This is a genomic window from Pedobacter ginsengisoli, from assembly GCF_030244015.1.
In the GTDB taxonomy this organism is placed as follows: domain Bacteria; phylum Bacteroidota; class Bacteroidia; order Sphingobacteriales; family Sphingobacteriaceae; genus Pedobacter; species Pedobacter ginsengisoli.
Window position 1 is genome coordinate 173,015 of record NZ_JASSYX010000003.1, and the last position, 57,671, is coordinate 230,685.

Annotated in this window: 50 protein-coding genes (2 of these 50 running past the window's edge); 17 read left to right on the forward strand and 33 right to left on the reverse strand. The window is 42.0% G+C overall.

Going from position 1 to position 57,671, the window contains the following annotated elements; translation table 11 throughout:
- Positions 1-145 carry the final stretch of a serine/threonine protein kinase gene (locus QEP08_RS12835; protein ID WP_285058561.1) on the forward strand. 1,424 nt of this gene lie to the left of the window's left edge, so 145 of the gene's 1,569 nt are visible here — the last part of the coding sequence; the start codon falls outside the window, past its left edge; it ends in the stop codon at positions 143-145.
- On the opposite strand, the gene QEP08_RS12840 is transcribed toward QEP08_RS12835, so the two are convergent.
- Positions 142-858, reverse strand: coding sequence for a gamma-glutamyl-gamma-aminobutyrate hydrolase family protein (locus tag QEP08_RS12840; protein ID WP_285058562.1), 717 nt, complete (start codon positions 856-858; stop codon positions 142-144). The genes QEP08_RS12835 and QEP08_RS12840 overlap by 4 nt on opposite strands.
- A 264-nt stretch (positions 859-1,122) precedes the next feature.
- On the opposite strand from QEP08_RS12840, the gene QEP08_RS12845 reads away from it, so the two are divergent.
- Positions 1,123-1,965: a hypothetical protein gene (locus QEP08_RS12845; protein WP_285058564.1), complete on the forward strand. Its 843-nt coding sequence runs from the start codon at positions 1,123-1,125 to the stop codon at positions 1,963-1,965.
- Between the two features lie 84 nt (positions 1,966-2,049).
- Here the strand turns inward: QEP08_RS12845 and QEP08_RS12850 are convergent, their stop codons facing one another.
- Positions 2,050-3,462: an APC family permease gene (locus tag QEP08_RS12850; RefSeq protein ID WP_285058565.1), complete on the reverse strand. Its 1,413-nt coding sequence runs from the start codon at positions 3,460-3,462 to the stop codon at positions 2,050-2,052.
- Between the two features lie 319 nt (positions 3,463-3,781).
- On the opposite strand from QEP08_RS12850, the gene QEP08_RS12855 reads away from it, so the two are divergent.
- From QEP08_RS12855 to QEP08_RS12865, 3 genes are all read left to right on the forward strand, one after another.
- On the forward strand, positions 3,782-6,085 hold the full coding sequence (locus tag QEP08_RS12855; RefSeq protein WP_285058567.1) for a sodium-translocating pyrophosphatase: 2,304 nt from the start codon (positions 3,782-3,784) through the stop codon (positions 6,083-6,085).
- 134 nt (positions 6,086-6,219) lie between these two features.
- Entirely contained in the window at positions 6,220-7,917 is a 1,698-nt protein-coding gene (locus QEP08_RS12860) for an amino acid permease (protein WP_285058569.1), read from the forward strand.
- Positions 7,918-8,012: 95 nt separating this feature from the next.
- Positions 8,013-8,582, forward strand: coding sequence for a MarC family protein (locus QEP08_RS12865; RefSeq protein ID WP_285058570.1), 570 nt, complete (start codon positions 8,013-8,015; stop codon positions 8,580-8,582).
- Between the two features lie 18 nt (positions 8,583-8,600).
- Here the strand turns inward: QEP08_RS12865 and QEP08_RS12870 are convergent, their stop codons facing one another.
- Genes QEP08_RS12870 through QEP08_RS12885 form a run of 4 tightly spaced genes read right to left on the reverse strand, consistent with a single transcriptional unit; the run spans position 8,601 to position 12,943 of the window.
- Entirely contained in the window at positions 8,601-9,764 is a 1,164-nt protein-coding gene (locus QEP08_RS12870) for an RsmB/NOP family class I SAM-dependent RNA methyltransferase (RefSeq protein WP_285058572.1), read from the reverse strand.
- Positions 9,761-10,996, reverse strand: coding sequence for an ABC transporter substrate-binding protein (locus QEP08_RS12875; RefSeq protein ID WP_285058574.1), 1,236 nt, complete (start codon positions 10,994-10,996; stop codon positions 9,761-9,763). Before QEP08_RS12875 ends, QEP08_RS12870 begins: the two co-directional genes overlap by 4 nt.
- Positions 10,953-12,482 carry a glutamine-hydrolyzing GMP synthase gene (guaA, locus tag QEP08_RS12880; protein WP_285058575.1) on the reverse strand — a complete coding sequence of 510 codons (1,530 nt, stop codon included), beginning with the start codon at positions 12,480-12,482 and terminating at the stop codon, positions 10,953-10,955. The genes QEP08_RS12875 and guaA overlap by 44 nt, the downstream gene beginning before the upstream one ends.
- An 8-nt stretch (positions 12,483-12,490) precedes the next feature.
- On the reverse strand, positions 12,491-12,943 hold the full coding sequence (locus tag QEP08_RS12885; protein WP_285058576.1) for a deoxycytidylate deaminase: 453 nt from the start codon (positions 12,941-12,943) through the stop codon (positions 12,491-12,493).
- Between the two features lie 194 nt (positions 12,944-13,137).
- On the opposite strand from QEP08_RS12885, the gene QEP08_RS12890 reads away from it, so the two are divergent.
- Positions 13,138-13,764 carry a LysE family translocator gene (locus QEP08_RS12890; protein ID WP_285058578.1) on the forward strand — a complete coding sequence of 209 codons (627 nt, stop codon included), beginning with the start codon at positions 13,138-13,140 and terminating at the stop codon, positions 13,762-13,764.
- A gap of 78 nt (positions 13,765-13,842) precedes the next feature.
- Here QEP08_RS12890 and QEP08_RS12895 read toward each other — a convergent pair whose 3' ends face one another.
- The 14 genes from QEP08_RS12895 to ubiE all read right to left on the reverse strand — a co-directional run bounded on the left by QEP08_RS12895 (position 13,843) and on the right by ubiE (position 27,262).
- Complete coding sequence (locus QEP08_RS12895) at positions 13,843-15,744, reverse strand: amidophosphoribosyltransferase (protein WP_285058579.1); 1,902 nt, start codon at positions 15,742-15,744, stop codon at positions 13,843-13,845.
- Between the two features lie 77 nt (positions 15,745-15,821).
- On the reverse strand, positions 15,822-16,664 hold the full coding sequence (murI, locus tag QEP08_RS12900) for a glutamate racemase (RefSeq protein ID WP_285058581.1): 843 nt from the start codon (positions 16,662-16,664) through the stop codon (positions 15,822-15,824).
- Between the two features lie 57 nt (positions 16,665-16,721).
- Positions 16,722-17,291, reverse strand: coding sequence for an OmpH/Skp family outer membrane protein (locus QEP08_RS12905; protein ID WP_285058583.1), 570 nt, complete (start codon positions 17,289-17,291; stop codon positions 16,722-16,724).
- A gap of 46 nt (positions 17,292-17,337) precedes the next feature.
- Positions 17,338-17,868 (reverse strand): OmpH/Skp family outer membrane protein, encoded by a 531-nt coding sequence (locus QEP08_RS12910; RefSeq protein WP_285058585.1) that lies wholly within the window; start codon positions 17,866-17,868, stop codon positions 17,338-17,340.
- Between the two features lie 17 nt (positions 17,869-17,885).
- Positions 17,886-20,453 (reverse strand): BamA/OMP85 family outer membrane protein, encoded by a 2,568-nt coding sequence (locus tag QEP08_RS12915; protein ID WP_431844613.1) that lies wholly within the window; start codon positions 20,451-20,453, stop codon positions 17,886-17,888.
- A 62-nt stretch (positions 20,454-20,515) separates the two neighbouring features.
- Positions 20,516-21,256, reverse strand: coding sequence for an undecaprenyl pyrophosphate synthase (gene uppS / locus QEP08_RS12920; protein ID WP_285058587.1), 741 nt, complete (start codon positions 21,254-21,256; stop codon positions 20,516-20,518).
- 19 nt (positions 21,257-21,275) lie between these two features.
- The gene (gene porG / locus QEP08_RS12925) at positions 21,276-22,085 is read right to left on the reverse strand and encodes a type IX secretion system protein PorG (RefSeq protein WP_285058589.1); all 810 of its coding nucleotides are present in this window, start codon (positions 22,083-22,085) and stop codon (positions 21,276-21,278) included.
- A gap of 1 nt (position 22,086) precedes the next feature.
- Entirely contained in the window at positions 22,087-22,968 is an 882-nt protein-coding gene (locus QEP08_RS12930; protein ID WP_285058590.1) for an NAD kinase, read from the reverse strand.
- A 27-nt stretch (positions 22,969-22,995) separates the two neighbouring features.
- Entirely contained in the window at positions 22,996-23,658 is a 663-nt protein-coding gene (locus QEP08_RS12935; RefSeq protein ID WP_285058591.1) for a CBS domain-containing protein, read from the reverse strand.
- Positions 23,659-24,423 carry an alpha/beta fold hydrolase gene (locus tag QEP08_RS12940; RefSeq protein ID WP_285058593.1) on the reverse strand — a complete coding sequence of 255 codons (765 nt, stop codon included), beginning with the start codon at positions 24,421-24,423 and terminating at the stop codon, positions 23,659-23,661.
- 111 nt (positions 24,424-24,534) lie between these two features.
- Positions 24,535-24,981 (reverse strand): GatB/YqeY domain-containing protein, encoded by a 447-nt coding sequence (locus QEP08_RS12945; RefSeq protein WP_285058594.1) that lies wholly within the window; start codon positions 24,979-24,981, stop codon positions 24,535-24,537.
- 6 nt (positions 24,982-24,987) lie between these two features.
- Complete coding sequence (locus QEP08_RS12950; RefSeq protein WP_285058596.1) at positions 24,988-25,746, reverse strand: SDR family NAD(P)-dependent oxidoreductase; 759 nt, start codon at positions 25,744-25,746, stop codon at positions 24,988-24,990.
- Positions 25,747-25,799: 53 nt separating this feature from the next.
- The gene (gene porT / locus QEP08_RS12955) at positions 25,800-26,534 is read right to left on the reverse strand and encodes a type IX secretion/gliding motility protein PorT/SprT (RefSeq protein WP_285058597.1); all 735 of its coding nucleotides are present in this window, start codon (positions 26,532-26,534) and stop codon (positions 25,800-25,802) included.
- On the reverse strand, positions 26,531-27,262 hold the full coding sequence (gene ubiE / locus QEP08_RS12960) for a bifunctional demethylmenaquinone methyltransferase/2-methoxy-6-polyprenyl-1,4-benzoquinol methylase UbiE (RefSeq protein WP_285058599.1): 732 nt from the start codon (positions 27,260-27,262) through the stop codon (positions 26,531-26,533). Before ubiE ends, porT begins: the two co-directional genes overlap by 4 nt.
- Positions 27,263-27,313: 51 nt before the next feature.
- Between ubiE and yihA the strand changes: the two genes are divergently transcribed.
- Genes yihA through QEP08_RS12980 form a run of 4 tightly spaced genes read left to right on the forward strand, consistent with a single transcriptional unit; the run spans position 27,314 to position 32,489 of the window.
- Positions 27,314-27,937: a ribosome biogenesis GTP-binding protein YihA/YsxC gene (yihA, locus tag QEP08_RS12965; protein ID WP_285058601.1), complete on the forward strand. Its 624-nt coding sequence runs from the start codon at positions 27,314-27,316 to the stop codon at positions 27,935-27,937.
- Positions 27,938-27,946: 9 nt separating this feature from the next.
- Positions 27,947-28,819, forward strand: coding sequence for a UbiA-like polyprenyltransferase (locus QEP08_RS12970; RefSeq protein ID WP_285058602.1), 873 nt, complete (start codon positions 27,947-27,949; stop codon positions 28,817-28,819).
- 2 nt (positions 28,820-28,821) lie between these two features.
- Positions 28,822-30,537 carry a M3 family oligoendopeptidase gene (locus QEP08_RS12975; RefSeq protein WP_285058604.1) on the forward strand — a complete coding sequence of 572 codons (1,716 nt, stop codon included), beginning with the start codon at positions 28,822-28,824 and terminating at the stop codon, positions 30,535-30,537.
- Positions 30,538-30,539: 2 nt separating this feature from the next.
- On the forward strand, positions 30,540-32,489 hold the full coding sequence (locus tag QEP08_RS12980; RefSeq protein ID WP_285058605.1) for an amino acid permease: 1,950 nt from the start codon (positions 30,540-30,542) through the stop codon (positions 32,487-32,489).
- Positions 32,490-32,717: 228 nt separating this feature from the next.
- Here the strand turns inward: QEP08_RS12980 and QEP08_RS12985 are convergent, their stop codons facing one another.
- A complete protein-coding gene (locus QEP08_RS12985) occupies positions 32,718-34,670 on the reverse strand; it encodes a KUP/HAK/KT family potassium transporter (protein ID WP_285058606.1) in 1,953 nt (650 codons plus the stop codon).
- A 266-nt stretch (positions 34,671-34,936) separates the two neighbouring features.
- On the opposite strand from QEP08_RS12985, the gene QEP08_RS12990 reads away from it, so the two are divergent.
- From QEP08_RS12990 to bcp, 4 genes are all read left to right on the forward strand, one after another.
- Positions 34,937-35,404 carry a T9SS type A sorting domain-containing protein gene (locus tag QEP08_RS12990; RefSeq protein ID WP_285058607.1) on the forward strand — a complete coding sequence of 156 codons (468 nt, stop codon included), beginning with the start codon at positions 34,937-34,939 and terminating at the stop codon, positions 35,402-35,404.
- A gap of 68 nt (positions 35,405-35,472) precedes the next feature.
- A complete protein-coding gene (locus QEP08_RS12995; RefSeq protein WP_285058608.1) occupies positions 35,473-36,084 on the forward strand; it encodes a fumarylacetoacetate hydrolase family protein in 612 nt (203 codons plus the stop codon).
- Positions 36,085-36,089: 5 nt separating this feature from the next.
- The gene (locus tag QEP08_RS13000; protein WP_285058610.1) at positions 36,090-37,811 is read left to right on the forward strand and encodes a M23 family metallopeptidase; all 1,722 of its coding nucleotides are present in this window, start codon (positions 36,090-36,092) and stop codon (positions 37,809-37,811) included.
- 8 nt (positions 37,812-37,819) lie between these two features.
- Entirely contained in the window at positions 37,820-38,281 is a 462-nt protein-coding gene (gene bcp / locus QEP08_RS13005; RefSeq protein ID WP_285058612.1) for a thioredoxin-dependent thiol peroxidase, read from the forward strand.
- Here bcp and QEP08_RS13010 read toward each other — a convergent pair.
- Together QEP08_RS13010 and QEP08_RS13015 are read right to left on the reverse strand one after the other, a co-directional pair.
- Positions 38,270-40,333: an ATP-binding protein gene (locus tag QEP08_RS13010; RefSeq protein WP_285058613.1), complete on the reverse strand. Its 2,064-nt coding sequence runs from the start codon at positions 40,331-40,333 to the stop codon at positions 38,270-38,272. The genes bcp and QEP08_RS13010 overlap by 12 nt on opposite strands.
- A gap of 100 nt (positions 40,334-40,433) precedes the next feature.
- Positions 40,434-41,696 (reverse strand): sugar MFS transporter, encoded by a 1,263-nt coding sequence (locus tag QEP08_RS13015; protein WP_285058614.1) that lies wholly within the window; start codon positions 41,694-41,696, stop codon positions 40,434-40,436.
- 188 nt (positions 41,697-41,884) lie between these two features.
- Here QEP08_RS13015 and QEP08_RS13020 point away from each other — a divergent pair, with 188 nt between their 5' ends.
- Positions 41,885-43,987, forward strand: a complete 2,103-nt coding sequence (locus QEP08_RS13020; RefSeq protein ID WP_285058615.1) for a GDSL-type esterase/lipase family protein — start codon at positions 41,885-41,887, stop codon at positions 43,985-43,987.
- 6 nt (positions 43,988-43,993) lie between these two features.
- Here the strand turns inward: QEP08_RS13020 and QEP08_RS13025 are convergent, their stop codons facing one another.
- The 3 genes from QEP08_RS13025 to QEP08_RS13035 form a co-directional block, all read right to left on the reverse strand.
- Complete coding sequence (locus tag QEP08_RS13025) at positions 43,994-45,871, reverse strand: heparinase II/III domain-containing protein (RefSeq protein ID WP_285058616.1); 1,878 nt, start codon at positions 45,869-45,871, stop codon at positions 43,994-43,996.
- A gap of 28 nt (positions 45,872-45,899) precedes the next feature.
- A complete protein-coding gene (locus QEP08_RS13030) occupies positions 45,900-47,072 on the reverse strand; it encodes an AGE family epimerase/isomerase (RefSeq protein ID WP_285058617.1) in 1,173 nt (390 codons plus the stop codon).
- 97 nt (positions 47,073-47,169) lie between these two features.
- Positions 47,170-48,309 carry an NAD(P)/FAD-dependent oxidoreductase gene (locus QEP08_RS13035; protein ID WP_285058618.1) on the reverse strand — a complete coding sequence of 380 codons (1,140 nt, stop codon included), beginning with the start codon at positions 48,307-48,309 and terminating at the stop codon, positions 47,170-47,172.
- A 213-nt stretch (positions 48,310-48,522) separates the two neighbouring features.
- On the opposite strand from QEP08_RS13035, the gene QEP08_RS13040 reads away from it, so the two are divergent.
- On the forward strand, positions 48,523-49,647 hold the full coding sequence (locus QEP08_RS13040; protein ID WP_285058620.1) for a glycoside hydrolase family 43 protein: 1,125 nt from the start codon (positions 48,523-48,525) through the stop codon (positions 49,645-49,647).
- Positions 49,648-49,652: 5 nt separating this feature from the next.
- Here the strand turns inward: QEP08_RS13040 and QEP08_RS13045 are convergent, their stop codons facing one another.
- A complete protein-coding gene (locus QEP08_RS13045) occupies positions 49,653-50,072 on the reverse strand; it encodes a VOC family protein (protein ID WP_285058622.1) in 420 nt (139 codons plus the stop codon).
- Positions 50,065-50,472 carry a DoxX family protein gene (locus tag QEP08_RS13050; protein ID WP_285058623.1) on the reverse strand — a complete coding sequence of 136 codons (408 nt, stop codon included), beginning with the start codon at positions 50,470-50,472 and terminating at the stop codon, positions 50,065-50,067. Before QEP08_RS13050 ends, QEP08_RS13045 begins: the two co-directional genes overlap by 8 nt.
- A gap of 131 nt (positions 50,473-50,603) precedes the next feature.
- Between QEP08_RS13050 and QEP08_RS13055 the strand changes: the two genes are divergently transcribed.
- A complete protein-coding gene (locus tag QEP08_RS13055) occupies positions 50,604-51,581 on the forward strand; it encodes a GlxA family transcriptional regulator (protein ID WP_285058624.1) in 978 nt (325 codons plus the stop codon).
- 41 nt (positions 51,582-51,622) lie between these two features.
- Here the strand turns inward: QEP08_RS13055 and QEP08_RS13060 are convergent, their stop codons facing one another.
- The 5 genes in view from QEP08_RS13060 to QEP08_RS13080 are tightly spaced (at most 52 nt apart) and all read right to left on the reverse strand, a layout consistent with a single transcriptional unit that may run on beyond the window.
- Entirely contained in the window at positions 51,623-52,711 is a 1,089-nt protein-coding gene (locus QEP08_RS13060; protein WP_285058626.1) for a hypothetical protein, read from the reverse strand.
- Positions 52,712-52,763: 52 nt separating this feature from the next.
- A complete protein-coding gene (locus QEP08_RS13065) occupies positions 52,764-53,798 on the reverse strand; it encodes a glycoside hydrolase family 26 protein (RefSeq protein WP_285058627.1) in 1,035 nt (344 codons plus the stop codon).
- Between the two features lie 11 nt (positions 53,799-53,809).
- Positions 53,810-54,778 carry an SGBP N-terminal domain-containing protein gene (locus tag QEP08_RS13070; protein WP_285058628.1) on the reverse strand — a complete coding sequence of 323 codons (969 nt, stop codon included), beginning with the start codon at positions 54,776-54,778 and terminating at the stop codon, positions 53,810-53,812.
- A gap of 11 nt (positions 54,779-54,789) precedes the next feature.
- The gene (locus QEP08_RS13075; RefSeq protein WP_285058629.1) at positions 54,790-56,304 is read right to left on the reverse strand and encodes a RagB/SusD family nutrient uptake outer membrane protein; all 1,515 of its coding nucleotides are present in this window, start codon (positions 56,302-56,304) and stop codon (positions 54,790-54,792) included.
- Between the two features lie 11 nt (positions 56,305-56,315).
- Positions 56,316-57,671, reverse strand: the 3' portion of a protein-coding gene (locus tag QEP08_RS13080) for a SusC/RagA family TonB-linked outer membrane protein (RefSeq protein WP_285058630.1). Its footprint extends 1,725 nt past the window's final position; only the last 1,356 of its 3,081 coding nucleotides appear in the window; its start codon lies off the right edge, out of view; its stop codon occupies positions 56,316-56,318.

Here is a 57,671-nt window from a genome sequence, read left to right on the forward strand (position 1 = left end):
GGATGGCGTTCTGCCATTGTGGACCAATGCGAAGATTGAAAGTATTGATGAACAGAATGGCTTTATTTATATAACGGTTACCACGACAGATGGGGCAGTCACCAAAGGATGGATAAAAAAGACCGATCTGAAGGAAATTTCTTAGGTGGCTCTTACTGCTTTCAGAAATTCTTCTTTTACTTTTTGGGAAAGCGGATTGGATGACTTTGATTTCATTCGCTCGGGATGCCATTGTACAGCAAGCATAAAGGCTTTATCTGACTTGTCCGTAAATTCAAGTGCTTCGATGATGCCGTCTTTTGTTCCGGAGTAAGCGCTGGCCATGAGATTATTGCCTAAATGTCCGGGGTCAACTGACTGGTGATGTGCGCTGTTTACTTCAGCTTGTTCCATGCCTGTTATACTGCTAAGCAGGGTTTCCGGCTTGATATTGACAGTATGTATTTTGTCTTCTGCTCCTTTCTTATGTATCAGGTGTATCTCCTCCCCATTGTCTTCAAATACTTTCCCTCCTTCAAGGATGTTGATATACTGCATACCTCTGCATATGCCCAGTACGGGCAGCTTCTGCTTTTGGGAATATTCATAAATCAGCCGCTCAAACTCATCACGCTCAGGCAAAAAGGAATCTGGCATGTATGGATATTTAGCTGCTCCTCCAAATATTGAAGGCAAAACGTCTATGCCTCCGGTCAGCACAAAGCCGTCACATTTGTAAATATCGGCAGTATTGCCGCGTTCAAAAGATAATTCCAGGAGCTCAACATCATTTTTTAGTTCTTCGGGTGTGAACCAGCTCCAGTAGTTTTGAAAATTGGCTTCACTGTAGCTTATTCCGATACGCTTTAAAGGTTTCATATATCTTCGTAAAGTTGTAAATATAAAACGATAATTTTTTTTAACTATTTAAAACTTTTTTACAATATCGTACGTTATAGTTGTGGTTTGTTTGGTTTAGGTTGATCTGTGGTGGATCAACCATCTAATAACAGGGGTAGCTCACAAGGCTTACCCCTGTTCCTTTTAGGGCTATGGAATTTTAAGACATACGTGCTTCTTCACGTAATAATATTGTTATTTTTCATTTTATTACTTTTAATTCATGACAAATTTTAATTTTACATGAAACTTAAGGTCGCCTTCAATATCAAACAAAAACCATATAAACAAATGAGAAAAGTATTGTACCTGTTTGCAGTTTCAGCTATTGTATATAGTTGTGGCAATAAAGACATTTCGGCTACTTATGTGCCCAGACCATTAACTGTTACTGAAAAATTTAACGAAAGCGCTGAGCCGGGAGATACGGCGCTCAGAATTGTGAAATATAAAGGGGATGAAAAGGAAGCATCGGATGCGAAAGAAGCATTTTCAATAAAGTTCAGGGATACTCTCGTTAATATTAAAATTAGTGAATCGGATAGTGCGGGCGGCATTGGAAAATTTGCATTTGCTCAATTCGTCAATACACAAAAGACAGCAATTTTAGCTCAAATTGCAGACAACTCCGGATTGACCGCTCCCTTTTTCATTATCGCTCTGAAAGAAGGAAAATTAGATGTGGCCAGCCTGTACAGGGCTTCCAATGGAAAATTGGATACGAAATATACCAAAGGTGTTAATCAGGTCGGCAGAAACGGTTATGTGATCAACAATGATTTCTTCGTTGCTAATGTGAACGCTAAGGTATATGTTCTTAAAAGGCAAAATCCGGATGAAAGGATCCAGGGTGAATTTATTACGAATTCACCGGACAAGACCACCCTTGCTTTTTTAACTCCTACGTCATTGTACCAGGTAAACTATGTTGCGAATGAAGCGTTGAATGTGCCTTTAAATAAAGATGCTATTAATGATGCTTATCGTTATATCCAGCAAAACTTTACCTGGCAGGAAGCAAAAGGCGGTATTTATTTTATGAAACCAGGCGGTGACAAAATAGTTGATATCAGTTCTTTTAGATAGGCAAGTTTTATAAAAAGGGCCTGTATCATAAATATGATACAGGCCCTTTTTTGTACAGCGTACTAATTGTTACTTGAGTTTCTTTTAATCCTTTTGTTTGGTGAAGTAATATACCGGAATGCCTATGAGCATGATGAGGACACCCCATCCGCAGGTGCTGGTTTTATAGATTAACAAAAGAATACACAGGGCAGTGGCGGTTAAAATATAAAAAAGCGGCAATACCGGATAACCGAAAGCTCTGTATGGTCGTTCTGCATGTGGCATTTTCTTTCTTAAAATGAAGATCCCGTAAATGGTCAGGATATAAAATATCAATACAATGATGACCACAAAATCCAGTAAATCGCCGTAACGGCCTGTTAAACATAAAGCGGAGGCCCAAAGTCCCTGTATCCACAATGCCCATTCAGGCACATCGAAACGGTTCAGATTAGCGGCTCTTTTAAAGAACAAGCCATCTTTTGCCATGGTGTAATATACTCTGGCGCCAGCCATGATCAAACCGTTATTGCAGGCAAAGGTGGAGATCATAATCATCACCGCAATAATGATCGTGCCCGCGTTTCCAAATATATACTGTGCTGCAACAACTGCTACACGGTCTGATTTCGCCGTGGTTATTGAATCGAGCGGCAATACGGCGAGGTACATCAGGTTGGCAAGAATATAGATTACACTGACTATGAATGTACCAAGGAACAAACTTAGACCAACGTTACGCTGTGGATTTTTAATCTCGCCGGCAATAAAAGTGACGCCGGTCCATGCATCTGCGGAAAACACCGAGCCTACCATAGCGGCAGCAATTCCTGAGAGCAATGCTGATCCGCCAATGGTGCTCCATTGTAATGTTTCCAGGCTGAAGGACCTTGGTGTCCATACGTCTGTCCAGTTGGCATTCCATATCTCTGTTTTGGCGCCCAGCAGGAAACCAAATACAACCAAGCCAAGCAGGGACATGATTTTGATAATGGTTAAGAAAGTCTGTAGTAATTTACCGTTTTTAACGCCTCGGCTGTTAATGTAGCTGAGTAAAACGATGGTCACAATAGAAACAAGCTGCGCTGCATGCAGTTTAAAATTTCCGGTTTGCCAAAGGATATTGTTTTCACTGAAGGGTTCGTATAAATAGGCTGCGAATTTTGAAAAGGCCACCCCTACGGCTGCTATTGTGCCAGTCTGGATCACTGCAAACAGACTCCATCCATACAGAAAAGCAATCAATTTGTTGTAGGCTTCTTTTAAATAAACATATTGTCCACCGGCTTTTGGAAACATTGCGCTCAGTTCACCATAGCTAACAGCAGCAATGACGGTAATAAGCCCTGTTAAGACCCAGATCAGGATGAGCCAACCTGCCGAGCCTACATTTCTGGCGATGTCGGCACTGACGATAAATATCCCTGAGCCTATCATGGAACCTACGACCAGCATAGTCCCGTCTAACAGTCCAAGTTCTCTTTTAAAAGAGCCATCTTGAGTTTCTTCTTTCATGTTTGGTATGGTTGGTTTTTAAGAATCAAATACTTTTATTCTTTGATCGCGCAGTGCTAATATATTTAAACTTAAATAAAACTTCGTATGCATTTACCTAGATCTCTGAAAAATACTTTTATAACTGTATATTGCTTCCAATGGCTGTGTTGAATAAATATTGCGACGAAATGACGAAAAATTTGGTAATTACATAAACACGCTTATTTTTGCAAACCCCTCATTGCTGTTTTTTATGGCCCGCTCTATGGATGATGAAGGGAATACTAACCAGACTATAAACCAACCTTAAAAAGAAACTAAACGAGAATATCAACATATGGAGTTTTTACAAAACAATTTAATCTATTTTATCCCTGTACTGGGTTTGATAGGGATCCTGGTGATGGCTATTAAAAGTGCATGGGTAAACAAACAGGATGCAGGCGACAAAAACATGCAGGAACTGGCCGGCTATATAGCTGATGGTGCAATGGCCTTTCTAAAGGCTGAATGGAAGGTGCTTAGTATTTTTGTGGCATTTACTGCCGCATTGTTGGCGTATTCGGGAACTGTTCATGAGGTAAACGGTGTACAATTACACTCAAGCTGGATCATTTCTATCGCTTTCATTATCGGTGCGGTATTTTCAGCAACGGCAGGATATATTGGCATGAAAGCAGCTACTAAAGCAAATGTAAGGACCACTCAAGCTGCAAGAACAAGTCTGAAGCAGGCTTTAAAAGTTTCTTTTACAGGCGGTACAGTTATGGGTCTTGGGGTAGCTGGTCTGGCTATTTTGGGGCTTGGAGGACTCTTTATTGTTTTTCTGCAAACATTTGATGTGGTAGCCGCAAATAGTGTGGAAATGAAAACGGCAATTGAAGTGCTGACCGGTTTTTCTCTGGGCGCCGAATCTATTGCACTTTTTGCACGTGTGGGTGGTGGTATCTATACTAAGGCTGCCGATGTCGGCGCTGATCTGGTAGGCAAGGTTGAAGCCGGCATCCCTGAGGATGATGTGCGTAACCCGGCAACTATTGCTGATAATGTGGGTGATAACGTAGGTGATGTGGCCGGAATGGGTGCCGATCTGTTTGGTTCTTATGTAGCGACGATATTGGCGACCATGGTGTTGGGACAAGAAATTAAAGCGGAGGATAGTTTTGGCGGCATGTCTCCTATTTTGCTGCCAATGGTGATCTGCGGATTAGGCATTTTGTTTTCAATAGTAGGAACCTGGTTTGTCCGCATCAAGGGTGAGGATTCTAACGTACAAACGGCGCTGAACCTGGGCAACTGGGGGTCGATCGTCATTACTGCTATTGCATCTTATTTCATCGTGATATGGATGTTGCCTTCAAACCTGCATTTGCGCGGTGTTGATTTCACAAGTATTGATGTGTTTTTTGCGATCATAGTTGGTCTGGTGGTTGGTACTTTAATGAGTATCATTACTGAGTATTATACTGCAATGGGTAAGGGTCCGGTAAATTCTATCATTCAGCAATCGGGAACAGGGCACGCCACTAACATTATCGGCGGTCTCTCTGTCGGTATGAAATCTACTGTTGCCCCTATCCTGGTTTTGGCTGGAGGTATTATTTTCTCTTATGCTTTTGCAGGTTTATACGGAGTGGCAATAGCGGCCGCTGGTATGATGGCCACTACTGCAATGCAGCTGGCAATTGACGCATTTGGTCCTATTGCAGATAACGCGGGTGGTATCGCCGAAATGAGTCAGCTTCCTCCTGAAGTACGCGAGCGCACCGACAACCTGGACGCTGTAGGCAATACCACTGCCGCTACGGGTAAGGGATTTGCAATTGCTTCTGCAGCATTGACTTCTCTGGCCTTGTTCGCTGCTTTTGTTGGTGTTGCCGGCATTTCTGCAATTGATATTTATAAGGCCCCTGTTTTAGCCGGACTATTTGTTGGGGCGATGATCCCCTTTATTTTCTCAGCTTTGTGTATCGCCGCAGTCGGTAAGGCAGCAATGGACATGGTACAGGAAGTTCGCCGTCAGTTTCGTGAGATCCCTGGAATTATGGAATATAAAGCTAAACCTGAATATGAAAAATGTGTGGCCATTTCTACCAAGGCTTCCATCAGGGAAATGATGCTCCCTGGGGCTATCGCACTTTTAGTTCCTATTATAGTAGGTTTTGGGTTTAAAGGTGTTTTTCCATCGGTAAGCTCGGCGGAAATACTGGGAGGCCTGCTTGCAGGTGTTACGGTGTCAGGTGTGCTAATGGGAATTTTCCAGAGCAATGCGGGTGGCGCATGGGATAATGCTAAAAAATCATTTGAAAAAGGTGTAGAAATCAATGGGGAAATGCATTATAAAAAATCTGAACCGCATAAGGCTTCAGTAACGGGTGATACTGTAGGTGATCCGTTTAAAGATACTTCAGGGCCATCAATGAACATTTTGATCAAACTGATGTCTATCGTTTCACTGGTTATCGCACCTTATATCGCAGTTTCTGTGGATAATGTATCGTCTGTAAAGCCAGAAACCGGCAAACACATACAAATCGCTGCAACTGCTACCTCTGCAAAAGTGCATAAGCTTAAAAAAGCTGCAGAACTGTTGGAGAAAAAATCGGAAAAGCCGGTCCATAAAAGCCTGACCGCTCAATAAGACTGGAATTGTTACCATATAAAAGGGATTTTGAAAAGAAATCCCTTTTATATTTAGATATATTTTATTTAGGTTTGGTACCTGGAATATAAATTAAGCGACATTATAGAAAACTTTAACTAAACTTAGAATTTATGAATTTTAGAAAGTCAATTGACTTGCTTACTAAAGAGGCTGCGGAAAGCGGAGAGGGCACGCTGAAGCGGACGCTCGGCCCCGTAAATCTTGTCGCTTTGGGTATTGGTGCAATTATCGGCGCAGGTCTGTTTTCAATAACAGGATCAGCAGCAGCTAATAATGCCGGACCTGCTATTACCATTTCATTTATCATTGCGGCGGTAGGCTGTGCTTTTGCTGGTCTGTGTTATGCAGAATTTGCCTCAATGATCCCGGTTGCAGGTAGTGCTTATACCTACTCCTACGCAACCATGGGTGAATTTGTTGCCTGGGTTATTGGATGGGATCTGGTGCTGGAATATGCCCTGGGTGCCGCAACGGTTTCTATTAGCTGGAGTCGATACCTGGTGAAGTTTCTAGCCTATTACGACATTCATCTGCCTGCGCAGGTAACGATGTCACCTTTCGAACATGCTACACTGCTTGATGGCACCGTAGTTTCCGGTATGTTTAATTTGCCAGCTGTATTCATCATTGTGCTCATGTCTTTTGTATTGATCAGAGGAACAAGTGAGTCTGCATTTGTTAACGGATTAATAGTGGCCATCAAAGTGGTGATTGTTTTCATATTTATATTACTGGGATGGAAATATATCAATGCGGAAAATTATTCTCCGTATTTTATTCCTGCTGATAAACCGGGGCATGAGAGTGTATTTACACACGGGTGGGGCGGTGTGATCAGGGCGGCCGGGATTGTATTCTTTGCCTACATTGGTTTTGATGCGGTGTCAACAGCTGCTCAGGAAGCAAAAAATCCAAAAAAGGACATGCCAATCGGCATCCTTGTCTCGTTGTTTATCTGTACCATATTATATATCCTTTTTGCTCACGTAATGACCGGAGTTGCAAATTACGATTTGTTTAAAGGTCAGGATGGCATTGCACCTGTTGCGGTTGCAATCGACAATATGGGTGCAAAAGATGCTGCCGGTATAGTAACACCTGCTTTTCCATGGTTAAATAAATTGATTATCCTTGCTATTTTAGGTGGATATGCCTCTGTTATTCTGGTAATGTTGCTTGGACAGTCAAGGGTGTTCTTCTCTATGAGTAAAGACGGTTTATTGCCTAAAGTATTTTCAAGAGTACATCCTAAATACAGTACTCCTGCAAAAAGTAATTTATTATTCATGGTATTTGTAAGTCTGTTTGCGGCATTCGTACCCGCAACTGTAGTGGGAGAGATGACCAGTATCGGTACTTTGCTTGCTTTTATCCTGGTATGTATTGGTGTGGTTATTTTAAGGAACAGGATGCCCGATTTACCGAGAGCATTTAAAGTGCCATTGGTTCCCTTAATCCCAATATTGGGTATTGTGGTCTGTCTGGGTATGATGGTATTTCTACCCTTAGATACTTGGGTACGTTTATTGGTATGGATGATTATCGGTATAAATGTTTATCTCTTTTACGGTATGAAAAACAGCCTCTTGTCTGACAATCTGAAAGCAACTCTCGCAAACAGCACAAAGGTGGTTTCTTATGTCGGTCTGGTATTGGCTGTGTTGCTGATCATTGTCGCGTTGATACATCATAGCATCACAGGCGGTACAGATACCGGTCTGTATTATTTTTCTCTAATATTCGCGGTGGCACACATTATTTTATATGCTTACCGTGCATCGACTTCTAATCAGATCCAACCAAAATAGAGATCTAATTATCTCGTATAATTTAAAAGCCACTCTCTGAGTGGCTTTTTTTATGGTTTATATTACTGTACCTTTGATAAGGTAAACTAACTTCTATGAAATTTAATTTCAGCCAGATCTTATCGTGCACGATGGTCATTTTTGCCATCATCGATATTTTAGGCTCTATACCTGTGGTCATTGAACTCAGAAGAAAAGCCGGCGGTCATATTCAGTCAGAAAAGGCAACTCTGGTTGCAGCACTGCTAATGATCATTTTCCTTTTTGCCGGCGAGACTTTATTGAAGGTGATTGGTCTTGATGTGGAGTCATTTGCTATTGCCGGATCATTTGTTATCTTTTTTATCGCAATGGAGATGGTTTTAGGATTGACGATATTTAAGGAAGATGTTCACGAAACAGTATCCATTGTCCCTCTGGCTTTTCCTTTAATTGCTGGAGCGGGAACCATGACCACTTTGCTTTCTTTAAAAACGGAGTACGAGACTCAAAATATTATAGTCGGTATTGTAGTGAACATGGTTTTTGTATATCTGGTATTAAAGAATACAAATCGTTTGGAGAAACTATTAGGCAAGTCGGGACTGAGCATCCTGAGAAAAGCATTTGGTATTATTCTTCTTGCTATAGCGATCAAGTTGTTCAGGAACAATACGGGGCTATAAAAGTCAGAAACAGACCGTTCAGTATTTTGTAAAGCGAGCTGCAAACATGGTGTCCGCCTTGTTATTATAACCCTTAATTACTTCTGACTTTTCCAGTTTTAATGGAAGGTTTTCCTCGATCCAGGCAACGACTTCTTCATTTTCGAGTCTGAAAACCGAACAGGTAATGTAGACGAATGGTTTACCCTCCTTAAGATACTTCACGACATTACCCGCTATTGTCTGTTGCAGCTTCGAAAAATAAGCAATCTTCTGATCGTTAAAGTAGTAAAGCATTTCAGGTGTTCGCCCCCAGGTACCTGAACCTGAACATGGGGCATCGAGTATTATCCCATCAAATTCATAATGGTGGAGATCAGGGTCGTTATTCTGTAGCAGATCCAATACCTTTTTTTGATATTTTTTTAATCCAGCTTCCTGAAAACGCTCATCAAGATTGTTTAAGCTTTCTTCTCTTACATCACTGACCAATAGCTGCACTTTAGGTTCGAGATCATGCAGAAGTAGGGATTTCCCCCCTGATGCAGCACAGCAGTCCCACCAATAATCCCAGGCAGCTGGTTGAAAATAAGCACCTGTTCTCTGGGAAGATACATCCTGAACCTGATAATATTTCTGATTTGGCATCAGGTGCTCTAGTTTGGTGCCGTTTGGCAGTGCCAGAGTTGTCTCGGTAAGCTGAGTAAAACCAATGTTGTGTTGCTTGAGCGTTTCTGCAAATTGTTCGATATAACCAGCTTTTACCCGCAAAAAAAGGTCAGGTTGTGTAAAATAAGATTCATAAAAATCCGGCAGCACAATGCCTTCACTCAGGATATTCTTAAAACTAAATACATCAGCCAGCTGAAATTCGGGATAGCGCTCTTTGATTAAAGTTACTTTTTCCTTAACGGTAAGGCTTACGCGGTCTTTTAAATGGGCTAATAAATCCTCAATGACCAGGCTCGGTGTTTGGTTGCACAGAAAATCGGCAATCGCTAGCCGTAGAATATGGTCTGCATCCGGCATTGCCTTACCAAGCCGGAAAAAACTATAAATATACCTGGTAGCCCAACGCCTGTCGGAGGAGCCCATCTGCTTGTTCCTTTTAAAATAACCGAAAAGAAAGCGATGCAGCGGCATCAGTCCGTCGTAACTTTTAAAAATTTGCTGAAATGACCGGATCTGATGCTCTACCCTCATTCCACTACATTTAATGCGAAATTCTCATAACGCAGCAGCATCAGACTTGTATTGATGTAACCCAGCTTCTCATCCTGAATAAAGGAAAAACTATTGTGCAATCCTTTATATTTTTCCTTTGTAAGGTACTTCAGATAATCCTGTCCATGCTGGGCTAATAAAGCAGCAAAGTAAAACCCAATGTCAAAGCCCTTAAAAGCATATTCTCCAGGTTCAAAATGAAATGATGATCTGTATTTCCTGATGAATTCATTAACAGCAGTCCTGGTATAGTCTACCTTATATGACGAAGTTACTGTAGTGCGTAAAGCCTGCAGTTTATCAATATTGTAGTTTTGCTTGATCCAGTCAGGATGACCGAACAGGTCCAGGTCCAGCAACCCTGCATTCTTTAATTTTCCCAGTTTATCCAATGTTGGAATGACGAAATTTCTATCTGGTGAGCATACCACAACCACATATTTTCTATTTTTGATCAGCTTTAATTCCATGTTAAATACCGAGGTATATTCCTGAAATAGAAACTGTTTTTTAGCAGTGGAGAAAAACGTTCTGATCGGTTTACCCATAATCTCGTCTTCCGGGCTTCCAGGATTGATCAACACTACCACTGTATTTTCCGGATTGTAACTTTTAACGATATAGTCACCCAGCTTTTTAATGTGCAGATCAATGTTATTGGCTATCGAGATCAGGTTTGGATTGTTAAATTCGTCAGGGTGTGTTGCTGCAAGCGGATTAACTACTGGAATATGCTTTTCAACCGAATAGTTCTTAATGTATTTCAGCCCCTGGGGAAAAACAGGGCCTACGATTAAGTTGGCGGCATTCAATCCCCCGTTCTGAATTAATGCGCCCACCCGCGTGTTGTTGTCCCTGGTGTCGTAGACATTAAGCTTAAAACTAAGACCCATTGCTGCTGCTGAATCGACACCAATCTTAAAGCCCTGATAAAAATCTATGGCCATAGCAGATTTTTCGACATCGGCCTTTGTTGCTGTTTTAAGGTTAATTTCATTTAACCGAAAAGGTATCAACAAAGTGATGTTCGCCTGTGAAAATCTGGCAACTGGCTTTTCGACCTTCTTCTCTTCGGTTTTCACAGACTCTGTTTTTTTAGCGGGCGCGGTTGTAACCTTAGGTGAGCAGGCAGACAAAAACAACCCGGCAAACAGGATCAGGCAATATCTATTCCCACTCAATGGTAGCGGGTGGTTTTGAGCTAATATCATATACCACACGGTTAATTCCTTTTACTCTGTTAATTATCTCATTAGAAATCTTTGCAAGTACGGTATAAGGAAGGTGGCACCAGTCTGCGGTCATTCCATCTACGGATTCTACAGCGCGTAAGCAGATTACGTTTTCATAGGTACGTTCATCTCCCATTACGCCAACGGATTGAACGGGAAGAAAGATCGCTCCTGCCTGCCAGACTTTGTCGTATAGTCCGGCCTCCTTTAAATTACTGATATAAATGGCATCGGCCTCCTGCAGGATGGCTACCTTTTCAGCAGTCACTTCTCCCAGGATCCTGATGGCCAGACCTGGGCCGGGAAAAGGATGACGGCCAATTATAAAGTCTTCAAGACCCAGGGATCTTCCTACCCTTCTTACCTCATCTTTAAAAAGTGTATTCAATGGTTCGACGATTTTAAGTTTCATGAAATCAGGTAGCCCACCTACATTGTGGTGTGATTTTATGGTTGCAGATGGCCCCTTTACAGAAACCGATTCGATAACATCTGGGTAAATTGTACCTTGTGCCAGCCATTTTACATCCTGTACTTCGTGCGCCTCATCGTCAAAAACCTCTATAAAAACACGGCCGATGGCTTTACGCTTCAATTCAGGATCTTTAACACCCGCAAGCTGACCTAGAAACCGGTCCTTTGCATCAACTCCTTTAATGTTTAGTCCAAGATGTTTGTACTGTTCCAGTACAGCTGCATATTCATCTTTACGCAGCAGACCATTATCTACAAAGATACAATGCAGGTTTTTTCCGATGGCTTTATGAAGAAGTATGGCAGCAACACTGGAATCTACTCCACCGGAAAGCGCAAGTACTACCTTGTCATCTCCCAGCTTTTCACGAAGGGCAGATATTGTCGTTTCAACAAAAGCATCAGGTGTCCATTCTTGTTTGCATCCGCAAATGTCTACCAGGAAATTCTCCAAAAGCTGCTTACCGTCTGTACTATGTGTCACTTCAGGATGAAACTGTATGGCATAGGTTTCAGAATCTTTTATTTGATAGGCCGCAACTTTTACACTGTCCGTGCTGGCGATCAGCTCAAAGTTTTCCGGTATTTTTGTGATGGTGTCACCATGTGACATCCAGACCTGGGAATCGGGGCCTATATTTTTAAATAACTTATTGTCAGTCGCTATAAAATTTAGATTGGCTCTTCCATACTCCCGGGTTGATGACGGTTGCACTTCACCGCCCATATGCTGGGCCATGTATTGTGCGCCGTAGCAAACTCCAAGTACAGGGTATTTTTTATGAAATCTTTTAAGATCTATTTGGGGAGCATCTTCCTGGCGCACTGAGTATGGGCTACCTGAAAAAATGATGCCTTTAACTTCAGAAGAAATTTCGGGAATGTTATTGAAAGGATGAATTTCGCAATAAACGTTTAACTCGCGCACCCTTCGGGCAATTAACTGTGTATATTGGGAACCAAAATCGAGAATAATGATTTTTTCTAGCATGGCCAAAGTTAAGAAAACTTCAGCACTTCCACGCCGAATCTGCGTAGAAAATCTACACCTTCATCACTTGCGAGCCCTTTGTACTCCGCGTAAGAATCTTTAAAATATACCCGTTTAATTCCCGAAGAAAGGATTAGTCTTGCGCATGCGATACAGGGTGAAAGTGTAGTATACAGCGTAGATCCTGATATTTTCGAGCCATTTTTAACGGCATAGAGAATTGCATTCTCTTCAGCGTGGAGTGCAAGCGAGCAACTGCCCTTTGAATCCCGGGAGCATCCTGTTTCCGGCCATTCCTCATCACAATTGTGTGTGCCCGCAGGCGGACCATTATAACCAATGGAAATGATCCGGGTATCTTTGGTCAGCACGGCACCAACATGTGCACGCACGCAATGAGAACGGGCAGCAAGGTCGGTTGCTAAATTCATATAGATATCGGTAAAACTCGGCTTCTTCATCTAATAATCTCTCCGCTCATAACATTAGTTGAAAAATAACTTTTAGTGGGCTAAACATAAATAAAAAAAACTATAAGCTAAAGTGTAATATTTATACATTAACAGGAGTTAATGTATGTGCAATAAACGAACGAAAAATAAAGATTGTTTATGTTTAAAATTGCATATTAGCATATTATATATGAGGAAGCTGAATGTTTGAAGCAATATTACAAGGGATAGGTGCAGGTATTTTATTTTCGTTTTTAACGGGCCCTGTATTTTTTTCCATGATAAAAACGAGCATAGAAAGGGGTTTTAAGGCTGGGTTTTCTCTCGCTATTGGAGTGGTTTTCAGTGACATTATTTTTATATCCCTGACAATATTCAGTTCGCAGTTTGTGGACTATAATTCAGAATACAATCAATATATCGGAATTATTGGAGGGTTATTCCTTTTAGGTATCGGCAGCTATTATCTGTTTAACAAGGTCAAAGTGAGTTACGATATCTCTGAAACGATTAAAATTAAAAAAAGGGGATATATCGTAAAGGGATTTCTGATGTGTCTTTTATCCCCGTCTACACTCATGTTCTGGATAATGGTTGGAGGCATTATATCGGTCCAATTGCATTACGACATGGCAGAAAAGATTGTATTCTTTATTGTTGCAATGACTACCCAGCTATCAGTAGACTGCTTTAAGACCTTCTATGCCGCTAAACTTCGGTATCGGATAAAAGAGAAGACCATTCAAAACCTAAACCGGATTGCCGGAGCAGTGATATTGATCTTTGCCATCAGGCTTTTCATCCAGGTTGTCCTTAAGCATTATTCCTGATCAATTGTTTTATTCTAAATGAAAAGCCCCGTTATCAAAGATAACGGGGCTAATATGTTTTAGTAATGAAAAATGATATTAATAAGCTCTTTGATTGTTGCCTTCTTTCCAGTTAACAAATGCTTTATTCACGACCTTATTACCTCCGGGAGTAGGATAATTGCCAGAAAAATACCAGTCGCCGGTATGATTAGGACATGCAACATGCAGGTTATCCAATGTCTGATAAATCACCTCCACTTCGGCATCTATGTTTTCGGGAGTAATAATTTTCGTAATCTGGGCAGAGATTTCCTGCTGTTTAAACGGTCTGTAAATATCTTTCACATGATTTACAATTTCCTCCTTAGGCAATAAAAGCGAAGCTTTACATTTTTGATATACTTCTTCTATGATATGTTCCATTCCTCTTTCCTTGAGTAATTGGATAGCTGCTTCAAATGCAACGAACTGACCCATTTTAGACATATCAATACCGTAACAGTCAGGATACCTGATCTGTGGGGCTGATGAAACAATGATGATCTTTTTTGGATGCAGCCTGTCTATGATCTTAATGATGCTTTGTTTTAGTGTTGTGCCTCGAACAATAGAATCATCAATTGCAACCAATGTATCTGTGTTATTTTTGATCACACCATATGTGGTATCATAAACATGGGCTACCATGTCCTGCCTGTCCGCATCCTGGGTGATGAAAGTCCTCAGCTTCACATCTTTAATGGCTAGTTTCTCTACTCTTGGATTCATAGAAAGCAATTCGTCCAGCTGTTCATCTGTCAAACTGTCTTTGCGATGCAGTAAGGCGTCTTTCTGTACCGCCCGTATATAAGCATGAAGCCCTTCAACCATTCCATAAAACGAGACTTCAGCAGTATTAGGGATAAATGAGAACACCGTATTTTTCAGATCTGCACTTACAGCATCCAGTATCTGTTTGCAAAGCAGCGCTCCAAGGTGTTTTCTTTCTCTATAGATCTCCGCGTCACTACCCCTTGAAAAATAAATCCGCTCAAAAGAACAAGCTCTTTTTTCCTCAGGTTCCCTAAATATCTCCTGGCTGACTGTACCATCTTTTTTAACAATTAGCGCATGACCGGGTTGAATTTCCTTAACATCTCTGAACGCAATGTTAAAAGCCGTCTGTATCGCCGGCCTTTCCGATGCTGCAACGACAATCTCGTCATCCTGATAATAAAATGCAGGTCTGATACCTGAAGGGTCACGCAGGATAAAAGCATCGCCGTTTCCGACAATACCGGAAATGGCATAACCGCCATCCCAATTCTTTGCAGAACGTTTCAGGATTTTTGCTATATCCAGATTTGCAGAGATTTTTTGTGTGATCTGTACGTTATCAAGTCCTTCTTTTTTGTACTCATCAAACAACTCCTGATTTTCATCATCTAAAAAGTGACCTATCTTCTCTAAAACTGTTACGGTATCCGCCTGTTCTTTCGGATGCTGTCCCAATTCATACAACTGCTCCAGCAATTCATCTACATTAGTCATGTTAAAATTGCCGGCGATCACCAGATTACGGGTCATCCAGTTATTTTGGCGAAGGAAGGGATGGCAATTTTCTATGCTGTTTTTACCATGTGTTCCATAACGGAGATGACCCAGCAATACTTCGCCGATAAAAGACACATTTGATTTCAGCCATTCTGTATCCAGCATTAATTCAGGTTTCTCATTCTGAATGTCAACAAATTTGCTTTGCACATAGCCAAAAATATCTGCTACAGCATTTTGGGCCATTGAGCGGTACCGGCTAATGTAGCGATGACCAGGTTTTACATCTAATTTAATGGTTGCAATCCCAGCTCCATCCTGCCCACGGTTATGCTGCTTTTCCATCAACAAGTAAAGCTTGTTCAATCCATAAAGTGCAGTCCCGTATTTTTCCTGGTAGTATGAGAGAGGTTTTAAAAGGCGGATAAAGGCTATACCGCATTCATGTTTTATTGAGTCACTCATTAAGTGTGTTATTTGAGCCGCAAATTTACCGTTAAAAATAATCAGAACCTAGAAAGAAATAGAATCTTTCATTCAGATTATAATTGGCTGGAATTGTGGCTTACATGCCTGGAGGACACATCTGAACCAAAAAAAATAGAAGCATGTTTATCGAAAAACACCTGATCACCAGAGGTATAAAAGTTACGTTTTGCATCTTGTCCTAGTTTTTGGGTGATTTCCGGATGCTTTTGAAGATATTTGGACAGACTATCGGCTACAATATCGCCCTGGCCTAAAAGAGTTACTGTGCCATCAGCAAGGAACGTTCTTATTTTGGGGATAAGCAATGGATAATGTGTACAGGCCAAAAGCAGGCAATCAATGCGTTCATCTTTAGCCATGATCTCATTGATGTATTTCTCTACAAAATAATCCGCGCCAGGATCAAGGTGTTCATTATTCTCTACCAATGGCACCCACATAGGGCAGCTCTGCTGATGTACATTAATTTCCGGAAACAGCTTATTTATTTCTATTAGGTACGATTCTGAATTAATGGTACCTCTTGTACCTAATATCCCAATGGTTTTCGATTCTGTAAAATTGCCTATTACCTCTGCGGTTGGCCTGATCACGCCAAGTACCCGGTGGTTGGGATATTTAACGGGGAGTACTCTTTGCTGAATAGACCGCAGCGCCTTTGCTGATGCCGTGTTGCAGGCTAGGATAACAAGGGGACAACCCTGGGCGAAAAGCCATTCCACACATTCGAGAGTATATTGATATACGGTCTCAAAAGAATGATCTCCATACGGAGAACGGGCGTTGTCCCCCAGATATATATAATTATACTGAGGCAGTTTCTTTGCTATTGACTTGAACACAGTTAAACCACCGTAACCTGAATCAAAAATGCCAATAGATTGTCCTGCGCTCATATAAAAAAGGGACTGAATTTTATCATTCAGTCCCGCAATTTAAAATTTTAATTTCAATTATTTTTTGGGAGCCGCAGCTGGAGCTGCTGCAGTTGCACTAATACCTAATTTTGTTTTTACTAAAGCAGTGATGTCTTCACCACCGTCAAAAAATACCAAAGCAGGATTAGCTGTATCAAATACATATGCATATCCTTTTTCTTTAGACACCGCTTTTATTGCAGCATCTGCTTTTACCTGGATAGGATTAAATAACTCAGCATTTTTTTGTTCCATTTCCTGCTGCGCTTTATTTCTGGCTTCCTCAATACGTTTTTGAAGATCCTGCAATTCAATACTTGCAGTCTGCAATTCTTTATCAACGGTCTCCTTGTTGGCTTCACTTCTTGTTTTTTCCTTTGCCTGTGCAGCTTGAAGCTTAGTCTGATATTCAGCAATCATTTTGTCAATATCAGTAGTTTTTGTTTTTCTGAAGGTCTCCAGTGTTGCTTGCGCGGTTTTAACTTCCGGCATTGCCTGAATGATATCCGCGGAATTTAAATGCGCCAATTTTTGTTGTGCATTCGCAATGTTAGCAGAAAACAATAATCCTGCCGCTATAAAAAATGCGTTCATTAACTTTCTCATCTCTATTTTTCTTAATAATTGTTTTTTAATTTATCCCCTTGTATGTCTACTTTATTACCGATCCCGGCTTATATCCCAATCTTGTGATCACATCATTGCTTACATCATAGCTGCTGCTGGCATAGATCATCATTGTAGCCTCGCTGCTTTTATCAAAAATAAAGTCCAGAAATTTGGCCTTGGCTATCTCCCCTATTGCCTTTGTCACTTTATCCTGCAACGGACTTAACAATTTTGTTCTGGTTTGGAAAAGATCACCATCCGGTCCAAATATTTTACGCTGAAAATCTTTTGCCTGCTTTTCCTTTTCGATGATTTCGTTCTCCCTGCGCTTCCGCATGTCTTCAGTTAACAAAACCTGATCAGCCTGATAGGCCTTATACATTTTGTCAATTTCAGTAAAATTATTATCAACCTGTTGCTGCCATTGTTCAGATAAAACATTCAACTGATTCAGTGAAGATTTATACTCTGGTAAATGTTTGAGGATATATTCAGTATCCACATAGGCAAACTTCTGAGCAAAAGCACTTACCCCTGTAAAAAACAACAAACCTATTAAAATGTATCTTTTCATTTCCTTCAAGCATTAAATTAATTAAAACCGCCAAGTTGCTGGGCAATACTAAAGTGGAACTGTCCTTTGTTTGCATCCGCTATGCCAGGAATATTATCAAATCCGTAGCCATAGTCTATACCCAATAAGCCGAATATCGGTAAAAATATTTTTGCACCCAAACCGACTGACCGCCTAACGTTAAAAGGATTAAAATCACCAAAGTCATTCCAGGTATTACCTGCCTCAGCAAAACCTACAAGAAAGGCAGTAGCCTGCTGGCTTGCAATAACCGGGTATCTCAGTTCCATCACATATTTTGTAAAAATGGGACTTCCGGAGCTTTGGGCAATTCCTGGGTTCGATCCTACCGGAATTACTGAATTATTTGAATAACCACGCATAGCTATCAGTTCTGAACCCTGCAAGAAATCAAATCCCTGCATTCCATCTCCTCCTAATTTAAAACGTTCAAATGCCGATTGACCAACAGCTTTATTGTAAGATCCAAGGAAACCAAACTGGGCCTGTGCTTTAACTACAAACTTTCCGGCGAGTCTCTGGAACCATTGTGTTTCAAATTTCCACTTGTGGTACTCGGTAAATTTATAACGCTGTTTGTCCGGTGCTGTTGCATAGTTGATGTTATTTAACAATGAATACGGCGGAGTAGCTTGTATCGTAAATTTAAAGATTGAACCTTCAGTCGGGAAAATGGGTGAATTTCTGGAGTCCCGGCTCAGTTCCTGAGTTAAGTTAAAATTGTATGACGTACCGGTACTAAATAAGTATCCCGGGTAATTATTTAAGATATATTGCTGGATGTTAATCGAGTGGCTTAATTGAAAATAGTTGTCAGGGAAATTCAGTCTCCTACCCAAACTCACTGTTACACCATTCAAACGAATTTTCGAATATTGGCTGCTTGAGGGATCGATAGTACCGTAATAACTTCTTCCGCCATTAGATTGCAATGAAGTAAAGGCACTTACACCAAAGCTAACAGGTTTTTTACCTCCGAGCCATGGCTCAGAAAATGAAAAGCTATAAGACTGGTAGTATTTTCCATTGGTTTGTCCCCTTAAACTCAACTTTTGCCCGTCACCTTTTGGCAAGGGTTTATAAGCGTCAAGATTGAATAGATTTCGCAGGGAAAAGTTATTAAAGGTCAATCCGAGAGTACCTATAATATTTCCGCCACCAAATCCACCTGACAATTCCACCTGATCCGATGGTTTTTCTTCAACCGCATATTCTATATCAACGGTTCCATCTGCAGGATTAGGTCTTGGTGTAGGCACCGTTTTCGATTCATCAAAATTGCCCAGCTGACCGATCTCACGAACCGTACGGATCAACAGGTCTTTCGAGAATTTCTCACCTGGCTTAGTACGCACATCACGCAAAACAACCCTGTCATTGGTAATGGTGTTACCTTTTACTGTAATGCGGTTGTTCGTATATTGAGGCCCTTCATAAATTCTCATTTCTATCTCGACGGTATCGCCGTGTATTTTATTCTGGATCGGATCAATGTTAAAGGTCAGATAACCGTCATTAAGATAAACACTTGAAACATCATCTCCATTAGGACTGCCATTCAATTTCTTTGCTAGTTTTTCATCACTGAAAACTTCGCCTTTTTCAATGCCCAGAACCTTTTCCAAATAATCCGTAGTATATTTAGCGTTACCTGCCCATGTTATATTACCAAAATAATATTTCGGACCTTCAAAAAGATCGATCTTCACGCCTACAGATTTTTCGTTATACTGATACACGCTGTCCTTTAATATTACAGCATCCATGTATCCCCGTTCTTTCATCTTAGCGATCAGCTTTAACTTATCCTCTTCGTATTTCTCTTTACTAAATTTTCCTGATCCAAATATCTTGTAAAATGCCTGCTGTCTTGTTTTCTTCATAAACTTACGGAGCTTAGCCGAAGAGAAGTCCTTGTTACCTGTAAAGTTCACTTCATGTACCTTTACTTTTCTACCCTTATTGACGAATACCTCTAAGATCATCCCATTTTCTATAGTCGGATCCGGTTTGGTTTTATAATCAACAGATGTAAAAAAGAATCCTTTTTGCAGCAGATATTTTTTTATAGTTGCAGTGGTTGTGTTATACAGGTTATCATTAATGATTGATTTACCGCTCTTTTCATTTAGCTTTTCGAGAATATCTGTCTTTTGCGATTTACTGACGCCATTGATCTCAAAAGACCCCAACCGTGGCCGCTCTACTACACTAATATCAAAATACACGGTATCCTCTACGATCTTTTCTATATTTAGCTCTACATCATCGAATAATCCCTGTGCCCATAGATTTTTAATTGCATTGGAGGTGGCTTCTCCGGGAAGTATGACACGTTCTCCGGTTATCAGTTTCGACAAAGTTATAATTACATCCTTTTCTATGAACTTTGTTCCGCTCAGGGTTGTTCCACCAATAATATATTCTTTAGGATTGAAGTAATCCAGATCCAAACCATTTACTTTCAAAGAAGGGGGAGTGGGAGTGGCCTGAGGACGGGTAATTTGTGCTATAGCAGGCAAGCCTATCAATAGCATAAATATAAGTTGGTATATTCTTTTCATTTAAATCTAAAAATCGATGCTAAGTTAATTTAAACACATGTTAAAAAGTGTTAAAAGTCAAATTAGTTCAACTGTTCACTAATTTTACCAAATCGTCTTTCGCGTTTTTGGTAGTCTACTATCGCTTCAAAAAGGTCTTCCCTTCTGAAGTCCGGCCAGAGCGTATCTGTAAAATAAAGTTCTGTATAGGCCATTTGCCATAACAGGAAATTACTGACCCTATGTTCGCCGCTTGTTCTGATCATCAGCTCGGGTTCTGGCATATCAAATGTAGTCAGCTGAGCTGCAAAGCTTTTTTCATCAATTTCTTCTATTTTTATTTTTTGGTCAATTACTTGTTGCGCAAGTTTCTTCGCTGCGGTGACCAATTCCCACTTGGAACTGTAACTCAGTGCCAGGGTTAATGTACACCGGGTATTATCAGCGGTTTTTTCCATTGCACTTTTCAGATCATCGATACATTTTTGCGGAAGCGAAGCGATATCACCTATGGCATTAAGTCTGATGTTATTTTTAGTCAATGTGGCGGTTTCCTGGTTAATGGTCGATATCAGCAATTCCATTAAAGCGTTTACTTCTTCGGCTGGCCTGTTCCAGTTCTCAGTCGAAAACGCGTAGACGGTAAGATATTTAATGCCTATATCTGCACAGCCTTCTACAATATCTTTCACTGAAAGCACACCGCTTTCGTGCCCAAAATGTCTGATCTTACCCTGGTTTTTCGCCCAACGGCCGTTACCATCCATGATCACTGCAATGTGCTGAGGCAACTTATTGATATCGAGTTGTTCTTTAAATCCCATTAATTTGGTGCAAATATGCCTAAAATGTATAACATTTTTGGGACACAAAGGTATAAGATATGCCAATACCTACAAACATATATGTATCTCTTTTTCTAAAATCCCCTCTTTGGACGCCTGGTGCACCATATTGGGATAAAGAAGGATCGGAAAGCCTTTTTCTTGTTATAAGCAATTCAGGCGAATCGCCTTCAGGCCAGCTTGATGGAGCAGGGTATTTTCTACTTACGTCATCTAAATAGTCCGAATATGCTGTCCGGTATCCAATGCTGGTAAACAATCCCCAATTTTCTTTTAGCCGTACTTTTGCACCCGCACCATAAAGAATACTGAACGTATAGTTTTTATAAGGCGCCCCATCCCCTCCCTCTGTCTTATAATGCCGGACATTGTATTCCACGCTATCATAAGTTGCTTTGGGGTTGAATAAGACTGCACCAATCCCTGTGAAAAGATAGGGAGTAAACATCTTGGTTCCGCCACCTGCGAAATAATCAAAAAAATTAAAATCAACCTGCAGGCTAACTTCGTTCAAAGGCGTTTTAAAGTTAATATTCCGATCCCTGAACTGGCTGTTATCAGATCTGGCGTCATTGGCCTTAATCTTACCATAATTGTAGTGCAGCCCAACTGCCCAGTATGAATCCAAATTCATTTTAACATAAGCTGCTGCAGATAATCCACTTATTTTTAAGGGTTGTTTTTGATTGAGGTCTCCCATATATCCCGCACCGCCGGCGGCAATACCCAGTTCAACTGTCTGACCTTTTACACCAAAACCAATCAAAAGAAAAACAAGAAAATAAAATAGTCTTTGTTTGTTTAGCATTCTAGTAATTACGGGTATCAATACCCCAAAGTAATTTATTCCTTAACGTCGTCAGATAGCTTTCATTGTTTAAACGAATTAAATTCACGTGAAAACTTGCCTTGTTCAGGACAATTTTAACTGACCTGTCAACAGTTTCTGTTCTTGAATCGCAGGACACCAAAAATTTTGCACTCCGGGCCTCTATTTCAAACACCAAAGATACATCATCTGGTATGATTAATGGCCTTACATTTAAATTATGAGGAGCAATGGGCGTAATTACAAAATTCTGGGAGTTCGGATAGATAATAGGTCCCCCGCAACTTAATGAATATGCAGTCGAACCAGTTGGTGTGGCAATGATCAGCCCATCTGCCCAGTAAGAATTCACAAACTCATTATTCATGTAAGCATGAATAATCATCATCGCTGAATTGTCTCTTCTGTGAATCGTGATGTCATTAAGCGCAAAGTTCTCTTCACCGAATAGACCATGTTTAGATTCCAGGCTTAAAAGCGTTCTTTTATCCAGAGAAAACTCTTTCCGCTGAAGTGCCGTTATCGCTTTCCTGACCTCCTCTTTATTGATACTTGCGAGGAAACCCATTCTTCCAAAATTGATCCCGATCACAGGGATTCCGGAATCCCTGATTAAAGACAAAGTATCCAGTAAGGTACCATCTCCACCTAAGCTAATCAATACCTCCGCATGTTCAAGAAGCTCATCATGTCCGCTGAAGGTCTGAATGTTTTCCGGAAATCTGACTTTTTCTTTTATAAAATCCAGGTATTTTCCATAAACAGTGATGGGCGATTTTAAATCACTGAGTACATCAAAGACCTCCTGCACATAAGGTAACACACTGTTATTAAATTCTCTACCGTAAATTGCAATCTTCATTAAATAATTTTAGTGTTTAATGTATAATTATACATTTAAATAATTCATAAAAGAATTATACCTGTCATCGATACCATTATCTGATAAGGTACTGTTAAAAACAGCCTTTACCTGGTAATTATATCGCTCAAAAGAAGCGATAATACCGGAAAGATCCGTTTTATTGATCTTCAAAGTAATTTCCAGTTTGGTAGATTCAGGAAATGACTGAACATAGGAAGAAAGTATTTGTGCATTATCAGCTTCCACAATTTGGGCCATGTGCGCCAGCGAATTATTTCTATTGCCAATTTCCAAAACAATGATACCTCCGTATTCTTTAACCGCATAAATATCGGAAATGTACTCTAAAACATTATTAATGGAAATCAGGCCTAAATAGTTCTTTTTATAATCCAGCACCGGCACAACCGAAAGCTGGAGCTGATTAAATAATCTGATGATCTCGTAGACATGGGTATCTTCATAAACAAAAGGATTCATTATCGAAAGCGGCAGCCCCCCGATTGGCAGGTCGCCATCCCTGACTTCTATCAGCTCTTCCTCTGCAAGTAAGCCCAGAAATTGTGTTTCATTCACAATGGGTAAATGGTAAAGCTTGAACTCGGTCATCCTTTCCAAGGACTTCCGCACAGAGTCGGAGGTTTTTAGCGGGGGAATCGAATTGGATATGAGTTCAGATGCAACCATTTATTTGAGTAATATTCTATTTAAAAAGGTTTCCAGATACTGATTGAATTGAGCAGGCCTTTCCATCATCGGTGCGTGTCCGCACAAATCCACCCAGTTTAATTCCGAATTAGGTAAAAGCTCATGAAACTCCTCTGCAACGTCAGGCGGTGTAACCTTATCTTGTTTTCCCCATATCAAAGAAACAGGAATTGTTATTCTTGACAGATCCTTTGACATATTATGGCGGATGGCTGATTTAGCAAGGGCAAGAATGCGGATCACACGGGACCTTTCATTTACGCTTTTAAAAACCTCATCAACCAGTTCTTTTGTCGCGGTAGCAGGCTCATAAAAAGTAAATTCTACTTTTTCCCTAACGTAATCATAACTTTCTCTTCTGGGAAATGATCCGCCAAAAGCGTTTTCGTATAAACCGGAACTGCCTGTTAAAACCAATGCTTTTACATGTTCCTGGTGTGATGTGGTAAAAACCAGTCCGACATGCCCTCCAAGGGAATTCCCAATCAGTACGACCTGTCCCAGCTTTTTATGTTTTATAAATCTGTAGACATATTTAGAAAGGCTTTTTACGCCTAATGTAAGTATAGGTAATTCATATATCGGCAGTATGGGCACCAAAATGTGGTACCTGTCTTTAAAGTAATCTATAACAGCTTCCCAATTGCTCAATTCTCCCATCAAACCATGAAGTAATACCAGGGTCTCTCCTTTTCCAGCTTCGATATATTTAAACCCGTCATCTTCTATTACTTCGTATTTCATATTGATTTATGTGTAAGGTAGGCTACTAAGTTAGTAGACTAAAATTAATTTAATGTAATTTAAAACATTATTTATAAGAAAAGGGCTTAATTTGCAAATGTGTAACACAATTTATGCCAATTGTGCCTTGACAATCTCAGCAATTAATTTGCCGTCAGCCTTACCCGCCAGCTCTTTATTTGCCATCCCCATTATCCTACCCATATCTTTTATTGAATTGGCCCCGGAACTTTTAATGATCGCTGAAATAACCGCCTCAATCTCTGATCTGTCGAGCTGCTGAGGCATAAAGCTACTGATGACCGCTATTTCTTCCTCCTCAATCAGGCTCAGGTCTTCTCTTCCCTGCTGCCTATAAATATCAGAAGATTCCTTTCGTTGTTTGACTAATTTCTGAAGGATCTTCGATTCGGCCTCTTCATTGATCTCATCTGCTGAACCCTTTTCGGTCCTGGCAAGAAGGATGGCCGCCTTAATTGCCCTTAAGCCTCTCAGTCTGGCCTGATCTTTAGCCAGCATAGCCTGTTTTATTTCCTGATCTATTGTGTTTGCTATCATAAAAAATTAATTTCTTTCAATAATTGTTGCCGTAGCCTGTGCCGCAGGCATAATCAGCATATCATTTATATTTACGTGTGCAGGCCTGCTTACCGCAAACCAAATTGCTTCAGCAATGTCATTAGCATCCAATGGCTCCAGCCCGTCATAGACTTTTTTGGCCCTGCCTTCATCCCCTTTAAATCTAACCTTAGAAAATTCGGTCTCTACCAGCCCCGGATTTATTGCAGTTACTTTAATTCCATGAGGCAAAAGATCAATCCTCATTCCCTGATTAAGGGCATCCACTGCATGCTTGGTTGCACAGTATACATTGCCGTTTGGATATACTTCTAAACCAGCAATAGAACCTATATTAATAATATGTCCGCTTTTTTGAGCAACCATCCATGGCGACACGATCCTTGTCACATAAAGCAATCCTTTTATGTTCGTATCGATCATCGTATCCCAGTCTTGAATGCTGCCCTTATCTATCGGATCAAGTCCCTGACTCAGTCCTGCGTTATTGACCAGCACATTAACTTTCTTCCATGATGCGGGCAAAGTATCCAGCCTGTAAGACAAATCCTCCTGATCTCTGACATCTGCCGTTATTCGTTTAATCTCTATCGCGTATTTGTCTTCCAGGTACTTTGCTGTTTCAGCTAACAAAGCCTCTCTCCTGGCCAGCAATATGAGTTGATACCCCTGGGCTGCAAACAAGTGTGCGCAGGCTTTACCGATACCTGATGTAGCTCCTGTAATTAATGCAATTTTTGACATTACTGATTTCGTTTTTTTATTTAAGCAAAGCTATAATTTTTTAAATAGACACACTATTCAAAAAATAAACTGAAAGTCACATGACGCAGCATCAATTTATCAACTGGCGCCGCATACCGGGTAGGTTCGTCCTGTAAAATATCCTTTAGTGAATAAGACAACTTTATTTCCGGCGACATCTTAAAATATTCAAAGTAAAGGTCAAAACCTAAGCCCGCTTCATAGGATAGATAATTACGCTTATTGTTGATAAACTTCTCGGCCGGATCAGTGATCAGGCTATTGTTTGTTTTCTTCTTCGACGAAATGTCTGTAGTAAATTTAGCTCCGCCGAGCATATAAGCCCTAAAGTTATTTCTTCTGTCAGACTTAATTTTTATGCCCAGGGGAAATTCAACCAGCGTTGCCTGAGTTTTCTTCTCTATATTATTGGCAGCATTCTCATACTCATAGCTTAAAATGCGGTCATTAAAGACCAGGGTAGGCGTAAATCGTATATCAGAGTTCTCGTTCAGGCGTTTATTAACTACAAAGCCGATTCCAAATCCGGCAGATGGCACTGCAGTTATAGATTTTAATTTTGAAGGGATCAAATCAGGGTTATCCTGATCAATATAAGGCTCGCTCCTCCAGTTGTCTTTTTTCAGTATTTTAAATTCAGAAGAAACATATTGAAATGTAAAACCAAAATGCACATTGCTGTCATCTACCCCACCGCCCCAGTTTTGAGCTCTGGCAGGTCCCGCCAGCAATAAACATAAAATTATAAAAACTGGCTTTATCTTCATTTAATGCCGGTGTAAATTGCACTTATACCAAACGTCAGACGTTTGTCTTTAGTATCCTTAAAACCCACCTTATTCATTAGTGTCGTGAACTCCTCACCATCTGGAAAAGCAGCCACCGATTCCGGCAGGTAGGTGTACGCCCTGTTATCCTTCGAAAACAGTCTGCCTAAAAAAGGGGTAACATGCTTAAAATAGAAATTATATCCCTGTTTAACAGGAAACTGTTTAGGTTTCGAAAATTCAAGAATAACAATTTTACCTCCAGGCTTCAATACCCGGTACATATCAGCCAAACCCTTTTCCAGATTTTGGTAATTTCTGACGCCGAAAGCGACAGTTATCGCGTCAAAATGATCATTTTCAAAGCGCAATCCTTCAGAGTCACCGCTTTGCACCGAGAAGATGTTCTGTAAATTCCTGTCATGAATTTTTTTACGAGCAACATCCAGCATACCTTCAGAAATGTCGACACCTATTATTTTTTCAGGGCGCAGGATATTTATGGCCTCAAAAGCAAAATCTCCGGTGCCGGTTGCCACATCCAGCATAATTCGCGGTTTGATAGATTTAAGCTCCTTAATAGCCTTTCTTCGCCATAGGATGTCTATCCCTAACGACATAAAGTGATTTAAAAAGTCGTAGGTTCCCGATATATTATTAAACATGGCAGCGACCTGCTCTTTTTTTGTAGCGGTCTCTGACTGATAAGGTGTAATGTTTTCGTTCATGGATAGCGCAAAGATAAGTATTGTTGAAAACTAATTTTCTACCTTTGTCATATGATTATAAAATCAGCAACTTTTATTTGCAGCAATACCAAGATATCGGCACTCCCACCACCAAATATGCCGGAGTATGCTTTCATAGGCCGTTCAAACGTCGGAAAATCATCACTGATAAACATGCTGGTCAACCAGCATGGATTGGCAAAAACATCGCAAAGGCCGGGCAAAACGCAACTGATCAATCATTTTTTGATCAACGAGAAATGGTACATCGTAGATTTACCAGGATACGGATATGCCAAGGTCTCCAAAAGCAGCCGGGAAAACTGGGAAAAATTCATAAGGAACTACATCACAAAACGTGAAAGTCTGCAGTGTGTATTTGTGCTGATAGACAGCCGTCTGGAACCGCAGAAAATAGATCTCGAATTTTGCTGCTGGATGGGAGAGATCCAGATCCCTTTTGCCTTGTTATTTACCAAAGCCGATAAACAATCATCTGCCAAAACAGATAAAAATGTTGCAGCTTTTAAAAAGGCCTTAAAGGGATGGTTCGAAGAAATCCCGCCATACATGGTAACATCTGCTGAAAAAGGTCAGGGCAAAGACGAGGTACTCCAATTTATAGAACAGGTAAATCAAGACTTCGTGATGCCTGTGTTCACCCCAAAAGAATGACCGTAAAAAATGAAGAAATATCTTTCACTCGTACTATTCGCACATTCCATTTTTGCCTTACCCTTTGCACTGATCGGTTTTTTCCTAGGGGTGATCAGCACTCCAAATCCTTTTAGCTGGATGCTTTTTGTCCAGGTTTTGTTGTGCATGATCTTTGCCCGTAACTCTGCTATGGCATTCAACAGATTTCTGGACAGAAAAATAGATGCCAGAAACCCCCGTACTCAAATGCGGGATATCCCGTCCGGAAAAGTTTCATCAAATGAGGCACTGATATTCGTGATCATCAACTGCATACTTTTTATCATTACAGCAGCTTTTATCAATAGCTTGTGTTTCTATCTCTCTCCGGTTGCACTTTTTGTCGTGCTATTCTACAGCTACACTAAAAGATTTACTGCATTATGCCATCTGGTACTTGGCCTGGGACTTTCCCTTGCTCCGATAGGCGCGTACATAGCAGTTACCGGAGTATTTAGCATAGTGCCTGTCCTTTATTCCTTTGCCGTACTGTTTTGGGTTAGCGGCTTCGACATCATTTATGCATTACAGGACGAGGACTTTGACAGAAATGAACAGCTGCATTCGATTCCAGCCGCATTAGGAATAAATAACGCCTTAAAATTATCTGTTGTGCTCCATGTCTTATCGGCATTATGCATTATCCTGCCAATTTTCTATGCTACCTTTTCTTTCGGCTATTTTTATTATATCGGCGTAATATTCTTCTGCTTCATGCTCATCTATCAGCACCTGCTTGTAAAACCAAATGACATATCTAAAGTTAACAAGGCATTCGCAACCACCAACGGCTTTGCTTCGGTGATTTTTGCCGTCTGTTTTTTAATCGACATTTTTCTAAGAACAAATTTTAATTTTTAACTATGATCAACCTTACCATACCTAAAAAGAGAAGAGCGTACCTCCCCCAGGACCTTGAGATGAAATGGGACAATTTACAACCTATCCTCAATGAACTTTTATCCCGGGACATCGGCAATGTTCAAGAACTGGAAAAATGGCTAAAGGACAAAAGTGAAATGGAGGCAGCCCTTGAAGAGGATTTCGCCTGGAGATACATCAGGATGAGTTGTGACACCGGAAATGAGCAACTGGTTAAGGACTTTCAATATTTTGCCACAGAGATAGAACCGAAAATATCACCAATTGCCAACCAGCTCAATCAAAAGTTTAACGACAGCTCATTCATCGATGAGCTGGATCAGGAAAAGTATTTTGTCTTTATGAGGTCAGTCAGAAAAGCCATAGAAATCTATCGCGAAGAAAACGTCGAACTGCTGACCAAACTTCAGATAACCCAGCAAAAGTACCAATCCACTACAGGCGCAATGAGTGTAATGATCGACGATCAGGAATACACACTCGAACAGGCTGCAAATTTTATTAAAGATACTGACAGGAGTGTTCGGGAACATGCCTGGACAACTATACAGCAAAGGCGCCTGGTAGACAAAGATGACCTTAATATCTTGTTTGACGAACTTATTGCAATGCGTCATCAGGTCGCGCTGAATGCCGGGTTCGAAAATTACAGGGACTACATGTTTCAGGCGCTGGGCAGATTTGATTATACACCACAGGATTGTTATCAGTTTCACGAGGCAATAGAAAAACAGATTGTCCCGATCCTGAAAGAACAGGCAGACAAAAGGGCAGAACTATTGGGGATAGATCAACTGAAACCCTGGGACCTTGACGTAAGCACGACTGGAAAGGCAGCCCTGAAACCTTTTAAAAACGGGCAGGATCTGATCGACAAAAGCATAGACTGTTTTAGCGCAATAGACCCAAAATTGGGAGAAATGCTGACCATCATGAAGGCAAATAATCTTTTTGATGTAGAAAGCAGGAAAGGCAAAGCGCCGGGCGGTTACAATTACCCGCTGGCTGAGACTGGTGCTCCCTTTATTTTTATGAATTCCGCCAACTCCCTTCGCGATCTGACAACAATGGTTCATGAGGGCGGGCATGCCATTCACACTTTCTTAACCGCAGATCTTGAATTAAATGATTTCAAACATTGTCCGTCAGAAGTTGCCGAACTTGCTTCAATGAGTATGGAGCTCATCTCTATGGACAATTGGGGCATATACTTCGACAATAAAGAAGATCTCATCCGTGCAAAGAAAGAGCAATTGGCTGATGTGCTGAAGACGATGCCCTGGGTTGCGGTCATAGATCACTTCCAGCACTGGATCTATACCAATCCAGATCATAACGCAGCAGACAGAGAAGAAGCGTTCAAACAAATCTATACAAGGTTTGGGGCAGGTTTTGCGAATTGGGATGGCCTTGAGCACGAATTTGGAAATATTTGGCAGAAACAGCTCCATCTTTTTGAGGTTCCGTTTTATTATATTGAATATGCTATCGCCCAACTGGGTGCCATCGCCATTTGGAAAAATTACAAGGAGAACCCGGAACAGGCATTAAAACAGTATCTTGCTGCCCTGTCTTTGGGTTATAGCAAGCCAATAAATGAGATCTATGAAACCGCAGGGATCAAATTCGATTTCAGCCTGAGCTACATCCAGGAACTTGCATCTTTTGTAAAAGATGAATTAAATAAATTAGGTTAAGGATGCTGCAAAAACTATTTAGAAAGAAATCTATCGCCAAGATACTGGAGGATGCACAAAAAGGCTATGGTGATCATGAAACCTCACTGCATAAAACACTAGGGGTAAAAGACCTCACCGCTTTCGGCATAGCCGCAATTATCGGAGCCGGTATTTTCAGTACCATTGGCAAAGCCAGCGCTGATGGCGGACCCGCGGTGATATTTCTATTCATTTTTACCGCCGTAGCCTGCAGTTTTGCTGCTTTTGCATACGCTGAATTTACATCGATGGTCCCGGTCTCAGGGAGTGCCTATACGTATTCCTACGTGGCTTTTGGAGAACTCGTCGCATGGATCATTGGCTGGTCACTCATCATGGAGTACGCAATCGGCAATATTACAGTTGCCATATCCTGGTCAGATTACTTCACAGGGCTTCTTTCTTCCATCAAGGTCCCGGCATTAAATATAGACGGGATCCATCTGCCCGATTGGATGACAATGGACTACCTGACTGCCTTTAAGGGCCATGAACATGCCGATGCGTTGGTCAACGCCGGCAAAAACTACATTAATATTGAGGAAAACATCCGCATTGCCAACAACGCATGGGTCACCGCACCGAGAATTGGTAACTTTCACCTGGTAGCAGACCTTCCTGCGCTGGCTATCATTATATTTATTACCTGGCTGGTCTACCGTGGAATGAAGGAATCCAGAAATGCGAGCAATGCGATGGTCATTGTAAAACTTGCAGTCATATTGTTGGTGCTTTCTGTAGGGGTTTTTTATGTTGATACTTCCAATTGGAATCCTTTTGCTCCAAATGGGGTATCCGGAGTTTTAAAAGGTGTCTCGGCAGTATTTTTTGCATATATAGGCTTCGATGCCATCTCCACTACAGCTGAAGAATGTAAAAACCCACAAAAGGATCTCCCCAGAGGAATGATGTGGGCCATTATCATTTGTACCATCTTATATGTATCTATTGCACTGGTTCTAACAGGTATTGTAAACTACAAGTTCCTCGCCGTAGGAGACCCGCTCGCATTTGTATTTGACCAGATCGATTTGAAACTAATGAGCGGAATTATTGCCGTAAGCGCTGTTTTTGCTATGGCGAGCGTTCTGCTGGTATTTCAGATGGGGCAACCAAGGATATGGATGAGCATGAGCCGTGACGGTCTGCTCCCAAAATCTTTCGCTAAAATTCATCCAAAATATAAGACCCCCTCATTCGCAACCATAGTCGTCGGTTTTGTTGTCGCTGTGCCTTCTCTTTTTATGAACCTCACTATAGTTACTGATTTATGTTCTATTGGAACCCTGTTTGCTTTCGTTTTGGTTTGTGCGGGTGTACTCGTGCTGCAAAACAAACCAGATATCCAAAGAGGCAAATTCAGAATCCCATTCATAAGTTCCAGGTATATTGTCCCATTTATTGCCGTTGCAGGAATTGTGATTGCATTTGCCTTTTTTTCCAATGAAACATCAGCTTTTCTGTTTAATAAGCCAAAAGCATACGAACCATTAACTTTTATTACTGCTTTAAATAATCAGGAACTTGATATCATAAAAAAAGAGATTAAAGCTGAGCAAATTAAACTAAACAGCATAGAGCAGCACAGTGATGCCGAGGCCTATTTAAATTCACTTTCCGCAGAAAGATATAACGAGTTTCTGAAAAACTCTTCAGTTGACCAATCTAAAAAATACGAAAGCGGATGGGGCTTGTTCAAACACAAAATTCCAATGTGGATATTCCTGTTGATTTGCGTGATCATTAGTTATTACAGCATTACCAAAAGTTTGTCGCTCATCCCTGTGCTTGGTTTGATCAGCTGTTTATATATGATGTGTGAACTCGGGATATCGAACTGGATAGGTTTTACAGTCTGGCTGGTTATAGGACTAGTCGTTTATTTCTTATATGGCTATCGTCACAGCAAGCTAAACATCAAAAAAGTGTAGAATATATTCCTCAAAAGACAGATTTTTTTGAGGAAATAACATTTATTTTAAAAAAAGTTCCACATATTGAGAATATATCTCTACATTAGAGTTATTGAAATAACAATGTTCATGAATGGACATTTGTTAAGTTGCCCTCCTAATTATCCCTATAATTGCCTGGTTGGAAAACCGGCAATAAGGCTCCTCCCCGGAGCCTTTTTTATGCATTGATTTTTGAATGGCCATTTATACCGGTAATCTGTTCATTTCTATATCGTCAGGTGTCACAAATATAAGCGGCACCTTTTCTACGTCAACATAACTTGAATCCAGCCCAAAACTTCGCTCTTCCGAAAGACTTAACTTTTTCAAAACAAAATAATAATCCATAATAGTCTGTTCATAAAAGCTAAGCTTTGAAAACCTCGACAGGTGCTTTTCAAGCAGTACAAACCTGAAATCTCCTGCGATTTTATGTTTATTTAATGAAGTATATTGGCTTGTAATATCTACTTCTCCATTTTTGACCAGTTCTTCGATCACTTTTCTGTACAGCAGGTTTACCCGTTGCTCCACTCTAAAACCCAGCTTAAAGTCTATCCTAATCAGTTTACCGGGGATTAGGAATTCCACCTTATAGTCTCTTGTAAAAGGCTCATCCACCACGTCTACATGCACCAACCAGTAGATATCCGCACGCTTGGGCTCCTTTTGGATAATGGAATATATAATCTTCGATTCAATCTCAGTCTTAAAATTAGCGCTGGTAAGGTAAACAAGCTGAGAAGAATACTTTGGGACAGAGGTGTCACAGCTCAGTTCATTAATGATCTGATAGTAATCCTCTATTTCAACATATTTAACAAAACGGTTCTTGATTTTTCTAGCCACATACCAGCTCCACATCACAGTAAATAACAATGATCCTATCATTACGGTCACCCATCCTCCATGAAAGAACTTGGCCATGTTTCCAATCAGAAAAGTTGATTCCAACAATCCATAGACTATTAAAAAGATAACAATGATGTATTCTGGGATCTTCTTACGCTTCATATAAGCTGCTATCAGTATCGTCGTTGCCAGGAAGGTAAGATTTATAGCCAAACCGTATGCACCCTCCATCTTGGAAGAACTTCTGAAGATCAGCACAATTGCAATACACCCAGCCCACAAAATCCAATTGATAGAAGGAACGTAAATCTGTCCCTTTTGATTACTTGGGTAATTGATCCTGACTTTGGGCCAGAGATTTAGCCTTACTGCTTCTGATATCAATGTAAAAGACCCCGTGATCATCGCCTGACTGGCAATCACAGCAGCGCATGTTGCCAGGCCAACAAGAAATAGCAAATATTGTTCCGGCATCATTTTAAAGAATGGATTATCGTGAACATCATAATTTCCATGCTGTAAAGCCCATACCCCTTGTCCCAGATAATTCAAAATCAGCATTAGTTTTACAAAGATCCAGCTCACCCTGATATTTTTACGGCCGCAATGCCCCATATCTGAATACAATGCTTCTGCTCCCGTTGTACAAAGGAAAACCCCGCCCAGAATGAGCAACGCTAAAGGATTATTGATGAGAAGGTTAATCGCATAATACGGATTCAAAGCTTTAAGGATAGTGAGATCCTGAGCTACAAAATAAAGGCCCAATACACCCAAGGTACCAAACCATAAGAACATCACAGGTCCAAATAGCTTACCGACCAGGTCTGTCCCAAACTGCTGTATTACAAACAACACTGTAATAATCGCAAGCACTATAGGAATCACCTGAACTTCCGGAAACTTCAGTTTAAGCCCCTCAATAGCTGACGTCACAGTAATACTTGGAGTGATGATTCCATCTGCGAGGAGCGCACAGCCGCCTATTACCGCAGGTAAGACCAGCCATTTAGCATTTTTTCTGACCAAGGAATATAAAGAAAAAATCCCGCCCTCACCTTTGTTATCTGCTCTTAAAGTAATGACAACATATTTAACAGTTGTCTGCAGTGTGAGTGTCCAGATGATACAGGATAAAGCGCCAAGTACGAGATTTGAATCAACGGCCTGCCCCCCTGTTACAGCGGCATTAAAAATCGCTTTTAAAGTATATATAGGAGACGTACCGATATCACCGTAAACAATCCCTAAACTTACAAGTAACCCTCCGGCACTAAGTGTATTTAAATTTTTATGATTTGACACTTTCTTAATTTTTTACGGAGCAAAACTACAAATAAAAAAATGACCTAATGAACTGCGGTCTTTGATTTTATTTAAACCCAGCCATTCTATTTCCAACTGCGAAAGCTCATGCAAACGTAATAACTTGTTAAATATTGTTAAAAATCTGACTATCGAACAAAATCATTGATTATATTGTTTTATTATTTATATTTTTGGGCAATCATCAATATATGAGCAAGACAAACCAAATAGCGCTTCTCCTTAATTTCTTTTGCATAATATGCATGAGCACTTTAGGCAGCCTTAGTGTTTTTGCCCAAAAACCTGACAGTTCCATAAACAGCATAAGGTCCAAGAGAATTAACAAAACCCCTCAAATTAAGGCCAGCGTACCTAGTTACAGACCTAAATATGGTTTAGGCTTTATACAATACAGCGACCTGATCTCCAGTGCTAAGACCATCCCGCAAAACCCTGCTAAAGCAGAGAAAATTCTGACGGTATTAAAAGTTTATCCAAATCCGGTAGATGACCAGATTAACCTCATCTTGCGCCTTGATCGTGAGTCAAATCTGTCTGTAAAGGTGATGGACCTGCTGGGTAACGAAGTTGTTACGCTTTCCAATGAGCGTATCCAGTCAGGAGAACAGACCAAAAATTACACCATCCCCAACCGTTTGAACACCGGCATTTACTTTCTAAAAATAGTTGCCGGAGCTGAAACCGTAGTCAAACGCATTTCCGTTTTATAACCTTCAAATGATTGTTCCTCTGGATTAGAATGAATACTTTAGCGATATTCGCATTATAAAAGTATAAAATGAAAATTATTGCCATAGGACGCAATTACGCAGCACATGCTAAAGAGCTCAACAATCCCATACCCGGCAGTCCGGTCATATTCCTTAAGCCGGATACAGCTGTTTTAAAAGACAATAAACCTTTTTATCTTCCTGATTTCTCTTCCGAAATTCACTACGAACTTGAAGTAGTGCTAAAAGTCTGCAAGGAAGGAAAGTATATTTCAGAAAAATTTGCTTCAAATTATTACGAAGAATTGGGACTTGGCATTGACTTTACAGCCCGCGACATTCAAAATGCACATAAAGAAAAGGGGTTGCCATGGGAACTGGCCAAAGCGTTTGACAACTCTGCAGCCATCAGCAATTTTGTACCCAAATCCAGCATTAGCAATATTTACGAGCTGGACTTTGAACTTCATATTAATGGTCAGACCAGGCAGAATGGCAATACGAGGAACATCCTGTTCTCCTTTGAAAAAATCATCTCTTTTGTATCTCAATACATTACGTTGAAAAAGGGCGACCTGATATTTACAGGAACGCCGGAAGGAGTAGGTCAGATACACCAGGGCGATAAGCTCGAGGCTTGGCTCTCTGGACAGCAACTACTTGATTTTGATATAAAATAGATTTAATGATCAGACTAAATTTAATACTGGGGTTGATTATACTTGGGATTACAGGAGTAAGCGGGCAGCAGATTTTCAGCGACAGCAAATATCCTCTGGTTGATTTCCGTTCTCCCCTTGCCATTGTACCACCTGCCCTCGCGGGCTCCTTTGGTGAACTTCGTGCCAATCACTTTCATTCAGGGATTGACTTCCGGACAAACCAGCGCCAGGGTTATCCGGTTTATGCCATTGCTGACGGCTATATTTCGAGATTGCGCGTTCAGAACAGTGGTTTTGGCCTGGCCCTCTACATCAATCATCCCAACGGTTACACTTCTGTATATGGGCACCTGCAACGTTTTAGCCCTAAAATAGCTCAACAGGTAAAATCCATTCAATATCAAAAGAAATCATATGAGATCGATGAATTCCCAACTTCATTGCTCATTCCCGTTCACAAAGGAGAAGTAATTGCTTATTCCGGTAATACTGGCAGTTCTGGCGGCCCGCATCTTCACTTTGAGATCAGAGATACCAGGACAGAAGCCACTATTAACCCACAACTATTCGGGATCGACATTCCTGATAATATTCCCCCGGTTATTTATTCCATGTATGTCTACCGGCTGAATAAAAAACCGTTTAACGAATTTACGCCAAAACAATATTTCCAGGTATTGGGTGGATCAGGGAATTACCGGCTTAACAGTGTCAACACCATTAATCTGAGCGGAGAAGTCGGCTTTGGCATTGTCACTACCGACAGGCACAATGGCGCATCTGGCCTCAACGGTGTTTACTCCATAGAACTGGAGCTGGACGGCGGTCTTGTATATGTTTCTTCCTTGGAGAAATTTGAATTTGAAAATAGTAAGGGTATCAATTCCCACATTGATTACCCCACCTATTTAAATACCAGGAGGTCTATACAGAAGAGCTTCGTCGATCCCGGTAATCCGCTTAAGATTTATAGTAACCTGGTAAATAATGGCCGGATCGAATTCACAGACGGCAAACTGCATCAGCTAAAATATACCGTTACAGACTCCAGGGGAAATAAAAGCACACTGGCATTTCAGGTACAGGCCGACAACAAAGCGACGATAAACTCGCCTGAAACCGAAACAGGAGAGGTCTTTTCATATGCCACAGCCAACGAATTCAGCAATCCGGACGTCAAAGTAATATTCCCAAAAGGCACACTCTACAACGACCTGAACTTCATTTATAAGAAACTCCCTAAGCCAGCAACAAATGCTTACTCTGCCATCCACCAGATCCACAATAAGTTTACACCATTACATACAGGTTTTCAACTCTGGATCAAAGCCGATAGTACTTTAGGGAAATACACCGACAAAGCAATAATTGTAAATACCGGAAGGGTCTCACAAGGGGGATATTTTGAAGATGGCTATGTAAAAGCCACTCCAAGAAGCTTCGGCAGTTTCTTTATCGCAGTTGATACCATTCCTCCGTCGGTTAATCCTGTTAATGTAACTAATGGAAAGCGACTCAACGGTATTAGCAAAATGACTTTTAAGATCAGGGATAACCTTTCAGGCATCAAGAGCTTTAATGGCTACATTGACGGGCGTTGGGTGTTGATGGAATTTGACACCAAAACTGCCTCTTTATGGCATACTTTTGATAACAGCACCTCACCAGGAAAACATATACTTGAACTCATTGTTTCCGACATGAAAGATAACAACAGGAATTATTCAATTACCTTTTACAAATAAGTAAGTATATGAGCGAATTAAAAGAAGGCCAAAAGGCCCCCGATTTCACATCCAAAGACCAGAACGGCAATACCGTTTCCCTTGATCAGTTTGCAGGGAAAAAGGTGGTGCTTTATTTCTACCCTAAAGACGATACTCCGGGTTGTACTGCTGAAGCTTGTGATTTCAGAGACAATTACCAGGGATTGACGGCTCAGGGCATCGTCGTTCTCGGGGTAAGTGTAGACGATGAAAAATCCCATAAGAAATTTGTAACCAAACACAGTCTGCCGTTTACACTACTTGCCGATACCGATCATCAGATCGTGACGGCCTATGGAGTATGGGGTGAGAAAAACATGTACGGCAAAACCTATATGGGGACCATCCGTACCACCTTTATCATTGATGAAAAAGGCATCATCAGCCACATTGTTAAAAAAGTAGACACTCAAAACTCTACCGCCCAGGTATTGGAACTACTGAAATAACTTTTTCTTTAACAGTCTGTTGATCTTTTCATATAGCTCACTTGCTTGAAAAGGCTTGGATATGTAATCATTCATTCCAATGGCCATGCACCGTTCCAACTCTCCTTTAATGGTATGAGCGGTCATGGCTACAATTGGGACCTCTCCTTTCCCCATGCCCATTTTTCTAATATTTACAGTAGTTTCATAACCGTCCATCTCCGGCATTTGCAGATCCATCAGGATAATATCAAAATCGGTATTCCAATACTTATGAAGCGCTATCTTTCCATTTTCAGCAACACTGGTTTCAAAGCCATGTTTTTTTAACAGTTTTAGTACCAGCAGTTGGTTGATCGCATTATCTTCAACGATAAGCACCCTCACTCCATTTCCCGCATCAGACAGCGGTAATTTTCGACGGCTTTCCTCATGATCAACACCCGACAGGTCATCAGACTTCAAAAAAGGCAGTCTGAACCTGAATTCAGAACCCTCTCCAGGCTGGCTGCTTACAGAAATGCTACCGTTTTGCAGGGTAACCAGCTGTTTTACTATGCTCAACCCTATCCCGGTCCCGCCAAACTTGCGCGAAGTATCACTCACAGCCTGCTCAAACACATCAAATATTTTGTCTTGCTTTTCCAACGGAATGCCTATACCAGTGTCCTTTATACCAAATTCAATCACTACCTGTTTGTCACTTTCCTCGACTGGCATCACATTAATAAGCACCCCGCCCTTCTCGGTGAATTTAATTGCATTTGAAGTCAGATTCAGCAGGATCTGATTGAGTCTTACCGAATCGCCATAGATAATCTCCGGCACACCTGCATCAATGCTATAGGTCAGGTTTATATTTTTGACTCCGGCACTAGACTCGGTCAGCATAAAAATAGAATGAACTGTCTCGGTTATGCTAAAAGGCATTGCCATAAAATTGATCTCCCCTGCTCCAATTCTGGAGAAATCAAGAATATCATTAAAAGTCATCAGTAAATGATCGCCTGACTTCAAGATCATCTTTAAGGATTCCTTCTGATCCTCTGTAACCAAAGATTCTTCCAAATGCCGGGCAAAACCTAGTATGGCGTTCATTGGCGTACGGATCTCATGGCTCATGTTGATCAGAAAATGTTGCTTGGCTTTCTCCGACTGCTCCGCACGTTCTCTTTCAATGATGAAGTTCTGTTCCGTCAGTTTCAACTCCTCTATATTTTGACCAAGTGTAGCTGCCATTTCGTTAAATGCCGTGGCCAGAATCCCGATCTCATCTTTAGAATAAACAGGGACCTGCTGCTTAAAATCCCCCTTCCTGATATTACCGGCCCCTTCAACTATAGCGTCAAGACCTTTCTTAAGGTTTTTATTGATGGATATCGCGAGCAAAATAGTTACTGTACCGATGGTCAATGACAGCGCCAGAACCATCTTTAGTACCAATGCTTCCAGCCATCTGGCCCCCTCACCTAAAGTAAAAGAGAAATCATCTTCCAGTTTAGTAAGCTCGCCATTGATCCTGTCTATGTCTTTCAGCAACACAGCTATTTCGATTTCACTAGCATCAGCAGCGACCAGGGTATGAAGTCTTTCACCAATGCTGACCAATTCTTCAAGTGCGGGCTCGGCATTTGCCCATGCTGTGAAAGCTTTTTTAAGGTAAAAAACATTGTGAAACCTTCGAAGGAGCGTCATCATTCCGTCAATGTCGTCCGGATGGTTTCTGCCCCTCAGCAAAGCCTGCCTTGCAATATTAAAATCGGGATTTGCCTTTTCAAGTTCGATCCTGGCAGCTTTATCACCATAGGGAACAGCTAAAAAACTCTTAAATTCCAGGTAATCCTTTTCATTATGGGTATGAGCATATTCCCGAAGGTTCATGATCGCATCTTTTTGAGCTTTAGACCAAAGCCCCTCACCGCCTACATAAGACCGAACAGCTGAAAGCGTAGTTATCGAAAACCACAAGGTACACAACTCGATAATAATCAAAAGCGCAGTGAAGCCAATCGTAAAATACAATTTGCGGGAAATTGATATATCATTCAGTGTACCACTGAAGGCTGAGAACATACGACAAACCGTTAATGATGTGAAGCCCTAAAATTCACATCATTAAAAGTAGGTTTTTGAGAACAGATTTGTCTATACGGGTACTGTTCATTTTGTTCAGTTATGCGCTTGTACGAACTTTATGCCCGTATGTCGCATAATACAAAATAAACAAATAACACGGCACCATTATCCAGTATGCCTGCTGCGAATCAACGGCATCGGTTAAATAACCATATAATAAAGGAAGAAGGGCCCCACCAGATATACCCATAATCAGCAATGATGCGCCTGTCTTGGTGAAGCGGCCCAATCCGACAATGGCCAGAGGCCAAATGGCAGGCCACATTAATGAATTGGCCAATCCCAGCAACGAGATCAACAGCACCGACACATAACCATCCGTAAAGATTGCAGCCAGGGACAGGATCACCCCCAGGATGGCAGACATCTTTAAAGCTAATTGCTGGCTAAAATATTTTGGTATACATAATATCCCGATGATATAACCCACAATCATACTCACAAGCGTATAAGTTGTAAAGAACTTAGCTTCAGACAAAGCAATTCCCTGCGAAGAGCCATAGCTGATCACTGTATCTCCGGCCATGACCTCGACTCCAACATACAAAAACAAGGTCAGTGCACCTAGCAATAAATGGGGAAACTGCATAATGCTGCTTTTGTTGGTATTTGCAAGCGCAACTTCATCATCTTCTTTTTCCGTATCAATTTCAGGAAGCGTTGAAAAATAAATCAATACTGCAAGTATTACCAGCACAGCAATAATAGCAACATAAGGTAAGATCACTTTATGCGCCAATATATCTAATTCGGCGGCTTTTTCCGCAAGATTCATAGTTGCAATCCTTTGGGTTACACCATCAGCATCTTTTAAGGTTACCGCTCCCAGCAAGATCGGAGCAATAGCGCCCGCTACTTTATTGCAGATTCCCATGATGCTTATGCGCTTCGCTGCACTTTCTACCGGCCCCAATATAGTTATGTACGGATTAGAAGCCGTTTGCAAAACAGCTAAACCGGTCCCCTGAATAAAAAGTCCTAAAAGGAAAAGGGAATACGTCCTGGTTAATGCTGCAGGAATAAATATCAGTGCGCCTATAGCCATCACAACGAGTCCGACAGCCATTCCTTTTTTAAATCCCGTAACTTTAAGCACCCATGCAGACGGCAGCGCCATTACAAAATAGGCAATATAAAAGGCAAAAGCGACAAGGTAAGATTCGAAGTTGGTCAGCTCGCAGGCAATTTTCAAATAGGGTATTAAAACTGAATTTAGCCAGGTAACAAAGCCAAAAATAAAAAACAATGCACCAATAATTACGATTGGGGAGAAAACTGACGATTTTGTTTCGTTTGCCATGATTTAGCTCTAAGGTTTGATAAATAGTTATAGTTGTGGTGATTCTATCAGGGAGATCATATCAAAAACCTCCTCTTGCTCTAAAAGTATAAAAATATTGACAACAATCCATCGAATTTTTTGCGCAAACGTTTGTTTTATGAATATGTTTATATTCGCCTTAAACCATAAACCTCATTAAATTAAATATGAAAGCCCTTTGCCGCCACTATACACTTATATTTTTTGCCATCGTTTCGACTGCACATGGGCAAACCGTTCTTAAAAAACAGGATCTGCAACATGCAAAATACCTGTCCTTAGATGGCAAAGCATTATCGGGTGGCAATAAGACAGGCGCCGATGGAATTGTGCATCAATTTAAAATGCCTCTCCTGCGCCTGCTTCGTACAACTTCCAAAACAGTGCGGGGAACAGTATTGCTGTTGCCCGCCGGCGAATATAAAACATTGAACATTAAGAATGCCAGTCAGGACACCGCTTTGTCCCTCAACAAAAAGGGTTACGATGTCGCCATTCTAGATTATCACATCGGCTATGGTCCCAATACCCGTGATCTGGCTTTAAAAGACGCCAAATCTGCATTTAAACTAATCAAAGAAAGCAGGACTACATTTGGATTGAGGGGCAGTCAAGCCAATATTGCAGGAATAGCAGCAGGCGGGCACCTTGCAGCGAGAATGCTGCAATACATGGATCGACCGCAACAGCCGGACAGCCTCAGCCTTATTTCTCCATCGTACCTCGATGAGACTATACCTGGCACCGTCTTTCCCGCAGTAATACCTCCGATTAATCCTAAGGCTAAACTTGGCGTTACCTTTACCGGTACCGAAGATATAATGACAACCCAAAGCGGCAAGGAATATCAAAAAACATGGACAGGTTATACCAAGGGCAACATGGATCCGAATCCAGCAGCCATTTCAACCGAAGGATACAGCAGGAAACGCCATGATGAAAAATTAGCCCTGGTAGCACAAAAGAAATTTGACCTCATCATGCTGGGTAATTCCATTACCAACAATTTTGAAAAACAAGAATACCAGCAGATATGGAAACAATTTTTTGAACCGCGCAATGCACTGAACCTGGGCTTTAGCGGATACCGGACAGAAAACCTTTTATGGAATATTGAGAACGGAGAACTTGAAGGGCAATCGCCAAAAGTATTGGTACTCGAAATTGGCACCAATAACGTTGACGAAAAAAATTACCCAACCCGCCATACAGCTGCACAGCTAGCCGGAGGAATGGAAGCTATCGTAAAACTAGTACGTATAAAGCTTCCTTCCACCAAGATCATCATATTAAGATGTTTTCCCGGGGCATATGGCGGACCAAACCCTACCTCGCACCGGGCTATATTAGAGCGTGCTTCAGACATTGTTGCCAAACTTGCCGACAATAAGGACATATTTTACTGTGATGTCAACCACGTGTTTTTAAACTTTGACGGCTCCATCAACAGAGAGCTCATGCCCGACTATCTGCACCCTAGCCCTGCAGGGGCAAAGCTTTGGGCCCAGGCAATGGAACCACTCCTATCCTCGCTGATGGGAGATCATTCTTTAGACAATGAGATTCCGAAAAACACAGCGATTGTACCCCTTCCTAAGTTAGAAAATGACAGCTACAACTGGTGGGACCGTCATGCAGAAGTGCTCCGCATCAAAGATCGCATCAATCCTGAAGTAGTACTGATTGGCAATTCCATTACCCATTTTTGGGGTGGCCAGCCCAAGCTTGTCAATAACAACGGACAACCGCGTATCCCAAATGGACCAAAATCATGGGATTCTGTGTTTGCAAAACACCGGGTGCTCAACCTCGGTTTTGGTTGGGACCGCACGCAAAATGCACTCTGGCGGCTGGATCATGGAGAAATTGATGGCCTCCACCCACGCACAATTATTGTAGACATCGGCACAAACAATACCAGTCAAACAGAAAATGCACGGATGAATACCTCATCAGAGATTGTAGAAGGCATCCGCGCAGTCTGTCTGAGGTTGCGTTCGAAAATTCCTTACGCCAGAATCATTGTTATGGCCATCTTCCCACGAGAAAAAGATCCGCAGCATCCCAGACGTTTGCTGATCAACGAGATTAACAGAGAACTTGCTGTATTTGCAAATGAAAATCATTTGACACTATTGGACATTGGCCCCAAAATGCTAAATGCCGACGGCACATTCCCCCCAGGCATTATGCTCGATTACACACACCCTGCCGACAAAGGTTACCAGATTTGGGCTGATGCCATCCGACCATATATCGATGAACGCTAACTGCCTCTACTCCCCTTTTAGCTCTACAACAATCTTTTGGCCCTTACTTTTGAGCAGTTCAGCAGGAAACCTAAATTCAAGTCTTTTCAAATCACTTACCTTCATATCATAGTCCAGTGGAGGAGGATTCCTGGAAACCACTTTAATCTCCGCGCCCTCGGGCTGCCTGATCATGACTTTGAGAATTTTACCTTTCTGCTTCAGCAAGACTCCGCCCACTATTATCTCAGCATCAGCTTGTGTCATCATGGCCCAGGTCACATTTTTTGTCTGTTCAGAAAGCTCCAGCACATCAGTGATTTCAAGGCTTTGGTCTCCCGTCCGCTTAAAATCCCTTTTGGCGCCGTTAAGCTGCCCTTTAAATACAGCAGAAAGATCAAAACCTGCCTGGGGTCTGTTGCCTTTGCCTTTATAATAAATCATTGGTGCAAAACCCTTAGCCACATGTAGTTCATCATTGACCGTCAGCGTACTATGTCCAAAATTATTCTTACTCAATAAAGTCCAGCGCTTGCTTTCCTGCCCGCTGCTCCATAAACCACTAACCCCTATGGCCTGCTCCAGTTGAAAGTAATTCTGCATTCCCAGGTCTACAGACCACCTTATCCCCTGCAGGTCAAACACAAAAGATCCGGCATCCATGTTACCATGGTTTAAACTCCCCGCCCCGCCCTTCGCTCCCAGGAAATAGCCATTCGGATCAGCTTTTCCGGCTCCAAATACAACAAGCGGATTAACTCCATCACCTTTATAATTTGCAGGGAAAGGCTTCGCAGTGGCTTTCCTGTGCCTTGCCAGCCAGGTCAGCACAGCCCCGTTAAATTTTGAACTGTTGTATCCACTCGTCGCAGACCTGGACACCGCAGCCAGAAATTTATCCTGATCAAAATAAGCGTCATTACCAGTCTTGTTGGCAAACCACAATAACAGTTCCTGGTTTTCCAGACCATCGGCTCCACCACTGCCGGAATCAAAATAATTGAAATACAAGCCACTCGAGCCTACCAATTTTTTCACAAAAAGCGCACTATTGATAAAGCCCGGTGATTTAGGGATGTCAAAATCACTCCCAAAAGCACTTTCCAGCGCAGCTATGGTAATCAACGTATAACTCGTGCCGTAAGACCAGTAAGAAGCCCCTTCGGGATAAGCGCCATCCGGTGCATAGACCTTCAGTGCCCTTGGTATATTCTGCAGCATCCTGGAAATCAATCGTGCGGCCAAAGCAGGGTCATCATCGGCAATAATTATTGCGGCCGATGTGATTCCGCCATGGCAGACCTGGTTCCAGTTGTTGTCCACCTTTACCCAGCCGTTGAACTTTTCGCTCAAACTGGGTTGTATAGCCTTACTGATCAAAGCATTTTTTACCAGGTGCCTTGTCGATTCCGGCAAATCACCAAGCGTCCAGTCCAATCCAATGGCCACACCATAGGCCATCTCCCCTACATCCAGGAAATGGCTGGGATTCCAGTCGGAAAAACTGCAGATGTTCAGCAGTTCCTTATCGACACGATCCAAAAACCGCTTTTCCCTCGACACAGAATAGACAGCAGCAAGCGTTCCAATCCGCGCGATCGCTTGCCTGGATACCCCAAGTAATCTTCTGCCTTCCAGCTTTCTTTCCAGAACCGGCAGACCCAGCAGCGAAATTGCATTCTTATACAAGTAGCCATAATAGGTTTTGACCGTTTCATCTTCTTCCACAGCTTTTCTAATCTGTCGCAATCCCTCATCAGTCAGGATTAATCTGGGTCCAGTCTTTCTGAGATTCTGTTTCACCCATTCCGCAGTAATTTCTTTGGTTTCGCCAACAGGTTTTTGAGCAGCACCGATTTCCAGAATACCTATCGTTAGCAGGAAAAATAACAGGATTGATTTCATACTCCAAATTAACAATTTCCAGGAGATATTAGCCAGCCATCCGTCTGATCAGTTCTATACAAGCCCGGCTGTTGTGGTATGGACATTTCCACAGCCCCACTTTATCCTGTTCGGGCATTAAATCTCCGTTTTCCAGAACACCCCAGAACCATTCTCCGTTACTACGGTCGATGATGTGCATTTTTATAAACTTCCACACCCCTTTAAAGTATTGCAGAAACACAGGATCTCCGGAAATCTGCCAGGCATTGTAAAAACCTACCATCGCCTCGGCCTGCACCCACCAGTGTTTCTCCCTGGCAATATGTTTTGCAAGCGGGTCACTTTCATACCACAATGAACCGTCCGTATCCAATCCGCTTGCACTCGCCCTGGCCATTCTTATGGCCAGCACCCTGAGTTTTTCTATCCAGGCCTGATCAGCGATTGCTTCAGCGGCCTCCAGGAGCAGCCAGGCAGCTTCTATGTCATGTCCATACGAGATCAGCGGCGATCTGCTTTGCCAATTCTCATCAAAGAACAAACGCAGATGACCAGTTTCCTGATCAACAATATGCGCATTGAAATCCTCAAGCAACTCAATAATACGTACCCTCAGTTCTTCATCAGGCCAGATGCGATAAAGATTAGTAAAAGCCTCCAACACATGCAAATGCGTATTCATGGTTTTCTTTTCATTGGCATCCTTATCACTTAGCCGCAAGTCAGCTATTGGCTCCCATTTCTCGCCAAAGGCCTCATAATACCCACCTTTTTGTTTATCCAAACTATATTTAATCAGGTCATGGTACAATTCTACCGCATGTTCTTTGGCCACCTCATGCCCGCTCGCTATAAAATATTCACTGAATGCATAAATGGTAAAAGCTATCGCATAAACCTGCTTTTTAGTATCGAGAGGATTACCCTGTGCATCGACCGTCCAGTAAACCCCACCATAATTGTTGTCTACAAAATGTTCAGCAATATAATGGTATGCCCGTTCTGCAGTTTCAAGATACTGCTCAACAGGGTTTAAATTATATGCAGCGGCAAATGACCAGAGGATCCTTGCATTGAGTACAGATCCTTTTGCTGCGTCAGGATTTACCTGATTGTGGTTATCCAGCTGACCATAAAAACCGCCATTTTCATGATCCGGAACATAAGTCATCCAGTAGTTTAAAATATTTTTTAGCTCAGTCTCCAGTTCTTTTGTCATACGGGCATTTTTTGAAAATGTGCTCAAAGATAGAGCCGAATTTCATGCGCTTCATAATACTCTTTTAACAATTTATAATGTGAAAACCGCCGCCTTCTTATATTTTCTTTAACAGGAGTTCAGCCGCATCGCAGCCCGTCTGGTTGCCAATGGCAATACCCATTCCGTTACACCTGAGCGCACAAAAAACACCGTTGTCCAGTTCTTTTACAATCGGCGTTATAGAACTTCCAAAAGCCATGATGCCACTCCAGCTTTGTTCAATTTCAAAACCAGCACCAGGCAAAATTACTTCATCCAATAAATTAAGCAATGCGTTTTGGACAACAGCAGTGCTTCCAAATTCAGTAGTCTGCTCAGCGGCGAAATCAAGGTTTCTTCCACCCCCCAGCAACACCCTGTTGTCTACATTTCTAAAATAATAATAGCCCTTATTATAGTGAAAGGTACCTTTAACTTTTAAACCAGGTACAGGCCTGGTGATAATCACCTGGCCCCTGCCAGGGACAATATCCAGCTCAGGCGCCAATTCTTTAGCAAAAGCATTGGTACACAGCATTAGTTTTCTACAGTTGAAATTACCATCCGCGGTATACACCTTATATCCGTCATCACTTTGCTCAAATGAAGTTACCTTACAATTATTAAAGACAAGTATGCCGGCCTCCCCTGCCTTTCTCAACATTGCCCTCATCATTCTGCCACTGTCTATCTGGGCCTCACACTCATTCAAAATCAGCGTATCAACACCATTAAACCCAAAATCAGCGATTTGATGATTAACTGGTTTAAATGTATCCGGTCGATTTACTATGTCTTTTATCAATGCGTTAAAGTAGCCGATTTTTGACAAACACACTGAGGATAACTCTTTTTCAGCAGGCCGAAATAATTCGTAGCCTCCGTAATTCTTATAAGCAATGGCTTCATCGCCTAATAAGTTTCTTAGCTTCAATAAGCCTTTCCAGCGGTTTTTGATCAGCTGGTGCAACCCATCTGTCCCGCAGTTATTTTCCTGTTCTATCAGTTCCGACACACTTCCAAAACAGGCAAAGCCGGCGTTTTTTGTGCTGGCTCCTGAGGGAGTTAAACCGCGTTCCAATACCGCAATGTTCAGAGAAGGCTGTTTTTCCTTAAGCGCGATAGCTGCACTTAGTCCAACTATTCCGCTGCCGATGATCAGCAAATCAAAATTAAAAAAATGTAGTTTTTCCCAGTAAGAAATGGCCGGTGTCATCTTATAAATTTATGTATTTTTTATTTAAGGGGTAAGAATTCAACCCTCCATCTGTTCGGCAACGTCTAGGGTGGTTCAACACTGAATTGGGATTTGTTCGGAAAACAGGCACCTTTTTCCGAAGAAAGCTTCTGGAAGTCCCAAACAAGAGCCGACAATGGTACTCTGATATACAGGTAAAACTCTATATTTATACTTTTAACCAAAAGTATCATGAAGTTTAAAATTTCCCTTTGCCTCATTTTCCTTTGTACTTTATCAGGGTATCTGTTTGCACAAGAAAGGACCCAGGTAAATACTTATACAAATCCGTTGCCTGTTGAATTTGGTGATCCCTTTATACTCTTCGATAAGGTCAGCAATCAATATTATATGTACGGCACCGGAGGCGGTGCAAAAGATGGCTTTAGCAGCTATTCATCCAAAGATATGGTTAACTGGAAAAGCGAAGGGCAGGTCTATTTTGGAAACAAAAAAGGCGCCTGGGGCATCAGCGCTTTTTGGGCACCGGAGGTTTATCATTACAAGAATAAATACTATATGTTTTATAGTGCGCAATGGGGTTACAATCCGACAAATGAACTGGAGAACTTTAAGATTGGTGTCGCCGTAGCGGACAAGCCTACCGGCCCATTTATCGATATGACTGACAAACCGCTGTTTGATCCGGGTTATCCGATAATTGATGCAAATGTCTACTTTGATCCGAATGGAAAGTTATACCTGTATTATTCACGCTGCTGCTACAAAAATACGGTGAAAAGCGAAGTTGCGGATTGGGCAAAGGAAAAAGGCTGGTTTAATGAAATTGAAGAAAGCTGGGTCTATGGGGTAGAATTGAAGTCTGATTTTAGCGGAGTGAAAGGCAGTCCGGTTTTGCTGCTTCGCCCACCACTGAAAATGAATGATCCACAGGCAGAATGGGAAAGTCGCTCGGTTACCTCCAAAGAAGTAAACAGGCGCTGGACAGAAGGTTCATTTACATTTAAAAAAGGAAATACTTATTATATGATGTATTCGGCCAATTTCTTCGGCGGTGAAAATTATGCAATTGGATATGCAACATCGAAACATCCATTAGGACCTTATAAAAAAGCAGACAATAATCCTATTCTGCAAAAAAACACAGGTCAGGGCGGAGGAGTAAGCGGTACAGGGCACAACAGTGTAGTATTCTCTCCGGACGGGAAACAGATGTTTTGCGTTTATCATGGCCGGACAAATGCCTCAGGTATCAAAAGAGTGGTATTTATTGACCGCATGCACATCAATACAGATGGAAAAATTGTGGTCATAGGGCCTACTACGACTCCTCAACCGAAACCTTTGACCAAATAACAGGCCTAAACATACAATATCCACCTGACATCAAAAGCGTCAGTGATTTCAATGAGCTGATCATCGTCATAATTTCTGACTAGAGAATCGCTTTTACTAAATTCCAGATCTCCAACGAGCTTTTTTCTGGTATAAGTGTCTCTACAATGTATAAAAATGGCCATATAATTCCCCAGTATTCTTCCTTCGTCGTGTACCAGATCCGAACCATGGATAATGATGCTTTCAGCAACAAGCGACCCGCTAACTACAGGGATTGCTCCGTAGCCATCTAATTGTTTTTCAAAACTCTTAAATTGCAGTGAGCCGCCAAAGCAGGTTTGGTAAAATGTGAGCGCCTCCCTGCAGTTCCCGGAAAAGGTAAGGAAAACCGCAGTCACAAATTTCCGATGACCAGGACCAGTCCTGACAGAAGAGTTAAGCATCTGGAATTTTATTTCTATACAGATAAGAAACGGCAAGGATTCCCAATATCACTACCGGCAGTAGCATAAACCCAATGTTTTTATCTACGCAGGCGTGACTAATGAACGCAAAGATTAAATTAAAAGTGAGACCTGCATAAGCCCATTCTTTTAGCTTGGCTGGTGTTTTAGGATACGAAATAGCAAAGACACCCAGCACTTTACAGATGATAAGTGTATAGGCAAAATAATCCGGATAGCCCAACGGTTTTGTGCCTGCATTTACATATTCCGGTGCAAAGAGCATGGTAGCAAGTGGCATTATACCCTCCCAAAGCAGGATGATAACAGTTGCTATCCAAAAAATTACTTTATTCCTCCGTGTTGCCGGTTCCAACGTTATTTCTGTTTCTCGTGCCATAATTATTTAATTAATTTTAATATCCAAAAATACATTGAGTTATAAAATCAAGTCTATTGTGAAAATGACAACTTTAGGGGTAAATTATGACAAAACTATTTTCGTAGATTAGTACCTTAATCTAATAATCGATGCAAATTTCAGTTTTTGTGCCTGAGTATGGGGTAATTGAAGCAATTACGCCCCCTTTTAGAAGCTTCCACACCGCCAATGAGTTTTTAACCACTTTTGGCAAAAAACCGATTTTTAAGGTAGAGTATGTGGGTTTAAACGCGCATGTTCCAGCCAACAACGGAGAATACATGATTAAGACTGATAGGTTGCTTAAAGATGTTACTGAAACTGACTTGTTGATTATTCCCCCTGCCTTTGGCGATACCACTAAAGGAATACAAGCCAATGCAGAGGCGATACCTTATTTCAAAAAGCTATATGAAAACGGTTCGAGTCTTGCCAGCTTGTGTATCGGTGCCTTTCTTTTAGCTGAGACAGGCTTACTCAATGGTAAAAAATGTTCTACACACTGGGCTCACATTAATGATTTCAGAGAAAGGTATCCAGATGTAGAAGTGGAAGACGGAGCGATTATAACAGAGCACGACAGCATTTACAGTAGCGGAGGGGCGAGTAGTTTATGGAACTTAATATTATACCTGATCGAAAAATATGCTGACAGACAGACGGCGGTAATGATTTCAAAATATTTTGCTTTAGATATTGGCAGAGATAGCCAGTCTCAATTCGCTATATTCAAAGGTCAAAGAAATCACGGTGATGTAGAAATTCAAAAAGTACAGGATCATATTGAAACACATTATGAAGATAAAATAACCATAGAATCATTAGCGGCTTTAATTAATACCGGCCGCAGAACATTTGAAAGAAGATTTAAAGAGGCAACCAACAATACATCTATAGAATATATACAAAGAGTAAGAATAGAAGCCGCCAAAAAGTTTTTTGAAGCATCAAGAAAAAATATATCAGAAATAATGTATGATGTAGGCTATACCGATTCTAAAGCATTTAGAGATACATTTAAAAAGATTACAGGACTTACTCCGATTGATTATAGGAATAAATTTGCAAGGGTCGCTTATGAGGTGTGAATAAATTTCACATTTTCAGGGTGAAATAGCGGCCTGTTTAGTTATTTATATTCTTTCAGTAATTGCTGTGCGGTCTTTCTCGTAATGCCATAGTAGAGTTTTTGCCCGGAATGATATTTTTCTCTTAGCTCAAAATTTTCAAATGACGGTCCGCCTGGTATATTAACATAATCTTGCTTATTGCGGCTTGCCCCACTCCAGTACTTCGCCCGCCCGTTTACACGCAGCATCAGGGAGGAGTCATATTCCGACACATCTTTACGCCAATACTGGCTTAGTTTAAGATTTGGCCTGTAACGCCAGCCAGCTCTGTCGAGATAGGCTTTTTCCTGTGGCCAGGAGCTCAGGCTCTTAAAATCTTCATCAGATTCAGCAACCACTATGAGATCGCCATTACCGGCCTTCCACAACCGCGCAGCAGGATAACTTTCCTTTTCTATAAAATCAATCTCATCATACTCTTTGTAAAGATCTGTTGAATTTACCACTTTGTCTTTTAAATATAATTTACGCAGGCGCGAATAGTTGCCCATGGTGGCGGTCACCGCACAGCGCTGCATCAGCGCACTCCCGCTGTGATTAAAAACCTCTATACCAAGTTCTTCCGGATAATCACTACGAATGAACAGTCGTAAATACGGATGCGCACCATTTTTAAAGCGCTCCATAAATAGATATACTGAGAGTTCCTCAACCTCAGGATGTCTGCTATCGGGATGCAGGATGGCACCGCGTGTTTTTGCACCTGCAAAGTAAGCCGTATCGGTTTTGTTTTCTCCGGCCCACATCACTTTTCCCCACTGGTTATCAACAAGTGACGGAGATATTTCGCTGAATTCTATTTTACCATTTACTACCGGCTCAATGGCTAAAAAGTTGATCAGATAGATTTCACCTTTATTTTCATAGCCAATCCTGATTAACCCCCGGGGTCCACCGGTTTTTTCCTGGCCGCCTTCTACCCCCGTGGGCCATATACTAAATACAATACCATTGCTGATGCCCCACATGGCTTCACTTTTTGCATTGGCTGGCCTTATCCAGTTTTTATCACGGCTCTGTGCCTTCAAATCCTGATAAAATAATATCATTAAAAAAGCGACAACAAAAATGTAACGGTTGGTTTTCATAGGCTTAAAATAGCAATTTACTATTTAACATTGAAAACGCAAGCTATGCCTTTTACCACCCCGGCATCTCATTTAAAGTAAGTACATTGGCTGCCTGATGCAAAGCCCTGATCTGTTCATCGCTGTTATTGCTGAATACCAGTTCAGACCAGCCCATGAAAAAGGTCCATTTCGGTTGTTCCAGCAATTGCTGAGCGGTCGGCAGCTTACTGCATTCGCCGAGGGCTATTGGCTTACCGCCTGATATGCCAAGCATAGCCTGGTATTTTGCCACGGTGAAACCATTGCCTTCATATACATCAAGGGCCGCTACGTCCCAGTATTCCTTGCCAGGGTTATAGCTCTTCAGATCAGCGGTCAGACTGCTGAAATCCTGCATGTCCCATACCCAGATCAAGTTGGTCAGCCCTTTGGTATTGCGCATATAATTGTAGGTGAGCTGCCAGAGTCTGGCAGTACCATTGGCACCCGGCCGGCCGGCCCACCAGAATTTCCCCTGGTTCATCTCATGCAGCGGACGCCAGAGTACTTCGACGCCGTTATCTTTCAGAAAGGATAAGTACACGCTCACTTCATCCATCATCTGTTTCCAGCGTATATTGATGGCTGTACCATCGGTGATCAGTTCTGTCCACTGGGCATCACTCAAACTACTCATCACGCCCTTGCCATCGTCCCAGGCGCAGGGCTGTGAGTTGGCCGGGTTACAGGCATGCCACATGATGTTGATTACTGCTCCCTGTTTCCATTGTTTCAGTGCCTCATTGACCATCAGTTGTCTGTTGTTGATGTTGTCCTGCTGGAAGAGAAAGTCTCCGCTCCAGAGTGCCGGATAAAGATCCGTGGTGCTTTTTATTTCCTCCGTCCATTTTGCCGGCTGAGCATTGGGTTCACGATTATGGATACCAGCAAGTGTCTTCTTTCCCAAGATCTTATACAAATAATTCAGTGATTTATAAGGGGTGTTCGGCTCAGGACCCTGCTCTTCACTGGGTTTGGTTTCCGTATTTACGGATTTGCTTTTTTTACATGCAGCCATACCACAGAGCAGAACTGCAACCAGGCACATGGTCAGGTATCTTTCCATCTTCTTCTGCGTTAGTTTTTCTTAATGTCTATCCAAAATCTGCGGGTGCTTTTAACGAATTTATCGTAGTCACTGTAGATATTACCCCAATCATCAACGCTGGTTAGGGTAAACTCCAGTGAATTGATGCCGGCATTTAACGTCTTCTTATAGATGTCTTTTTTATTGCCAGAGCCAGTATAATCGTCTGTATAGGTATAGGGGCCTGAACGGAACGCGGCAACTTTGGTGCTGCCATCAGCAAATTTAAAGGTCACGGTATTGGCTGCATAATTCCTGGTCCATTCTCCTTCTCCTTTGGGCAGCACCCTGTACTTGGCATTGACATCGGTCTTTGGTGTTCCTGAGAAAATGAAGTCAGCGTATTTGCCATCGGCACCAGAGTTATTGATAAATTTACCATAGGTATTTCCATTGGCAGTAGCCCCGGTCAGTTCAAATACCAGGCTGTTGTCCATTTCTGCCTGGGCACCGCCATCAGCAGGCCACACCCAGGGCTTGTCGTTCATGTTGATTACACCGCCGCCACCCCACTCAGGCCCCGTACCACCATATACAACCATTGCCTGGATGGCGTAGGTACCGGTAATGGTTTCTGTAAAAGGAACCAGTTCAACTTTCCAGTTCCGCCTCTGGCCGGATTCCGCGGTAACAGTGTATGCCGCCGTATTCGAATTTCCGGAAAAGTTTACGACCTGGCCGGACAACGGGCTCACGCTCGCCTTGTAAGAAGTCTGGACGGTTGGGCTCACCTTACTCAGGTCAGTGCCTGCCTGCATGAGTACTTTTACTTTTACAGTTCCGGCACTGCGGTCTATTTCCGCAGGACCGATCTGTATCAGGCCATTGCCAAGCGTAAAGGCCTCGATTGATTTTTCATTGCTCTCTATGCCTTTATAAGGATCCTTTTGGCAACTGCCGGCGCATGCCAGCACAAATCCGAGCAAGGTCATCAATTTTATTTGGTTCAGCAGTTTCATATGCTTTATAGTTACTTGATTAATGGATTGGTATCTAATTCTCTTTGCGGCACCGGGAAGAAATATGCGCCGCTGGTAATGGTTTTACCATATTTCTGCACCAGCACTTTTTCCATAGTATTGGTGCGGCGAAGGTCAAACAATCTGCTGCCTTCAAAAGCCAGCTCAAATGCTCTTTCTTCGACAATGGCATCTCTGAAAGCCTGTATGCCTAAGGAAGGGTTCAGATCGCCCAGACCGGCACGACGCCTGATTCTGTTAACTGCTTCATAGCCCTCCGCGGTAGGGCCTGCCGATTCTGCCAGCACAAGCAGTATATCCGAATAACGGATCACCGGAGAGTTACAGCTGCTTTTATCACCTACCCTCAGCGGATCTATGAATTTACGGGTAAAAGGCCTGGAACTGCTGTTGATGTCGAGATTATAAGTGCTGGCGCCATTGGTATAACTTGATACGATCAGTTCGGTTTTGCGCTTATCAGCGGCAGCATAACTGTTGTATCCTGCGGCTTCCGTACGGAAGTGGCCCCAGCCCTGACCGATATTGATGGTTCCTTTTGAAGGATCACCCGCGTCGTAAGGAATCGTCATCGGCCGGTCTGCCGGCAGGAACATGTTGGGAAGTTTCGAAAAATTACCCTCTACTTCTCCGGTGCGGTCTACAGCAGCATCAAAAATATGTTCGGAGGTACTTGCTTTTTTGTAGACTTCGGTGTCAAATATATCCCTCAGTTTGTCAGTGAACACATAGCTGGTTTGCTGACTGATTACTTTTTCTGCATAAATTTTGGCTTCGGCATACATGGCATCGGCATTGTCAACAAAGGTATAACCAGCCGATCCGCTGCTTTTGGCCGAGGCCAGCTGAAGGTATACTTTGGCCAGAAGTGCCTGTGCCGCCACCTTGTTTGCCCTTCCTTCACTGATCTTTGCGACATTGATGAGGGATTCTGCACTTTTCAGGTCTGCAATGATCAGGTCATAGACATCCTTTAACGGGCTTTTGGCCATCGGGATCTGTGAAACGTCGGCAATGGTCTCGGTACGCAGAGGTACTTCACCAAACATGCGTACGAGATTGAAATAATGCAGCGCCCTTAAAAAGTGTCCTTCACCTGTAACCTGGTTCCTTGCGGCTTCAGGCATAGAACTGATTTTAGGCACATTGATGATCACCGCATTAGCACGGGCCACACCCCGGTACATGTAGGTCCAAATGTTGTCCAGATCAGAGTTATTGGAGGTGGTACGCAGCTCATCCAGCTCAAAATTAGCCGGTCCGGCATCACCTTTCTGGGTCAGGTTTTCGGTCGGGAGTTCAGTAATGATGTAATACCCGCGTGAATAATAACCTACCTCCGGCAATACAGAATAGGCATAGATAATGGCAGATTCCGCATCGGCAGCAGTTTTATAAAACGAACCTGTATTGGTCAGCCCGTAGGGTTCTTCTGTCAGTTTGGTACATCCGGTAATGCTCAGCGCAGACACCGACAGACCATATATTAATTTTTTATAGTTCATCTTTTGTAGTATTAAAATCCAACATTCAGACCAATAGTATAGGCACGTGCGCGGGGATAACCTCCGGTATTGATCCCGTTTTCTCCGACTTCAGGATCATATCCCGCATTGAATTTGCTGAAGGTGTACAGGTTATTGCCCGAGAAATATACCCGGATATTGCTTACACCCCTGATCAGATTTGGTCTCAGGTTATAACCCACTGTGACATTTTGTATCCGCAGGAAAGAACCATCGGTAATGAAGAAATCGGATGCCTTAAAGCCGCGTGTACCGTTTGCTCTTGGGATCTCATTGCTCGGATTGTCTGGTGTCCAGCGCAGGATCTGCCTGCTGGGGGTAAGCTTGTTAAAGTCCCATACATCATTGCCATATACACCATACAACTGGGCACTCAGGTCAAACTGTTTGTATTTCAGGCTCGTGTTGAAACTGTATATAAAATCAGGATTCGGGTTTCCGATGATGGTACGGTCATTGGCGTCAACGATCCCGTCAGGAACACCGTCCGGACCGGAAATATCCAGGTATCTGATCTCACCGGGCAAAGCCTCATTTCCCGTAAGACCAGCATCTATTCCTTCCTGAAGGGTCTGGATGATCCCACCGGATTTGTAGCCGTAATAGGCAAACATGGGCTGTCCAACGGTGTAGGTGCTGATCCGCTGGCGAACGCTTTCATAGAGGGTTCCAACTTCTACACGGGTACTCTCCCCCATCTGAACTACTTTATTCCTGTTCATGGTAAAGGTTCCGCCGACCGTCCAGTCAAGTTCATTCTTTCTGATCACATTCGCATTGATGCCCAGCTCAAAGCCTCTGTTATTTATCGTTCCGTCGTTGATCCACTGCTGGTCGTAGCCGGCAGATGGCGCAATGGTTTTTAACCGCAGCAGGTCTCTGGTCTTTTTCACATATACATCTGCTGTCAGTGTCAGCCGCTGATCCATAAAACCAATGTCTATACCTGCGTCAAAAGAACGTGTGGTTTCCCATTTCAGACTATTATTGCCCAAGCCGCCTACAACAGTCCTTCCCTGTTCGTCATTGGCACCAGCCAGACCGGGGCCAAATCCTGTCTGGAAAGCCGCGCCGGTAAAGTATTTGTAAGAACCGAAACGGTCCAGTGTCTGGTACGGGCTGATACCCTGGTTTCCGGTTAAGCCGTAACTGGTTCTCAGTTTCAGTTCAGAGAACAGGTTTAGGGATTTGATGAATTCTTCTTCGTTCAGCTTCCAGGCAAATGCTCCTGAGGGAAAATAAGCCCATTTGTTGTTGGCCCCAAACTTGGTCGAACCATCGGCACGTGCTGTCAGGGTAAACAGGTATCTGTTCATCAGGGTATAGTTCAGCCTTCCGTAGAAGGA

Bases quoted from the DNA above. Each gene is read 5' to 3' on its own strand.
- QEP08_RS12975 (WP_285058604.1), top strand. From the start codon at position 28,822: ATGATCAACCTTACCATACCTAAAAAGAGAAGAGCGTACCTCCCCCAG.
- QEP08_RS12980 (WP_285058605.1), top strand. From the start codon at position 30,540: ATGCTGCAAAAACTATTTAGAAAGAAATCTATCGCCAAGATACTGGAG.
- QEP08_RS12850 (WP_285058565.1), bottom strand. From the start codon at position 3,462: ATGAAAGAAGAAACTCAAGATGGCTCTTTTAAAAGAGAACTTGGACTG.
- QEP08_RS13065 (WP_285058627.1), bottom strand. From the start codon at position 53,798: ATGGAAAGATACCTGACCATGTGCCTGGTTGCAGTTCTGCTCTGTGGT.
- QEP08_RS13075 (WP_285058629.1), bottom strand. From the start codon at position 56,304: ATGAACTATAAAAAATTAATATATGGTCTGTCGGTGTCTGCGCTGAGC.
- yihA (WP_285058601.1), top strand. From the start codon at position 27,314: ATGATTATAAAATCAGCAACTTTTATTTGCAGCAATACCAAGATATCG.
- QEP08_RS13020 (WP_285058615.1), top strand. From the start codon at position 41,885: ATGAAAGCCCTTTGCCGCCACTATACACTTATATTTTTTGCCATCGTT.
- QEP08_RS12845 (WP_285058564.1), top strand. From the start codon at position 1,123: ATGAAACTTAAGGTCGCCTTCAATATCAAACAAAAACCATATAAACAA.
- QEP08_RS13045 (WP_285058622.1), bottom strand. From the start codon at position 50,072: ATGCTTAACTCTTCTGTCAGGACTGGTCCTGGTCATCGGAAATTTGTG.
- QEP08_RS12905 (WP_285058583.1), bottom strand. From the start codon at position 17,291: ATGAGAAAGTTAATGAACGCATTTTTTATAGCGGCAGGATTATTGTTT.
- QEP08_RS12935 (WP_285058591.1), bottom strand. From the start codon at position 23,658: ATGGTTGCATCTGAACTCATATCCAATTCGATTCCCCCGCTAAAAACC.
- QEP08_RS12865 (WP_285058570.1), top strand. From the start codon at position 8,013: ATGAAATTTAATTTCAGCCAGATCTTATCGTGCACGATGGTCATTTTT.
- QEP08_RS13010 (WP_285058613.1), bottom strand. From the start codon at position 40,333: ATGTTCTCAGCCTTCAGTGGTACACTGAATGATATATCAATTTCCCGC.
- QEP08_RS12915 (WP_431844613.1), bottom strand. From the start codon at position 20,453: ATGAAAAGAATATACCAACTTATATTTATGCTATTGATAGGCTTGCCT.
- QEP08_RS13050 (WP_285058623.1), bottom strand. From the start codon at position 50,472: ATGGCACGAGAAACAGAAATAACGTTGGAACCGGCAACACGGAGGAAT.
- uppS (WP_285058587.1), bottom strand. From the start codon at position 21,256: ATGGGATTTAAAGAACAACTCGATATCAATAAGTTGCCTCAGCACATT.
- QEP08_RS12855 (WP_285058567.1), top strand. From the start codon at position 3,782: ATGGAGTTTTTACAAAACAATTTAATCTATTTTATCCCTGTACTGGGT.
- QEP08_RS12860 (WP_285058569.1), top strand. From the start codon at position 6,220: ATGAATTTTAGAAAGTCAATTGACTTGCTTACTAAAGAGGCTGCGGAA.
- QEP08_RS12890 (WP_285058578.1), top strand. From the start codon at position 13,138: ATGTTTGAAGCAATATTACAAGGGATAGGTGCAGGTATTTTATTTTCG.
- QEP08_RS13025 (WP_285058616.1), bottom strand. From the start codon at position 45,871: ATGAAATCAATCCTGTTATTTTTCCTGCTAACGATAGGTATTCTGGAA.
- QEP08_RS12885 (WP_285058576.1), bottom strand. From the start codon at position 12,943: ATGAAGAAGCCGAGTTTTACCGATATCTATATGAATTTAGCAACCGAC.
- QEP08_RS12930 (WP_285058590.1), bottom strand. From the start codon at position 22,968: ATGAAGATTGCAATTTACGGTAGAGAATTTAATAACAGTGTGTTACCT.
- QEP08_RS13035 (WP_285058618.1), bottom strand. From the start codon at position 48,309: ATGACACCGGCCATTTCTTACTGGGAAAAACTACATTTTTTTAATTTT.
- QEP08_RS13015 (WP_285058614.1), bottom strand. From the start codon at position 41,696: ATGGCAAACGAAACAAAATCGTCAGTTTTCTCCCCAATCGTAATTATT.
- porG (WP_285058589.1), bottom strand. From the start codon at position 22,085: ATGCTAAACAAACAAAGACTATTTTATTTTCTTGTTTTTCTTTTGATT.
- QEP08_RS13070 (WP_285058628.1), bottom strand. From the start codon at position 54,778: ATGAAACTGCTGAACCAAATAAAATTGATGACCTTGCTCGGATTTGTG.
- guaA (WP_285058575.1), bottom strand. From the start codon at position 12,482: ATGCTAGAAAAAATCATTATTCTCGATTTTGGTTCCCAATATACACAG.
- QEP08_RS12945 (WP_285058594.1), bottom strand. From the start codon at position 24,981: ATGATAGCAAACACAATAGATCAGGAAATAAAACAGGCTATGCTGGCT.
- QEP08_RS13000 (WP_285058610.1), top strand. From the start codon at position 36,090: ATGATCAGACTAAATTTAATACTGGGGTTGATTATACTTGGGATTACA.
- QEP08_RS12875 (WP_285058574.1), bottom strand. From the start codon at position 10,996: ATGATATTAGCTCAAAACCACCCGCTACCATTGAGTGGGAATAGATAT.
- QEP08_RS12895 (WP_285058579.1), bottom strand. From the start codon at position 15,744: ATGAGTGACTCAATAAAACATGAATGCGGTATAGCCTTTATCCGCCTT.
- QEP08_RS13030 (WP_285058617.1), bottom strand. From the start codon at position 47,072: ATGACAAAAGAACTGGAGACTGAGCTAAAAAATATTTTAAACTACTGG.
- QEP08_RS12940 (WP_285058593.1), bottom strand. From the start codon at position 24,423: ATGAAATACGAAGTAATAGAAGATGACGGGTTTAAATATATCGAAGCT.
- QEP08_RS13040 (WP_285058620.1), top strand. From the start codon at position 48,523: ATGAAGTTTAAAATTTCCCTTTGCCTCATTTTCCTTTGTACTTTATCA.
- QEP08_RS13060 (WP_285058626.1), bottom strand. From the start codon at position 52,711: ATGAAAACCAACCGTTACATTTTTGTTGTCGCTTTTTTAATGATATTA.
- porT (WP_285058597.1), bottom strand. From the start codon at position 26,534: ATGAAGATAAAGCCAGTTTTTATAATTTTATGTTTATTGCTGGCGGGA.
- QEP08_RS12870 (WP_285058572.1), bottom strand. From the start codon at position 9,764: ATGAGGGTAGAGCATCAGATCCGGTCATTTCAGCAAATTTTTAAAAGT.
- QEP08_RS13055 (WP_285058624.1), top strand. From the start codon at position 50,604: ATGCAAATTTCAGTTTTTGTGCCTGAGTATGGGGTAATTGAAGCAATT.
- murI (WP_285058581.1), bottom strand. From the start codon at position 16,664: ATGAGCGCAGGACAATCTATTGGCATTTTTGATTCAGGTTACGGTGGT.
- ubiE (WP_285058599.1), bottom strand. From the start codon at position 27,262: ATGAACGAAAACATTACACCTTATCAGTCAGAGACCGCTACAAAAAAA.
- QEP08_RS12990 (WP_285058607.1), top strand. From the start codon at position 34,937: ATGAGCACTTTAGGCAGCCTTAGTGTTTTTGCCCAAAAACCTGACAGT.
- QEP08_RS12910 (WP_285058585.1), bottom strand. From the start codon at position 17,868: ATGAAAAGATACATTTTAATAGGTTTGTTGTTTTTTACAGGGGTAAGT.
- QEP08_RS12995 (WP_285058608.1), top strand. From the start codon at position 35,473: ATGAAAATTATTGCCATAGGACGCAATTACGCAGCACATGCTAAAGAG.
- QEP08_RS12970 (WP_285058602.1), top strand. From the start codon at position 27,947: ATGAAGAAATATCTTTCACTCGTACTATTCGCACATTCCATTTTTGCC.
- QEP08_RS12950 (WP_285058596.1), bottom strand. From the start codon at position 25,746: ATGTCAAAAATTGCATTAATTACAGGAGCTACATCAGGTATCGGTAAA.
- QEP08_RS12840 (WP_285058562.1), bottom strand. From the start codon at position 858: ATGAAACCTTTAAAGCGTATCGGAATAAGCTACAGTGAAGCCAATTTT.
- bcp (WP_285058612.1), top strand. From the start codon at position 37,820: ATGAGCGAATTAAAAGAAGGCCAAAAGGCCCCCGATTTCACATCCAAA.